This is a genomic window from Microbacterium sp. A8/3-1 (genome assembly GCF_040267695.1).
Classification (GTDB): Bacteria; Actinomycetota; Actinomycetes; order Actinomycetales; family Microbacteriaceae; genus Microbacterium; species Microbacterium luteolum.
The window spans coordinates 4,113,170-4,169,020 of sequence record NZ_CP158357.1 but is presented as its reverse complement, the minus strand read 5'-3'; the positions used below and the strand labels follow the sequence as shown (position 1 = coordinate 4,169,020).

The window sequence follows — 55,851 nt, the reverse complement described above, 5'->3', positions numbered from 1 at the left end:
AGATCGAGCGGCAGGTTCGACTCGGTCGCCTCTCACACGTGCGGCGCGGTGTCTACGCCAGTGCGGACGCATGCGCTGACGTCGTGTCGGCGGCCGCACACGGCGGCGCGCTCGGGTGCGAGTCCGCAGCCCGACACCTGGGTCTCTGGGTGCTCGACGTGCCGAAGCTGCACGTGTGGATGCACGGAGACCGCCATCAGTATCGCCACGAAGAGAAGCCGTGCACCTGTGTCGCGCATTGGGACGATGCCCCGCGGCGACCCGGGTTCGGTCTCCCCTCCGTTCCCCGCGTGCTGTTGCAGCTGTTCCGGTGCCGAGGGCGAGAGCGATTCTTCGTCGCGCTCGAGTCTGCACGCCGACAGGGCCTGATCGATGCGTCCGGGCTTCGATGGCTGCGGGCGAGGCTGAACCGGAGCGGCCGTGAGCTGGTGGACTTCTCGCGGCCTGACTCGGACAGCGGGCTCGAATCGTTGGTGCGGTTGAGATTGCGGGCCTTTGGCTGGATCATCCGCACGCAGGCGTCGATCGTCGGCACGGGCCGCGTCGACCTCCTCATCGAGGGGTGGCTGATCATCGAAGCCGACGGGCGAGCGAACCACGAATCCGCAGCTCTCCGGCACAAGGACCTCGTTCGAGACGCCAACGCGGCGCTCTGGGAACACGTCACGCTGCGGTTCGACTACGCGATGATCGTCCACGACTGGGACCTCGTGGAACGAGCGATCGTCACGACGATGTCGACTCGCTCGTGAGCGAAGTCCGCGTCGGCATCCGCCTTCCGTGCACGACTTCGGAGCCCGGCGCCGCCACGCCGCCTGAGATCACGCGCTCTTGGCGTGTCGAGACGGATCTCCGAAGGTGTGCCGGCACTGCTCCGTGCGAGGTCCCGCGTCAGTCCCGCGGGGACAGGAGGTAGGCGTTCACCTCGTCGGTCAGCGCCCGGTCCACGGGCAGCGCGGCCCCGTCGATCGCGGTGATCGCGGCAGCGAGTCGAACGCTCGACACGAGCCACGCAGCGTCAGCTCGGGGAAGATCGGATGCCGGGATGCGGTCGTATCCGACCTCGAAGCCACGAGCCGCGAGGTGCTCGTAAACGCTGAGCTGAGTGGTGCCGTGCAGGATGCCGCCGTTCGGCGCCGGTGTCACGAAGCGGTCGCCGAAGCGGAGGATGAGCGAGGCGGTCGGCGCCTCGAGCACGAAGCCGTCGCTGGAGAGGAAGATCGCATCGTCCGCGTCACGGCGGTGGGCCTCCCGGAGCGCCGCCATGTTCACCGCATACGAGAGGGTCTTCGCGCCGAGCAGCAGCCACGGTGCCCGTTCGGCCGCCCCGAGGTCGTAGCCCCGGTCCAGCGTGACGACGCGGACACCCTCGGCGCGCACGCGCGAGAAGTCGGATGCCGGAGACGCGGTGACCCACGCGGTCGGGGTCGGACCGTGCTCGACGCCGCGGCTGAGGATGAGCTTGATCACCGCTTCGCCCTCTCCGCACCGCGACGCCGCCTGGTCGATCGCCTGTCGCCACTGCGGCAGATTCGGCTCCGGAAGGTCGCACAGCCGCGCCGAGTGCGCGAGCCGTTCCAGGTGCGGGACCACCTCCTGCGCATGGCCGTCGATCACGCCGATGGACTCGAAGACGCCGTCACCCCGCTGCGTGCTCAGCTCGCCCACGCTCAAGGCAGGAGCCGCGGCATCCACCGCCGTGAAGGTGTCAGCGAAGTCGGGGCGGGCCTCATCGGCCACGACGGGATCGATCATCAGTGCGAAGCGCCGGTTCATGACTCGAGCCTACGGTCAGGGAATACCCATGGAGGTCTCGCGTTATAATTGAACGGCCGGGCCGCATAACCCCGGGCTCCAATTTTTGCCGCTTTGAGCGGCCTTCCGCCGAGAGGCGTTCTTGCGGCCCGGTCTTTCTCTGTCCGGCTCGCGGTCAGGCCAGGGAGCCCGTGCGCCAGAGCACCGCGGAGGCCGACAGATCCTGCGCGTAGCTGCTGAGGCGCAGGGCCCGCGTCGTCAGCTCGCTCGCCCGCGCGGGCTCGGTCGGCTCGTAGTCGTCGGCCGTGTGCGTCGCGCCCGATGCCTGCACGCGGCAGAAGGCGGCGGCACGGTCGAGTGCCACCGCGAAGTCCCCGCGGAAGGCCCCCCGCAGGATCGTGTCGATGAGCGCGACGAGCTCGTCGGGTTCCGCCGGCGCCGGAGCACCCGCGATCACGGCGTCGGCAGACGGCAGCTCGACGCGTCCGCGCTCGTACAGCAGCGCTGCCGTCTGCGGGTCGCCATGGATCGCCAGCTGCAGCACATACAGCCTCCAGAGAGCGCCTGGCAGCGTGCGCGAGGGAGCTTTGGACCACAGCTCCGCGATCTCGTCGATGCCGTGCTCGGCCGTGAACGCGACCAGACGCTCGGCGCTCGCCCCGCTCTCGTCGGCCCGCACCCGCGTGAGCAGAGCGGATGCCGTCGCGTGCGCCACGCGCGTCTCCTCGGCGGGATCGTGCGCGCCGACGATGTTGTCGAAGGCACTCGTCGGTCGACGGATGGGACGGTGATGCTGCTCGGGCATCGAACCAGGCTACCCGCGATCGCGGCCGATCAGGCCGTGGGGATGACGATGACCGGGTCGGAGGTCGGCGTGCCCGAGGGGGATCCCCCGGCCTGCTCGACCGTGACCGCGATCACATCGCCCGCGTGCATGTCTCCTTCGAGTGCCGCGGTCGCGCGACCGTCCTCGACGTCGAACACGCCGGCGGGGATCGCGTCGTCGCCGCGGACGTACCAGAGCTCATAGGTCTTGCCGTCGGCAGGGGCGGGCACGCCGTCGGTGACGAGCACGGCTGCTCCGGCGGACGCCGACCAATGCGCGGTCGCCTTTCCTCCGGAGGGAACCTCCACGGATGCCTGCTCGGCATCGGATGCCGACTGGATCTGCTCCAGTGCGACGACGGATGCCGGGCGGTTGAGCTGGCCGTTGAGCGCGACGGCGCCGATCCCGACACCCACCAGCACGGCGAGACATGCGGCGAGCGCGAACACGGTGCGGGTCCAGCGGCGCTTCGGTGCAGAGGCGCGAGCTTCGTCAGGATCGCTCGGTGAAGGCTCGTCCACGCGCGATCGCTCGACGGCGAGGACATCGGGGCTCGTCGGCTCCGTGCCGGTCGTCGGGTCGCCGTTCTGGGGCGTCGCCGCGATCTGAGCGAGGAGGGCGGCACGGATGCCGGGAGGCGGGGATACGGGCGCGACGGAGCCGGACAGGAGGTCAGCCGTCTCGGCATCCGCTTCGGCGATGGCTCGCCACTCGGGGTGCGCGACGAGAGCGTCGTCGAATCGACGGGCGTCGTCGGGCGACAACGCGTTCAGGGCGGCGCCTGCCGCGAGTTCCGCGAACTCCTGCTCGTTCATGCTGTCACCCCCATGGCTGACCGGAGACGGGTGAGCCCGTCCCGCATCCTTGTCTTGATCGTCCCCAATGGTGCTCCCACGAGCACCGAAATCTCGTTCTGACTGTAACCGCCGTAATACGCGAGCACGAGCGCTTCTCGCTGCACGTCCGGCAGCTCCGTGAGTGCTTCGACGACCTTTTCGCCGTCGATCCCGAGTTCCACCTGCTCTGCCACACTGTCGTGCGCCACGCCGATGTCCCTCAGTCCCGCACGCACATCACGGTCCGCACTGGACTGGGATGCACGCACCCTGTCCACGGCCCGGCGATGTGCGATGGTCATCACCCATGCTCGTCCTTGACCTCTGTTCGGAGCGAAGCGCGAAGCGGATTGCCAGATCTCGAGAAAGACCTCCTGCAGCACCTCTTCACTCTGTGAGCGGTTCACGAGCACACGCAGGATCAGCCCGAACACGCGCGAAGAGAGAGTGTCGTAGAGCTCGGCGAAAGCACGCTGATCTCCGTCAGCGACGCGGACGAGGAGTGCGGCGACCGCGTCTCTCGCCGTCCCGTCCTCGGGCACGTCCATTCCGTCGATGACCATCCCCTCCAGCATGCCGCATCTCCCCCCTCTTCCCGTGCAGACGTCACCCGATCGTGAGGGAATTTCTCCCGTGATTCTGCGGATCGAGGTATCGGATCCGAACGATTCTGAGATTTCTCCCATCCGATACCGACGGGGCTCCGAACAGATGTCGACGCCACGGAGAGGCCGTGGCTGAAGTTTCTGAAGGAGCTCGAGATGTTCAGCACCAAGAAGAAGGTCACCGCAGCACTCACCCTGACGCTTGCCGGAGCGTTCCTGCTCTCCGCATGTTCGACCGGCACCGCCCCCGCCGAAGAGCCGTCGGAGCCGATGACGTCGGAGTCCGCCGAGCCGACGACCGAGGCGATGGACCCGGCCGCCAACCTCGTCGGAGCAGGCTGCTCCGCGTACGCCGAGGCCGTCCCGGACGGCGCAGGCTCGGTCGAGGGCATGTCGAAGGACCCGGTCGCCGTGGCCGCCTCCAACAACCCGCTGCTCAAGACGCTCGTCGCCGCGGTGAGCGGTCAGCTCAACCCCGACGTGAACCTCGTCGACACGCTCAACGGAGACGAGTTCACCGTCTTCGCACCGGTGGATGACGCCTTCGCGAAGATCGACCCCGCCACCATCGAGACGCTCAAGACCGACAGCGCACTGCTGAGCTCGATCCTGACGTACCACGTGGTCCCCGGCCAGATCGCGCCCGACGAGATCGCCGGCATGCACACCACCGTGCAGGGCGCCGACCTCGAGGTCACCGGCAGCGGTGACGACCTGATGGTCAACGGAACCTCGACCGTCATCTGCGGTGGCGTCCAGACCGCCAACGCGACCGTGTACCTCATCGACACGGTTCTGATGCCCCCGATGTAATCAGGGACACAACCTGCCGGGTGGGGATTTCCCGGCAAGCGACCTTCTCTCGTCTCGGGGGAGGAACGTGAGAAGGAGAAGGGGCCGCCGGTGATGGTGTTCACCGGCGGCCCCTTCTGTGCGCACTAGACTTGAGGCGAGGGGCCTCTAGCTCAGTTGGCAGAGCATCGGACTTTTAATCCGCGGGTCGTGGGTTCGAGCCCCACGGGGCCCACCGCAGCTTTCTGGCACGGCGACCGGCGACGGGGATCGAGCGACGAACGCTCTCCCTGACGCTGACGTCGATCGACAGCGCGTCCATGTCGCCGTCGGCATCCGCGATGAGATCGACTCTTGCCGACGTCGACTCCGCGGACTACAGTTAGGCAAATGCCTAAGTATCACGATGACGTCGACGCCGTGCTCCGCGCTCTCGCGGACCCGACGCGTCGCGCTGTCGTCGAACGGCTGGCGAAGTCGCCCGCGGTCGTCTCCGAGCTCGCGGAACCGTTCGCGATGGCGTTGCCGTCGCTCATGCAGCACCTCCGCATCCTCGAAGATGCAGGGGTGGTCAGCTCGGAGAAGCACGGCCGCATCCGCACCGTGACTCTGCGACCGGGCGCACTCGACGTGCTGCACCTGTGGCTCGGCGAACAGCGCACGCCCGCCGAGAACCAGGCCGACCGCCTCGGCATCCATCTCGCCCTCACAACCCCCAAGGAGAACTGACATGACCCGCGTTCGCATGGCCCTGTTCACATCGCTGGACGGCTACACGCCCGCCGACCCGACGCCGACACCCGAGAACCCCATGGGCGAGGACTGGGGCCGTCTCACGGCCGCGTACGCGGCGACCCGCACCTTCCGCGCGAAGATCTTCGGTGACACCAGCGGCGCCGGAACGACCGGCGTCGACGATCGATACGCCGCAGCGTTCTTCGACGGCATCGGTGCCGAGATCATGGGCGCGGGGATGTTCGGCCTGCACACCTTCCCCGACGACCCGGACTGGAAGGGCTGGTGGGGCGACACCCCGCCCTTCGGCACCCCGGTGTACGTCCTCACCCACTCCGCCCCTCGCCCGTCGATCCCGATGGACGGCGGCACGACCTTCCACTTCCGCGACGCGGCGATCGAAGACGTGCTCGCCGAGGCGACCGAGGCCGCGGGCGGTCTGGACGTGCGCATCGGCGGCGGATACCGCACAGCGCGGGACTTCCTGCGGGCGGGCCTGGTCGACGATCTGCACCTCATGGTCGCGCCGATCTTCCTCGGTCGGGGCAACCGGCTGTGGGACGATCTGCGCGGCTTCGATCTCACCCACACCGTGACGACGGAGGTCGCCGAGAGCGGTGAGATCCACGTCACCCTGACGCGTCGGGACGACCGATGACGACAGAACGCCGACTCGCACGCTCCGGATTCGCCCTGACCCGCGACTACCCCGCCGGCGTCGAGCGCGTCTGGGACGCCTTCGCCGTCGAGCAGGAGAAGCTCCGCTGGTGGGGCGCCGGTTCGTCGATGAAGGCGCGCGAGTGGGCGTTCGACTTCCGCGTCGGCGGGCGCGACATCGCCGAGAGCGCCTTCCACGACCGTCCGGTGTCGCGCTACGAAGCCACGTACACCGACATCGTCGAGCACGTCCGCATCGTCACCACGTACGACATGTGGATCGACGGGGTGCACATGTCGACATCCTTGGCGTCGTTGGAGTTCGAGCCGATCGATGAGGGAACCCGCTTCACGCACATCGAGCACGGCGTCTTCTTCGACCGGTTCTGGGGCGACGGCGTCGGGCGCGAGGAAGGAACGCGCGGACTGCTGGGGGCGTTGGGGCGATACCTGGCCTGAGCCGCTCACGCCGGCTCGCCCCGCTTGTATCACCGCCGTCGCCGTTCGACCACCCCCTTCATCATCTGCGCACTCCGCGAGAGGGTCGAGTCGTCCCCGAGAACCCGGGGACGACACTCCCACGAAAGGACGAACGATGACTCTCTCCGGCAGCCGAGTGGCATTCCTGGCGACCGACGGATTCGAGGACAGCGAGCTGACCAGCCCGTGGGACGCCGTGACCGCCGAGGGAGCGAGTGCGACCCTGATCGCCCCGGAGAGCGGCAGGATCACCGGCAAGAACGGTCATGAGCAGTCGGTGGATCTCACGTCCACGGATGCGACCGCCGAGCAGTTCGATGCGCTCGTGCTCCCCGGCGGCGTCGTGAACGCCGACCACCTGCGCATGGACAAGCCCTCGATCGCGCTCGCCCGCGCCTTCTTCGAACAGCACAAGCCGGTGGGCGTGATCTGCCATGGCGCCTGGATCCTCATCGAGGCCGGCGTCGTGGACGGCCGCACCCTCACCAGCTACCCCAGCCTGCAGACCGACCTCCGCAACGCCGGGGCGACCTGGGTCGACGAGGAGGTCGTCGTCGACGAGGGACTGGTCTCCAGCCGCACCCCGGACGACCTTCCGGCCTTCAACGCGAAGGTCGTCGAGGAGATCGGCGAGGGGAAGCACGCCGGCCAGACGGCCTGATCCGCAGGTCAGGCGCCTCGGGCCCGATGCCGCCGGACGGCAGCTCGGTTCGCGCAGCGCACCGAGCAGAAGCGCTGACGGCCGTTACGTGTCACGTCCGCCACGACATTGGTGCACGGAGGCGCCTGGCAGCGGCCCAGCCTGCTCATCCCTCGTGTGACGAGGTGGAGCGAGGTGCCGAGGTTGATGATCGCCCGGAGAACGTAGGGCAGCGATCTCACATCGTCGCGGTAGTGCAGGTGCCATCCCTCGCCGTCGTGGTTCGTCAGCCGCGGGTAGGCGGCGGCCGCCGCGAGCTCCGCGTTGAGCAGGTCGGCTCGCGCGTCGGCGTCCGGTTCGTCGACGATCTTGAGCCACTCGTCGATGACAGCCCGGATCTGCTGGTGGTCATCGGGCGCCGGCGGGAAGGTCTGCGTCATCCCGAGTTCCAGCGTGCGCTCCTCGATTCCGGCGCGGTCTTGCGGCCAGTCGTTGGCCAGGGATGCCGCCAGCAGGACGGCGTATTCGCCGTAAGGGTTGAGATGCATAAGAGCATTACATCACGCTGGATACATGACCGCACTGCACACCCGTCCGACCCCCCGCATCCCCCAGCCCACGGCAACACACGAGCACGCATGGCTCGTGGAGTCGCGCCACCCGACCAGCGAAGGCATCGTGCTCTACGTGCGGTGCGCCGAGTGCTCCGTGCGGCGCGTCGATGTGCAGCCGCACCCCCAGACGCCGCCCTCCGCGCTCAGCGCCGAGATCGCCGCACCCGCTGCGTTCAGGCGGTCAGCTCGATGAGCTTCCGGACCGTGCGGAGGTTGCGCGCGGTCCCGGCGACGCCGAGGGCGCGGTCGAGCACCGCCTTGGTCAGCTTGGTCGAGTGCACTCCCCCGCTGCCGTAGTCGATCCAGAGGTCGTCGCCCATGAGCACGAGACGCTCATCAGGCAGGAGCCTCTCCTCCAGCGCCTCGACAGCGCCCGGCCCGCAGGCGCCCTCGAGGAACATGGCATGTACGAACTTCTCCTCGCCGTCGGGAAACGGCTGGGCCTTCTCGGATGCCACGAGCTCCGCATGACGGCGGTGGATCACGGGGGTGTCGACACCGAACTCCGCCACGATCGCCTTCCGCACGGCGGAGCAGGCGGCATCCGGCTTCGTCGGCGTCTTGCAGATGATGTTGCCGCTGGCGATGTATGTCGAGACGTCTTCGAGATCGGGCTCGGCGGACAGGACCTCACGCAGCCGTGCCATCGGCACGCTGTTGCGCCCGCTCACGTTCACGGCCCGCAGCAGAAGGACGCTGCGGCTCACGCGTCCGCGCTCTCGACGAGCTCCGCACCCGCGTGCGCGAGCTCCGCCAGGGCCGCCTCGCTGGATTCCGCGCCGACGCCCGCCACGAGATCCGTGAACACACGCACCCGGACACCGTGCGCGATCGCGTCGAGAGCTGTGGCCCGCACGCAGTGGTCGGTCGCGATCCCCACGACGTCCGCGGTGACCACACCGGCTCCCGTCAGCACGGCGCCCACGGTCGATCCGTCGTCGGCCACCCCCTCGAACATCGAATACGCGGGAACCCCCTGCCCCTTCTGCACGTGGTGTGTCACGGCATCCGTCGCGAGAAGGGGGTCGTACTCCGCACCCTCCGTCCCGGCGACGCAGTGCACCGGCCACGTGTCGACGAAGTCCGGCTCCTCGGCGAAGTGCCCGCCGTTGTCACCCTCGTCATGGTGCCAGTCGCGTGACGCGATGATCACCGCGTAGTCGGACGCGTGATCGGCCAGGAACGCGGACACCGCGGAGGCCACCGCGTCGCCTCCCGTGACGGCGAGAGCGCCGCCCTCGGTGAAGTCGTTCTGGATGTCGACGATGAGAAGCGCTCTGCTCATGGTTCGAGAGTACGCCGTGGGGAACGGGAAAGGCCCCGTGATGTTCTTCGCATCACGGGGCCTTCGGAGCCGCCTGTCAGAATCGAACTGACGACCTTCTCATTACGAGTGAGATGCTCTGCCGACTGAGCTAAGGCGGCGTGCGACGCGTGAGCGGCACGATCACCGATATTACCCTGTCTCGCGGCTCGTCGCGAATCGAGGCCCCCTCACTCGCAGCGCAGACCGTCCTCGGGGACGACGTCGTCGAGCAGGAAGGCCTCCACGGCGTCATCGACGCAGGAGTTGCCCTTGTTGTATCCCGTGTGACCTTCGCCGACGCGGGTGATGAGAACACCCTCCTCCAGCTGGTCCGCCAGCGACTCGGACCACTCGTACGGGGTCGCCGGGTCGTTCGTCGTGCCGACGACGACGATCGGGCCCGCACCCTCGGCCTTGATCTCGCCGCGCGTGCCCGTGGGCGGGTACGGCCAGACGGAGCAGGAGTCGGGACCGTTCCAGTACGGGGCGATCGTCGGAGCGCCCTCGGCGATCTTCTTCGTGATCGCGGCCTCGGCCTTGGGGTCGTCCTCGACCGGGTAGTCCATGCAGTTGTACGCACGGAACGCCTCGGAGGAGTTGCTGAGGTATGCGCCGTTCTCCCGCTCGTTGTAGAAGTCGGCGAGCAGGAAGGCGGTCGTGGGGTCGCCCTGCAGCGCCTCGTCCAGCGCCTGGGTGAGGTAACTCCAGCTGTCTTCCGAGTACAGCGCGGCGATGATGGCGGTCATCATCGCGTCCGCGCCCATCAGGCGTCCGTCGCCGTTCTTGAGCGGGGTGCGGTCGGCGCTCGCGAGCAGAGCGCCGAGATCGGCCATCGCCTCGTCGACCGTGCCGTTGAACGGGCAGCTTCCGGAGTCGAGGCAGTTCTGCATGTAGGCACGCAGGGCCGATTCGAAGCCGAGCGCCTGCGTCGCGCCGACCTCGAGACCCGGGACGGCGGGATCGATCGCGCCGTCGAGCACGAGCCGACCCGCCTTCTCGGGGTAGAGCTTCGCGTAGGTCGCGCCGAGGAAGGTACCGTACGAGTAGCCGAGATAGTTCAGCTGCTTGTCACCGAGCACCGCGCGGATCAGGTCCATGTCGCGCGCGGAGTTGATCGTCGTGATGTGAGGCAGGATGCCGGCGCTGTTCGCATCGCACGCATCGGCGAACGCCTTGTGCGACTCCAGCAGCTCGGCCTCCCACTCCGGCGTCCCGCGCGGGGCGTCGGGGATGCCGTAGAGGTAGTCGTCCATCTGGGCCGCGTCGAAGCATTTCACGGCCGTGGAGGCGCCGACGCCGCGAGGGTCGAAGCCGATCACGTCGTAGTTCTCGATCAGGTCGGCCCCCACCGCGAAGTCGAGGCTGCCCTGGATGAGCTCGACGCCACTGGCGCCGGGCCCGCCCGGGTTGGTCAGCAGGGAGCCGATCGCGGTGCCCTCGGCCTGGTGGCGGACCACGGAGAGCGTGATCTCCCCTGCACTCGGATTCTCCCAGTCGAGCGGCGCCGTCACGTCGGTGCAGTCGAAGCCGGTGCCGCACGTCGTCCACGTCAGCGTCTGCGAATAGAACGGGAGCAGGTCCTCGGCGACGCCCTCGGTATCGGGTGCGTTCGTCGTCGACGGCCGCGGGGCCGCCTGCTCGGGGATCATCGCGTAGAGACACCCGGAGAGGGCGACGGATGCCGCGGCCAGGCCGGCGACGATCGCGGCGGCACGGCGGAAGCGGGAAGTCGATCGGTTGTTCACGGTTTCCTCCCGCTCGTGATCGTCACGAGCAAGCTCTCCAGGGCGAGCAGCGGGGCGACGTTGCGCTCCAGCGACTGCCGCGTCTCGGCAAGGTGGTCAAGTACGACAAGAGTACGTGTCTCCGGCCAGGCCGACGCGAGGCCTGCCAGCTCGGCGCGCAGCTCGCTGTTGATCAGATCGTCGTCCCTGCCGAACTGCAGCATCACGACGTCGCGGAACAGGGACTGCAGGTCGGTGAGGACGCGATCGATGCCGTCGCGCAGGCTGCGCGTCGCGCGCTTCTTCTGATCGTCTTCGAGGGCGGAGAGCTGGGTCCGCAGAGCCGGCGGGACGGGCTGCCCCTCGGCGATGCCCACGGTCCGGAGCATCGAGGCCCTCTCCGTCGCATCGCGCTCGGCCGTGAGTGCCTTCGCATCCTCGGTGGCGGCCTGGATGATCCGGCCCGCCACGTCGACAGCGTCGCCGACACCGCGCACGCCCAGGACCGAGCGCAGGGTCTCGTCGCGCCGACGGCGCGCAGATTCGTCGGTGGCGAGCCGCTGCGCCATGCCGATGTGACGCTGCGCGTGCCGGGCGGCCTGCTCGGCGATCTTCTCGTCGGCGCCGGTGCGCAGACTGATCAGACGCGCCACGTCGGCCACGTCGGGCTCACGGAGCCGCAGCGACCGCACCCGGGAGCGGATGGTCGGCAGCAGATCGGCCTCGCTCGGGGCGCACAGGATCCACACCGTCTGCTCCGGCGGCTCCTCGAGCGCCTTCAGCAGCACGTTCGACGTGCGCTCGACCATGCGATCGGCGTCTTCGACGACGATCACCCGATATCGCCCTGCCGACGGAGCGAAGTACGAGCGCTCGACGAGCGCGCGCGCCTCGGCGATCGTGATGATGACCTTGTCGGTGCGCAGCGCCGTGACATCGGGATGCGTGCCGGCGAGCACCTGGCGCATCGCTGCCTCGTCGTCAGGACGGTCGGCGACCAGCGCGGCGGCGAAGGCGTGCGCGAGCGTCGAACGGCCGGATCCGGGTGGACCGGTGATCAGCCAGGCGTGCGAGAGCGCTGCAGGGTCGGATGCTGCGGCGCGGAGCGTCTCGACCGCTGCGTCCTGCCCCCACACATCGGCCCACGGGAACGGGGCGGCGACGGTCTGGGGCATGACCTCAGCCTAATCGGGAGCACCGACGCCCGCGGCACGGCATCGCCGCGGCCCCCGCGACCGCGGGTGCCGGCTCACCGTGAGGCGAGCAGGCTCTCGACGCGGGCGCGGATCAGCCCGGCGATGTCATCGGCGGATGCGGCGGCGTCGACCACGAGGAACCGATCGGGCTCGGCAGCGGCCAGCGCCAGGTAGGCGTCGCGGACGCGGGCGTGGAAATCGACCTGCTCCGCCTCCAGCCGGTCGAAGGGCTTGTCCGCGGAATCGAGGCGCACGCGCGCCGCGCCGGGGTCCAGGTCGAGCAGGATCGTGAGATCCGGGAGCGCCCCCTCGGCTGCCCAGAGCGACAGGTCGCGGATCTCGGTCGCGTCCAGCACGCGGCCGGCACCCTGGTACGCGACCGAGGAATCGAGATAGCGGTCCTGCAGCACGACCTCGCCGCGTTCGAGGGCCGGCCTGACCACGGTTGCGACGTGGTGCGCCCGGTCCGCCGCGTACAGCAGCGCCTCCGCACGCGGCGCGATGTCACCGCGGTGGTGCAGCACGATGTCGCGGATCAGTTGACCGACCTCGGACCCCCCGGGCTCGCGGGTGCGAACGACGGTGCGACCGGCATCCGTCAGCCATGAGGCGAGCAGGTTCGACTGCGTGGTCTTGCCCGAGCCGTCGCCGCCTTCGAGAGTGATCCACGCACCGAGGCCTGAGGTCACGAGCCCGCCTTCGCTGCGGCGTTCGCGGCACGCGTCGCGGCGGCCTTCTTCGCCGCAGCCGAGCGCGCCGCCGAGGTGGCGGCATCCGTCTTCTTGGCGGCGGGCTTCTTGGCGGTCGTCTTCGCCGCGGCGGTCTTCGCCGCCGGCTTCTTCGCGGGAGCCTTCTTCGCTGCGGGCTTCTTGGCGCCGCGCTTGGGAGCCGGGCCCTTCGCGCGCTTGTCGGCCAGCATCTGCACGGCGATCTCGAACGTGATGTCCTCGACCTTCTGTCCGCGCGGGATCGTGACGTTGGTCTCGCTGTCCGTCACGTACGCGCCGAAGCGGCCGTCGCGGATGCGGATCGGCTTGCCGCTGACCGGGTCGGCCTCGAACTCGGCGAGCGCGCTGGATGCCCGGCGTCCTGCGCCGTACTTCGGCTGCGCGTAGATCTCGAGCGCCTGCTCGAGCGTGACGTCGAAGATCTGCGACTCGCTCTCGAGCGACCGCGAGTCCGTGCCCTTCTTCAGGTAGGGACCGAACCGGCCGTTCTGGGCCGTGATCTCCTGGCCCGACTCCGGGTCGGTCCCGACGACGCGCGGGAGGCTCAGCAGCTGCAGCGCGGTCTCGAGATCGATCGAATCGACCGACATCGAGCGGAACAGCGATCCGGTGCGGGGCTTGGGCGCCGTCTCCTTCTTGGCCCCGCGCTTCGGCTTGGGGGCCTCGACGACCTCCCCGGTCGACTCGTCGACGGCAGCATCGTCCGACACGGGGTCGTTCTCCTGCACGTACGGACCGAATCGTCCGTCCTTGACGACGATGATCTTGCCGTTCTCGGGGTTCTCCCCCAGCACGCGGTCGCCCGCGACGGGAGCGTCGATGAGCTCCTGCGCCTTCGCCTGCGTGAGCTCGTCGGGTGCGAGATCCTCCGGCACGTTGACGATGCGCGGCTTGGCCTCGGGGTTCTCCGGGTCGGCGACCTCGAGGTAGGGGCCGTACTTGCCGAAGCGGAGCGTGGCGGTGTCGGTGATGCGCGTCGAGTTCAGCGCACGGGCGTCGATCTCGCCGAGGTTGTCGACGACCTGACGGAGACCGGTGCGGTTCTCGGATCCGAAGTAGAACGACTTGAGCCATTCCACCCGGTTCTGCTCGCCGCGGGCGATGGTGTCGAGGTCGTCTTCGAGCGCCGCCGTGAAGTCGTAGTCGACGAGCGCGGCGAAGTGCTCCTCGAGCAGACGCACGACGCTGAAGGCGAGCCAGGTGGGGACGAGCGCCTGGCCGCGCTTGACCGCGTATCCGCGATCGAGGATCGTCTCGGGGATCGAGGCGAAGGTCGACGGACGACCGATGCCCTTCTCCTCGAGCACCTTGACGAGCGAGGCCTCGGTGTAGCGGGGCTTGGGCGTGGTGCGGTGGCCCTTGGCCTCGGCATCCGAGACGGCGAGCGCGTCGCCGACGGCGACGGCGGGCAGGGACTGGTTCTCGGCCGCATCAGCGTCGCCGCGCTTCTCGTCACGCCCCTCTTCGTAGGCCTCGAGGAAGCCCTTGAAGGTGTAGACGGTGCCGGATGCCGTGAACTCGGCGAGCTGGGCGGCGCCCTGCCCCTTGAGCTCTGCCGAGGTGTCGACGGCGATCGTCACGGTCGTCGTCTCGTACTTCGCGTCGGCCATCTGGCTGGCGACGGTGCGCTTCCAGATGAGGTCGTAGAGGCGCTGCTCGTCGCGGTCGAGTTCGCTGGAGAGGGATGCCGGCGTCCGGAAGTTCTCACCCGAGGGACGGATCGCCTCGTGGGCCTCCTGCGCGTTCTTGCTCTTCGACTTGTAGACGCGCGGCTTCAGCGGCACCGCGGCGTCGCCGTAGAGCGCGACCGCCTGGCTCCGCGCCGCCTGCACCGCCTGGGTGCTCAGCGCCGTGGAGTCGGTACGCATATAGGTGATGTAGCCCTTCTCGTACAGACGCTGGGCGACGCCCATCGCCTGCTTCGCACCCATCGAGAGCTTGCGGCCGGCTTCCTGCTGCATGGTCGAGGTCGTGAACGGCGCATAGGGGCTGCGAGTACCGGGCTTCGCCTCGACCTTGGTGACGGTACCGGAGCCTGCGGCGTCGACCGCCTGCGCGAGAGCGGCGGCCGTGGCCTCGTCGAGGATGACGACGGCCTTCTTGAGCTTTCCGGTGTCGTCGAAATCGGTGCCGCGGGCGAGCTGCCCGCCGTCGACCCGGACGAGACGGATCTTGAAGGACGTGCCGGTCGCTGCGGCGGCGGCGTCGACGTCCCAGTACTCGGCGGAGGTGAACGCCATGCGCTCGCGCTCGCGGTCGACGATCAGGCGGGTGGCGGCGGACTGCACGCGCCCCGCGGAGATGCCGGTCTTGACCTTGTACCAGAGCACCGGCGAGACGTCCCAGCCATAGAGGCGGTCGAGGATGCGGCGGGTCTCCTGCGCGTCGACGAGGTCGTGGTCAAGCTCCCGGGTGTTGCCGACCGCGGCCTGGATGGCGTCCTTGGTGATCTCGTGGAAGACCATGCGCTTGACCGGGACCTTGGGCTTCAGGGTCTCCAGCAGGTGCCAGGCGATCGCCTCGCCTTCGCGGTCCTCATCAGTGGCGAGCAGGAGTTCGTCGGCGGTCTTCAGCGCGCGCTTGAGCTCGGCGACGGTCTTCGTCTTGCGATCGGAGACGACGTAATAGGGGTCGAAGCCGTTCTCGATGTCGATCGAGTACTTCCCATAGGCCTCTTTATCCGCGGCTGGGATGTCCTTCTTGTCAGCGAGGTCGCGGATATGGCCGACGGAGCTGAGCACCTCATAGCCGTCGCCGAGGTATCCCTGAATAGACCGCATCTTCGTCGGGGACTCGACGATGACGAGCTTCTTGCCTTCAGCCAAGGGGGCGTCCTTTCTTCGAAGCACACCATACACACCACTGTGTGGGGTCGTTCACAGTGAGTGAGGTCGCGCCGCCGTCAGTGACCCTCGGGTGGCCCGGCACGGGCGCGGGAGACGGCAGCCAGACCAGCGTACGCCGCCTGCACCTCCACGGTCGCCACGAAGCCGTTCACGACGCAGCCGGTGAGGGCGGCTCCGGAGGCTCCCGCCACCCGCGCCGCGAGTGCGCACGGGTCGTCGGCGGACGGCACGGCGCCGCTGACCGCGTCGGCGGCGGCGAGCGCGGCGGCGTCGGCCGCACCGGCCGCGCGCTGAGCCGTCACCGCCGCCCCGCCTACGGCCGCGAGCCCGAGGGAGAGCGCCGCCGCGACCGTGAGGAGGCCGGCCGCGAGCGCCGTGCCTGCCATCAGCGGCCTCCGTCGAGCGCGCAGCTCGATGCTCGCAGCGGCAGACGGATGACGGCGCCGAGCGACACGTCGATCGATGCGGTGACGCAGACGAGGTCGCCGGATCCGGAGGACGAGACCGCTGCCCCCGGAACAGCGCGCCCGACCACCCCCTCCGCGGCATCCGCCCCCTCACCGCGGCCGAGGAGCCGGGCGGCGTCTGCCACCGCATCCTGCAGGGCGACCTGCCGGGAGGCCGCCCCGAGGGCGCCGGCGCCCAGGAGGAGGGCGAGGAGGACGGCCGGGAGCGCGAGCGCGAGCTCGGCCGCCACCGAACCGCGCTCCTCGCCCAGACGCGGTGTCGTGCGCGTCGCCCTCACGACACTGTCAGCGCTCGACGGACGAGGTCGGTGAGGATGCCGCGCACCTCGTCCGACCTCATGATCACGACGAGCAGTCCCGCGAAGGCCACGGCGGCCATGGTCGTGATCGCGTACTCGGCGGTCGCTGCTCCGGTGTCGTCGCCGAAGAGGCTCGCCGCGCGGCGACGATCCAGCGTGGGGATGGTGTTCATGATGTTCCTTCTTTCTCTGTGGCTTCTTTCCGGTGGTGCGTCGTCGGTGGTTCACAAGGGCAGCGGCGTCGAGGCGAGCACGCTGAGCAGCAGCGGAGCCACGCCCAGCAGGAGGAAGGCCGGCAGCGTGCAGACGCCGAGCGGGATGAGCAGGCGCGTGGAGAGCTTCGCCGCGCGCAGGCGGCCCTGCACCCGGGCGGAGTGCCGGTCCTGGGCCGCGGCTGCTCGGAGCAGTTCGCCCGCCGGCACACCTGCCGCCCGGGAGAGATCCAGCACGGTCCTCACACGCTCCTCTTCTCCGGCCCCGGAGACCGCGCTCTCCGCGACGAGCCGCAGCGCCCGGTCGATGGACGCGCCGCCGGCGAGCGCGACGGCGACCAGCTCCGCCCTCATGCCGGGGGTGCCCGGCGCGGGGCGCGCCTTCTTCAGCAGCCTCCGCGTCCACTGACGTGCGGCGACCACCAGGAGCAGACCGGCCACCACGCACGCACCGCCGAGCGGATTGCCGAGGATCACGCCCAGCGTGTCGAAGCCGAGGGCGAAGCCCAGGAGCAGTCCGGCGAACGGCATCCACAGCAGCAGGCGCGCCGTTCCCGCGGGCTCCGCGAGCGCGATCCGCACATCGTCGGCCGCGGAGGCCGCGTCGCGAAGCGTCTCGGCGATCATCCGCAGCACTTCGGCCAGCGGCGCACCGACGGTCGTCGCGATCTCCCACGCGGCAGCCAGATCGGCCCACGCTCCACCCTCGGCCTCGATCGCGGCGAGCAGGGGCGTTCCGGAGGCGACGCGGTCCACGACGGATGCGGCATGCCGATCGCCGGTCTCGGCGAGGTGTCGCCAGGCGACGAGCGGCACGGCGCCCGCTTGGAGCAGCACGGCGAGGGTCTGCACCGAGGTCGCCGCATCCGCCCCGTCGGGTTCGACCACGGCCGACCGGCCGAACCGCATCACCACGGCCGGACCTCTTCGATGTCGAGCCGGTCCCCGCTGAGAGCGAGCCGCCCTGCTTGGGCGATGCGCCGGGTGCCGTCGGGTGCCCGCTCGAGGTGCAGCACGATCGTGAAGGCACTGACGGTCTGCCGGGCGAGAGCCGTGGCGTCCATCCCGGCGAGAGCACCGAGCGCCTCGAGACGTGCCGGCACGTCGCGCAGCCCGCTCGCGTGCAGGGTACCCGCGCCGCCGTCGTGTCCGGTGTTGAGCGCGGTGAGCAGCTCCCTCACCTCTTCGCCGCGGCACTCCCCCACCACGAGTCGATCGGGCCGCATGCGCAGCGACTCACGCACCAGCCGGGCGAGGCTGATCCCGCCTGCTCCCTCGAGGTTGGCCTGGCGCGCCTCGAGGGCGACGTGATGAGGGTGACGCGGACGGAGCTCGGCGACGTCTTCGATCGTCACGATGCGCTCGGCGGCGGAGACCTCGGACAGGAGCGCCGAGAGCAAGGTCGTCTTCCCCGTGCCCGTGCCGCCCGTGATGAGAACGTTGGCCCGCTCGGCGACCAGTCCCAGGAGCCAGCTCTGCTGGCGGGCGTCGAACGATCCGAGCGCCGCGAGCGCGTCGAGGTCGGCGGCGCGCACGCGAGGGATGCGGATGGACAGGGCCGTGCCCGACGTCGACACCGGCGCCAGGACGGCGTGGACGCGGATGCCGGAGTCGAGGCGCACATCGACGCACGGCGCCTGATCGTCGAGGTGCCGGCCGCCGAGTCCGACGAGCGCCACCGCCAGATCGCGGACCTCGCGCTCGGACGCCCTCCAGGTGGGTACGGGCTCCGTCCCGTTCCCCCGATCGACGAACAGGCCGTCGGCGCCGTTCACGAACACATCCGTCACCGCATCGTCGGTGCAGTGCTCGGCGAGCGGTCCGAAGGCGGGATCCAGACGCCGCTGCTCGGGGACGTTCGCCGCAGCGAGCGCTGAGCGCGTTCCGCCTCGGGGCTGGATGACGAAGGAATCGGCCATGACGCGAAGCTATGCCGGGCCACGGTCGCCGCGACGGCCGCACAGCGTTCGACACCGCGTGCTGTGCAGAAGCTCCGGGATCGGGGCTCCGTGCAGAACCGGGAGAAGGCGCGGCAACGGTTGCGAGCGAGAGCGCTCCCAACGGAAATGGGCGACATCTCACGGGGGGAATGAGATGTCGCCCACGGCGGGCCGCGATCGGGGGAATCGGGCGCACCAAGGCACGAATGAGAATTCGGCTGTCGTCGAGTGTACGCAAGGCGACCGTCCTGACAAAACCCGCTCCACTACTGACTTTCGGCAGTATGCGACGTCGGACCGCGAGGATAGATTCGCCCTGACACGGCGGTGGCAGAGTCACGCCGTGCCCGCATGACCCGTGATGCCGCAAAGGAGCGCCTGCCGATGAGCAGCCAGATCGACCACCTTCTCGACGAGACCAGGAAGTTCCCGCCGTCGGAGGAATTCGTCGCCCAGTCCGTGTCGTCGCCCGAGCTCTACGAGCGCGCGTCTGCTGACCGCGAGGCATTCTGGGGCGAGCAGTCCCGCGATCTCCTGCACTGGCACAAGCCGTTCACGCAGGTGCTCGACTGGACGAATCCGCCGTTCGCGAAGTGGTTCGACGACGGCGAGCTGAACATCGCGTACAACTGCCTCGACCGCCACGTCGAGGAGGGCAACGGCGACCGGATCGCCCTGCACTGGGAGGGCGAGCCCGGCGACAGTCGCTCTATCTCCTACGCCGAGCTCACCGATGAGGTCAAGCGCACGGCGAACGTGCTCGCCGGCTTCGGCGTCGGCCAGGGCGACCGGGTCGCCATCTACCTGCCGATGATTCCCGAGGCCATCGCGGCGATGCTCGCTGTCGCGCGGCTCGGCGCCATCCACTCCGTGGTCTTCGGCGGCTTCAGCGCCGACAGCCTGCGTGCGCGCATCGACGACGCCGGCGCCAAGGTCGTCATCACGGCAGACGGGGGCTACCGCAAGGGCAAGGTCTCCGCACTCAAGCCGGCCGTCGATCAGGCTCTCGGCGACCGCGGCGAAGGCGAACAGCAGACGGTCGAGCACGTGCTCGTCGTGAAGCGCGGCGGCAACGACGTCGATTGGGTGGAGGGCCGCGACGTCTGGTGGCACGACGCCGTGCCCGCGGCATCCGCCGACCACACCGCCGAGGCCTTCCCCGCCGAGAATCCGCTCTTCATCCTCTACACCTCCGGCACCACCGGGAAGCCGAAGGGCATCCTGCACACGTCCGGCGGCTACCTCACCCAGGCCGCGTACTCGCACAAGTACGTGTTCGATCTGCACCCGGAGACGGACGTGTACTGGTGCACCGCCGACATCGGCTGGGTGACCGGGCACTCGTACGTCGCCTACGGTCCGCTCGCCAACGGCGCCACGCAGGTGCTGTACGAGGGCACACCGGATGCTCCGCACCCCGGCCGCTGGTGGGAGATCATCGAGAAGTACAAGGTCTCGATCTTCTACACCGCGCCGACGGCGATCCGCTCGTTCATGAAGATCGGCCGCAGCATCCCGGCGAAGTTCGATCTCTCGTCCCTGCGCCTGCTCGGCTCGGTGGGCGAACCCATCAACCCCGAGGCGTGGATGTGGTACCGCGAGGTCATCGGCGCGAACAAGGCGCCGATCGTCGACACCTGGTGGCAGACCGAGACGGGCGCGATCATGGTCTCGGCTCTCCCCGGAGTCACGGCGACCAAGCCCGGCTCCGCGCAGGTGCCGCTGCCCGGCATCTCGATCGACGTGGTCGACGAGAAGGGCGTCGAGGTCGGCAACGGCAGCGGCGGACTGCTCGTCGTCACCGAGCCGTGGCCCAGCATGCTGCGCGGCATCTGGGGCGACCCCGAGCGCTTCCGCGAGACGTACTGGGAGAAGTTCGAGGACCAGGGCTACTACTTCGCCGGCGACGGCGCACGGCTCGACGAGGACGGCGACCTCTGGCTCCTCGGACGCGTCGACGACGTGATGAACGTGTCCGGCCACCGGCTCTCGACCGCCGAGATCGAATCCTCTCTCGTGGCGCACGAGGCCACGGCCGAGGCGGCGGTCGTCGGCGCCTCGGATGAGACCACGGGCCAGGCGGTGGTCGCCTTCGTGATCATCAAGGAGAGCTACCTCGCCGGCCACGACCCCGCAGGACTCGCGCAGCTGCTGCGCCTCTGGGTCGGCGAGCAGATCGGCGCGATCGCTCGTCCTCGCGACGTGTACATCGTCGGCGAGCTGCCGAAGACGCGCTCGGGAAAGATCATGCGGCGCCTGCTGCGCGATGTCGCGGAAGGCCGGGAGGTCGGCGACACCACGACGCTTGCCGACACCGCGGTCATGAGCATCATCTCGGCGCAGGTCAAGTAGGCCGACGAAGAGAACGCCCCTTCCCGGATCCGGGAAGGGGCGTTCTGCATCTGGATGCCGCGCCGCGGCGTCAGGCGAGGATGAAGGTGACCTCGACCTCGACGGGGCTGCCGAGCGGGAGCTCCGCTACACCCACGGCCGCGCGCGCGTGCCGTCCGGCATCGCCGAAGATCTCGCCGAGCACTTCGCTCGCGCCGTTGATGACGCCGGGCTGACCGGTGAACGCCGCAGCGGATGCCACGAACCCGCCGAGTCGCAGCACGCCGGCAATGTGGTCGACGCCTCCGGCGGCATCCGCTGCCGCGGCGAGCGCGTTCAGCGCGCAGGTGCGGGCGTAGGCCTTCGCATCCTCGGCCGTGACCTGGGACCCGACCTTGCCGATCGCGGGGAGGGCGCCGTCGATGAACGGCAGCTGTCCCGACGTGTAGACGAGACCGCCGTGCACCACGGCCGGCACGTACGCGGCCACCGGGGCGGCGACGGCAGGCAGGTCGATGCCGAGCTCGGCGAGACGTGCGGAGACGCTCATGCCGCGCCTCCCTCGAACTGCCGGGCGGCCTCGGCCGCGGCGGCGAGGCCCGCATTCGCCGAGGCGTCAGAGGTCACGGGGCGCTTCAGGTAGGCGACGAGACCGCCTTCCGGACCCTGTACGACCTGGACCAGCTCCCAACCCTGCTTGCCCCAGTTGTTGAGGATCGCTGCCGTGTTGTGGATCAGCAGCGGCGTGGTCAGGTATTCCCACGTGGTCATGGCACTCCTGTCAAAGGCGGTATTCAGGGAACTCCCCTACGATCAAGCGTATGCCCCAAAAGAAGAATCGAACGGTGAGAGGTGTGCTCGGCGGTCTCGTCGGACTCGTCGGCCTGAGCGCCGTCGCCGGTCTCCTGGTCACTGCGAGCGTCACTCCGGTCCTCGCGATGACCGGTGTCGCCGGCACCCAGGCACTGACTCTGTTCGACCAGCTCCCCGAGAACCTCAACCCGGGTACTCCGATGGAGCAGTCGACCATCTATGCCACGGCACCCGACGGCACCCCGGTCGAGCTCGCCTCCTTCTACGAGCAGAACCGCGTTCCGGTGACCTATGACCAGGTCGCCCCGGCGCTGTACGACGCGATCCTCTCGAGTGAGGACAAGAACTTCTACAGCCATGGCGGCGTGAACGTCGGCGCCACGGTGAAGGCTCTGGTCGACAACGTGCGCGGCACCTCCAGTCGCGGCGCCTCGACGATCAGCCAGCAGTTCGTCAAGAACGTGCTGATCCAGCAGTGCGAGCAGGAGGTCGACACGACCTCAGAGACGTACTCGGAAGAGCTCCAGCAGTGCTGGCTCGATGCGACGAACGCGGTCGGCAGCAAGGGCATCGAGCGCAAGCTGCAGGAGATGCGCTACGCGATCCAGATCGAGAAGGACGTCTCGAAGAACGACATCCTGCTCGGCTACCTGAACATCGCCAACTTCGGCGGCACGGTCTACGGCATCGAGTCCGCGGCCAACTACTACTTCTCCACGACCGCCGCGAACCTCACTGTCGCGCAGGCCGCGACGCTGGCCGGCATCGTGCAGAACCCGAACACCTTCCGCATCGACCAGCCGGAGGGCACGTCGACGAACGACGACGGCGCCGCGGTGAACGGTGCGGAAGACGGGTACTCGCTGACCAAGGATCGGCGCCACTACGTGCTCGGCCGCATGCTCACCGACGGCAAGATCACGCAGGCGCAGTACGACGAGGCGGATGCCTCTCCCATCGAGCCGCTGCTCAACCCGCCGACGCAGGGTTGCGCGTCCGCCGGCCGCAGTGCGTACTTCTGCCAGTACGTGAAGTCGATCATCGAGACGGACCCTTCCTTCGGAGAGACCCTGCAGGAGCGTCGTGATCTGCTTCGCCGCGGCGGCCTGAAGATCTTCACCACGCTGGACTTCCGCATCCAGGAGCCGGCGGCCCAGACGATGGCTGACATCGTCCCGACGAGCTACGGCGCGTACTTCGGTGCCGCGGGCACGTCGATCGAGGTCGGCACCGGCCGCATCCTCTCGATGACGCAGAACACGCTGTTCAGCGAGACGATCGAAGACAGTCCGGACTACACCTCGCTCGTGTTCGCCGGCGACAAGAAGAACGGTGACTCGGTCGGTTTCCCCGTCGGGTCGACCTACAAGCTCTTCACCCTGATCGACTGGCTCGAGAAGGGCCACTCGGTCAACGAACGCGTCGACGGCAGCCTGCAGACGAACATGAAGTTCACCGCGGCGGCCTGTGGCGGCGGCACGATGACCGCCAACACCCGGGAGATCGGAAACTTCAACAGCGCGGCGGGATACACCGGCACCGTCATGGACTTCACCAAGAACTCGCTGAACAGCGGGTTCTTCGCGATGGCCTCCAAGCTCGACCTCTGCGACATCAACAAGGTGGCTGATCGCATGGGCGTCACCGTCGCGACGGGTGAGAAGACCACCGAGAGCAACGTCCCCTTCGACGTCCTCGGCTCGAAGAACATCTCCCCACTGGCCATGGCGAACGCCTACGCGACGGTCGCGAGCGGTGGCACCCTGTGCACCCCCCGCGCGATCGATCGCGTCATCGGCGCCGACGGCAAGGACCGCGAGCTCCCGGCATCGTCCTGCACCGCCGGTGTCATCAGTCCCGAGGTCGCGGCGACCGCCGCATACGCGCTCCAGGGCGTCATGAACTCGGGGGGCACGGGAAGCCGGGCCAACCCGGGCGACGGTACACCGCTGATCGGCAAGACAGGCACGCACAACGAATACGGCACGATGATGATCGAGTCCAGCACCAAGGTCGCGACCGCCGTCTGGGTCGGCCGTTCGCAGGGGCAGGACAACATCTACCGCGAGTGGTACGGCGATTGGCAGCTCAACGATCTGCGCTACCCGCTGGCCGAGGTGGCGCAGGCCGCCGCGAACGCGGCCTACGGCGGCGACGACTTCCCGCAGCCCGACCGCAACCTCACCAAGGTCGTCCTGACCGACGTGCCGAGCGTGGTCGGCATGACCGTGGACGCCGCGAAGGCCACACTCGAGGGCGCAGGCTTCCAGTTCTCGCAGGGTGGAGAGGTCGACAGCAACCTCGCCGCCGGTCTCGTGGCAGCTCAGGATCCGAACGGCCAGGCTCCGGCCGGCGCGACCATCACGGTCGCCACCAGCAACGGTTCCGGCACGACCGTGCCCGCGAACCTGGTGGGGATGTCGAAGGCACAGGCGCAGGCCGCTCTGATCGCGGCGGGCTTCACGAAGATCAGCTTCGACGCGTCGTGCAATCCTCCGACGGCCACCGTGACCGGATCGGATCCCGCCCCGGGCGCCGCGGCCAGCAAGGCCGCCCAGGTCGGCGTGACGTGCCAGTAGCCTCCGGCCGCTCCGCACACCCGGCCCTCATCGCGCTCGGCGCGGTGGGGGCCGCGGGTGTCGCGGCGGCGGTGTGGGGCATCGGCATCGAGCGCTACCTCTTCACGCTTCGCGAGGAGACGGCCCCTGCCCTCGCACCCGGCTCGGCGCCGATCCGCGTCCTGCACGTCTCGGACGCGCACATGGCCCCCTGGCAGCATCGCAAGCAGGACTGGCTGGCATCCCTCGCGCAGCTGAAGCCCGACCTCGTCGTCAACACCGGCGACAATCTGGGTCATCGCGACGGGCTCGAAGGCATCCGCCGTTCGTTCGATCCGTTCGCCGGCATCCCCGGTGTGTTCGTGCACGGCTCGAACGATGTCGTCGGGCCGTCTCCACGCAACCCGCTGCGCTACTTCCTCGGCCCGTCGAAGAAGCAGCAGGAGCCCGAGACCCTCGACACCGAGGCGATGGACCGGTACTTCACCGAGGAGCTCGGCTGGACCGATCTCGACAACGCGGCCGCGCGGCTGACCGTCGCCGGCAACACGGTCGACTTCTTCGGCGTGAACGACGCGCACCGCGACTGGGATCGGCTCGATCTGCTCCCCGCCGCGATCAGCGACCTCGGAGCACCGGATGCCGGCATCACGAAGCTCGGCGTCACGCATGCCCCCTACCAGCGCATCCTCAACGGATTCACGAGCCTCGGCGCTGACGCGATCTTCGGCGGTCACACGCACGGCGGTCAGGTCTGCCTCCCCGGCTACGGCGCCCTGGTTGCGAACTGCGACATTCCGCTGAAGCAGGCCAAGGGACTCAGCACGTGGTCGCACGGCGCCCGCTCCGTGCCCCTGAACGTCAGCGCCGGGTGCGGTCACTCCATCTACGCGCCGGTCCGTTTCGCCTGCCGTCCGGAAGCGACGCTGCTCACTCTGACCCCTCGGGCCTGATCGCGCGCACGATTCGGCGCACGGGACATTTCCCTGTAGACTCGGAGGGTTGCAAACGGGGTGTGGCGCAGCTTGGTAGCGCGCTTCGTTCGGGACGAAGAGGTCGCAGGTTCAAATCCTGTCACCCCGACCAGTGACACCGGAAGGCCGCCCCTCAGGGGCGGCCTTCTCTGTACGGAGAACGCGCACGGAAGGGACTCATGGGCTCTCTGCTCCCGCCGCCGCGCCGTTACACCCGCGCCTGGGCGCTCGTCCTCGGCATCCCCTTCCTCGCCGGCCTCGCCGTACTGACGTTGACGCCGTCGCGCGTCGAGGACTCGATGCCGAACCTGCTGGACCTCGTGCTCTCCGTGGTCCACCGGCTCGGCTGGACCGCACTCGACTTCACCCGTCTCGAGGTCCTCGCCAACATCCTGGTGTTCATCCCCGTCGGGGTGCTCGCCTTCCTCCTTCTCCCCCGGCGCGTGTGGCTGCTGTCGCTGCTGGTCGGGCCGCTGGTGTCCCTCTCCATCGAGGCCGCGCAGCGCGTCGCCCTGCCCCACCGCGCCGCGACGGTGACCGATGTGATCGCCAATTCGTCAGGCGCCACGGCGGGAGTGGCCTTCGCCGTGCTCTGCACGCTCGCCTTCGCCGTGCGCCGAGCTCCGCAGCCATCTCCTACGCTGGAGGCATCATGACCGCTCCCGCACTCGTCGCCTTCGACCTCGACGACACGCTCGCCCCCTCCAAGGGCCTGATCGACCAGCGCATCGCCGACCTCCTGCAGGCGCTGCTGCGCTCGGTCGACGTCGCGATCATCTCCGGCGGCAACGAGGCGCAGTTCCGCACGCAGGTGATCGCCCGGCTGGGCGATGCGGATGCCGCCGACCTCGCCCGCCTGCACCTGCTGCCGACGTGCGGCACGCGCTACCTGCGGCACGACGGCTCGGACTTCACGCCGGTGTACGCGCACGATCTCAGCGACGCGGAGAAGACCGCCGCGCTGACCGCGCTCCGCGAGGAGGCCGAGCGCCTGGGCCTGTGGGAGCCCGAACCCTGGGGCGAGATCCTCGAGGACCGCGGATCGCAGATCACCTTCTCGGCGCTGGGCCAGCGCGCGCCGCGTGAGGCGAAGCACGCGTGGGACCCGACGGGCGCCAAGCGCTCGCTCCTGCGCGACGCCGTCAGCGCACGGCTTCCCGGACTCGAGGTGCGCTCCGGCGGGTCGACCTCGATCGACATCACGCAGGCCGGCATCGACAAGGCGTTCGGGATGCGGCGGCTCGCCGAGCACACCGGCATCCCCCTCTCCGCCATGCTCTTCTACGGCGACCGTCTCGACGAAGGCGGGAACGACTACCCCGTGCTCGCGATCGGCGTGCCCTCCGTCGCGGTCGACGGCTGGGAGGACACGGCCGACAGGCTCGACGCGCTGCTCCCGACGCTCTGAATCGCCGCGGAGCCGCGACAGCGCTCTAGCATGGCGTCATGGATGCCCTGCTGATCGTCGTCATCGTGGCCGCGATCGCCAGCCTCGCCTGTTGGCTGCTCTCACTGATCACCCGGGACACCTCGTGGGTGGATCGCGCCTGGTCGATCGTGCCGGTCGTCTACGTGTGGATCTTCGTCGCCGGCGCCTTCGCCGCGGGCGACGGGTCGGTGCGCGTGGTGCTGATGGGCGTCCTCGCCACCGCGTGGGGAGCACGCCTGACGTTCAACTTCGCTCGCAAGGGCGGCTACTCCGGTATGGAGGACTACCGGTGGGCGATCCTGCGCCGGCGGATGAGGCCCTGGCAGTTCCAGGTGTTCAATGCGCTGTTCATCATCGGCTACCAGATGACCCTGCTGGTGCTCATCACACTGCCCGCCTACGTCGCCGCACAGAATCCCTCGGCACTCACCGGATGGGATGCGGTCTTCGTGATCGCCTTCGTCGGCTTCCTCGTGGGTGAGACGGTGGCCGATCAGCAGCAGTGGCGGTTCCATCAGCGCAAGAAGGATGCGGGAGGCGCGCTCGCCCCCGGCTTCGCGACCGGCGGACTCTTCCGTTACAGCCGCCACCCCAACTTCTTCTTCGAGCAGGCGCAGTGGTGGGCGTTCTACGCCGTCGGCGCGACCGCCGCGATGGCCGGGGGCGCCGGCATCCTCGGCGGAGCGCTGAACCCGACGATCATCGGGCCCGCGCTGCTGACCGTCCTCTTCATCGGCTCGACGATCTTCACCGAGTCGATCACGGCGAGCAAGTACCCCGCCTATGCGGAATACCGGCGCACCACGTCGATGCTCGTCCCCTGGCCGCCGCGCGCGCGGGCCGCAGTGACGCAGGCCTGACCGCTCCTCCGCTCAGCGGACGACGGCCTCCGTCGCCGCGCGCAACACCGGCACCAACCGGGTGAGCTGTGTGACGTGGCCGGGCTCGAGCTCCGCGAGCGACGAGACGCCGAGCAGCCGCATCGTGCGCTCGATCTCGCCGCGGAGGATCGTGATCGTGCGATCGACGCCCTGGCGCCCGCCCGCCATCAGGCCGTAGAGGTAGGCGCGCCCGATGAGCGTGAAGTCCGCTCCCAGCGCCACTGCGGCCACGATGTCGGCGCCGTTCATGATGCCGGTGTCGATCATCACGGTGAAGTCGTCGCCGACGGCCTTGCGGACCTCGGGGAGCAGGTGGAACGGGATCGGGGCGCGGTCGAGCTGGCGCCCGCCGTGGTTCGAGAGCACGATGCCGTCGACGCCGGCGTCACGGAGCCGCACCGAGTCCTCGACGTTCTGCACGCCCTTGATGACGAGCTTCCCCGGCCAGATGTCGCGGATCACGGCGAGGTCGTCGTAGCTGATCGTCGGGTCCATCGCCGCGTCGAGCAGTTCGCCGACCGTCCCGCCGGTGGTGCTCAGCGAGGCGAACTCGAGCTTCGGGGTGGTGAGGAAATCGAACCACCACCACGGCCGCGGGATCGCGTTGATGATCGTGCCGAGCGTCAGCTGCGGCGGGATGCTGAAGCCGTTGCGCTTGTCGCGCAGCCGGGCCCCGGCGACCGGGGTGTCGACCGTGAACTGCAGCGTGTCGAAGCCGGCAGCGGCGGCGCGGCGGGTGAGCTCGTAGGAGATCTCACGGTCGCGCATCACGTACAGCTGGAACCAGTTCCGTCCCTGAGGGTTAGCAGCCTTCACGCCCTCGATCGAGGTCGTGCCGAGCGTCGAGAGAGTGAACGGGATGCCGGCGGCAGCCGCTGCCCCGGCGCCGGCGACCTCGCCCTCCGTCTGCATGAGGCGCGTGAAGCCGGTGGGCGCGATGCCGAACGGCAGAGCGGATGGCCCGCCGAGGATGTCGACGCTGGTGTCGACGGTCGGCGCGGGGCGGAGGATGCCGGGGTGGAACTCGACGTCCTGGAACGCCTGGCGCGCCCGGGTGAGCGAGAGCTCGCCCTCGGCGGCGCCGTCGGTGTAGTCGAAGGCCGCCTTCGGCGTGCGGCGCTTGGCGATCGAGCGCAGGTCGTCGATCGTGAGGGCGGCGTCGAGGCGACGCTTGCGCCCGTCGAGCTCGGGCTTCTTGAACTTCATGAGCTCGAGCAGCTCGGCGGGGTTGGGAAGCTGGCGCTGGACCATGGTGTGCCTCTCGGTCAGGATCAGGGGGTGAGGATCAGGGGGTCAGGATCTGCGTGTAGTAGCCGGTGATGTGCGCGCGCACGAGGGAGCGGGCTGCCTCGGCATCGCCGACGTCGATCGCGGCGACGAGCGCGTGGTGCTCCGCCCGCAGACGGTCAGCCATCGCGTGCCAGTCGGGGATCGCATCGACGCCGCCCTGCACGTAGGACTCGATCGACGAGCGCAGACCCGCCATCATCGCCGCGATGACGGTGTTGCCGCTGCCTTCGGCGAGGGAGAGGTGCAGCTGCGCGTCGAGGGCCAGGAACTCCGCCGGCGTCAGATCCGCCGCGTCCATCGCCCCCAGGAGTTCGTGGGCGCGCACGGTGTCCCGCTCAGCGGATGCCGCCATCGCGCCGACGACGGCGTCTTCGAGCACCAGACGCGTCTGCACCACATCGGCGAGCGGGAACCCCTGGGCGGCGACCTGGAGTCGCAGGAGGGCCGACATGCCGCCGGTGGGCGTGGCGATCACGATCGCGCCGGACTGCGGACCGGAGCCGGTGGCGGTGCGGATCAGGCCCATCACCTCGAGGACACGGAACGCCTCCCGCACGCTGGAGCGGCCGACACCGAGTTCGCTCGCCAGGTCCCGTTCCGAGGCCAGCCGGTCTCCAGGACCGAGGCGCCCGTCGAGCAGGTCGCGTTCGATGTGCTCGAGCACGAGGCGCCAGGCGCGGGCGGGCTGCTCCGGCATCCGTGCTCCTCTGCTCGTGCGCGGTTCTCGTGTGTGGTCTGACCACAGTAGCGCGTGTGGTCAGACCACGCAAACGGCAGGTGTGTCCGGGCGCACCCCGTGCACAATTCAGCAAGAACGCGCCGATTGTCGCCCGCGGGTGCCGTTCCGCCGCCGGGGGGAGAGATCTTGCTGAATTGCGACCGCGAAGAGGGAGGGGGCGAGCGTCAGCCCAGGCGTCCGCCGGATTCCTCGAGGTAGCACGTGCCGCACAGCGACTCGTAGGTCGTGAGCTCCGGCGCGGCGGAGCCGTCGGCCCCCTCGTCGATCGCGACCTGGTCGCCGTCGAAGACGAAGCGTCCTCCGATCACGCGGCCGTTGAACACGGCCTTCCGCCCGCAGCGGCAGATCGTCTTGAGCTCCTCGAGCGAGTGCGCGATCGCGAGCAGCCGCGCGGAGCCGGGGAACGCGTGGGTCAGGAAGTCGTTGCGGATTCCGTAGGCCATCACCGGGATGGGTTCCTCGATCGCGATCCGGAACAGGTCATCGACCTGTTCCGGCGTGAGGAACTGCGCCTCGTCGATGAGGAGGCAGGCCACATCGACCGGTCCGCTCGGGATCAGCTCCTCCTCGGCCGAACGTCGGATGCGCTCCCGATGCTCGGCGAACAGGGTCCGCGCGTTGTCACCGGGGCCGATCAGGAAGTCCACCTCGCGCGTGACACCGAGCCGGCTGGCGATCTCGGACGCCCCCTTGGTGTCGATAGCGGGCTTGGCGAGCAGCACATGCTGCCCGCGCTCCTCGTAGTTGTACGCGGCCTGCAGCAGCGAGGTCGACTTGCCCGAGTTCATCGCGCCGTAGCGGAAGTAGAGCTTCGCCACGGTGCCGGCTCAGGCGTTGATGCCGAGGGTCGCGGCCGTCGCCGCAGTGGACTCCTCCGCGAGCGCGGCATCCTTGTTCAGCATCTCGCCGAACGTCGGGATGAGCGCGCGCAGCTCGGGCTCCCAGCCCGCGTACTCCGCCGGGAAGCAGGTCTTGAGCAGCTGGAGCATGATCGGGACCGCGGTCGACGCCCCGGGCGAGGCGCCAAGGAGGCCGGCGATCGATCCGTCGGCCGACGAGACCACCTCGGTGCCGAACTGGAGGATGCCGCCCTTCTTCGGGTCCTTCTTCATGACCTGCGCGCGCTGACCGGCATCGATGAGCGTCCAGTCCTCGTCCTTCGCGGTGGGCATGAAGGTGCGCAGGCTGTCGACCTTCTTCGCGTGGTTCTTCAGCAGCTCGCCCACGAGGTACGTGATGAGGTCGGGGTTCTTGACCGCGACCTGCAGCATCGGCATCAGGTTGTGCGCACGCACCTGCGAGACGATGTCGAGCATCGACCCGTTCTTCAGGAACTTGGGGCTGAAGGTCGCGAACGGACCGAACATGAGGGAGGCCTCGCCGCCGACCACGCGGGTGTCGAGGTGCGGCACCGACATGGGCGGCGCGCCGACCGAGGCCTGCGAGTACACCTTCGCCTTGTGCTGCGCGACGACCTTCGGGTTCGTGGTCTTGAGGAACTGGCCGCCGATGGGGAAGACGCCGTAGCCCCTGATCTCGGGGATGCCGGAGTTCTGGAGCAGCTTGAGCGCCCAGCCGCCGGCGCCGACGAAGACGAAGCGCGCCTTGATCTCGTTCGGGGTGCGGCCGACCGTCGTGCGGTACTTGACCAGCCAGCCGCCGTCCTTCTGCTTCTTCAGGCTGCGCACCTCGTGGTTCGTGCGCAGCTCGACGCCGGACGCGGTGAGGTGGTCGAACAGCTGATGGGTGAGGGCGCCGAAGTCGACGTCGGTCCCCGCCGGAACGCGCGTGGCGGCGAACGGCTCGCCCTTGCGGCGGTGCTGCATGAGGAGCGGCGCCCACTGGTTGATGACCCGGGAGTCCTCGCTGTACTCGATGCCCGCGAACAGCGGCTGCTCCTTGAGCACCTCGTAGCGGGCCTTGAGGTAGGCGACGTCCTTCTCGCCCCGCACGAAGGTCATGTGCGGGGTCGCGTTGATGAACGTCGACGGCGCGTCGAGCACGCCCTTGTCGACCAGCGACGACCAGAACTGGCGGCTCTGCTGGAACTGCTCGTTGATCGAGACGGCCTTCGCCGGGTCGAGAGGCGCATCACCCTGCTGCGGCATGTAGTTCAGCTCGCACAGGGCGGCGTGACCGGTGCCGGCGTTGTTCCAGGGGTTCGAACTCTCCTGGGCCACATCGGAGAGTCGCTCGAAGGCGACGATCTTCCACTCCGGCTGCAGTTCGTGCAGCAGAGTACCCAGGGTGGCGCTCATGATGCCACCGCCGATCAGGACGACATCGACGTTTTCGGTCACCGGATCAGTCTAGTTCGACTGCGCGGACGCGAGAGCCAGTCCACGGCCTCGCGGGAGGTCCGACGAGACCGGATCGGTATCGCGGTGATGCGGTCAGGCTATGACGGCCAGGCGCTCGGCGAGCACCTCGGCGATCTGCACCGCGTTGAGCGCCGCACCCTTGCGCAGGTTGTCGTTGCTGATGAACAGCACGAGACCCTTGCCCTCGGGTGCGGACTGGTCGGCGCGGATGCGGCCCACGAAGCTCGGGTCCTTGCCCGCGGCCTGCAGCGGGGTCGGGACCTCTTCGAGGGCGACGCCGGGGGCCGCCGCGAGCAGCTCGGTCGCGCGTTCCGGGGTGATGTCCTTCGCGAACTCCGCGTGGATCGAGAGCGAGTGCCCCGTGAACACGGGCACGCGCACGCAGGTGCCGGCGACCCGGAGGTCGGGCAGCTCGAGGATCTTGCGGCTCTCGTTGCGGAGCTTCTTCTCCTCGTCGGTCTCGTTCTGCCCGTCGTCGACGAGGTTGCCCGCGAACGGGATGACGTCGAAGGCGATGGGGGCGACGTACTTCTCCGGCTGAGGGAAGTCGATCGCCGAGCCGTCGTGCACGAGGCGGAGCGTGTCGCCCTGGGCGAGGACGCCCTCGACCTGTCCGAGCAGCTCCTGCGCACCGGCGAGACCGGAGCCGGAGACGGCCTGGTACGTCGAGACGATCAGGCGCTCGAGGCCGGCATCGGCGTGCAGCGCCTTCAGCACGGGCATGGCCGCCATCGTCGTGCAGTTCGGGTTCGCGATGATGCCCTTGGGGCGATCATCGATCGCGTGCGGGTTGACCTCGCTGACGACGAGGGGCACCTCGGGGTCGTTGCGCCAGGCGCTCGAGTTGTCGACGACCACGGCGCCCGCCTCCGCGAAGCGCGGTGCGTAGGCGCGGCTGGCGGTCGCGCCGGCCGAGAACAGGGCGATGTCGATGCCGGCGGCATCCGCCGTCTCGACGTCTTCGACGATCACGGTCGCGCCGCCGAACTCGATCGCGGTACCGGCGGAGCGCGACGACGAGAAGAGCCGCAGCTCGCGGATCGGGAACGCCCGCTCGGCGAGAATCTCGCGCATGACGGTGCCCACCTGGCCGGTGGCGCCGACGATGGCGACGGAGAGTCCTGAATCGGAGATGCGGGTCATGATGTTCCTTGGCGTCGTGCGGATGCTGCGTACGAAGCGTCGGGCGCAGCGTCGGGATGCGGATGCCGCGCCTGGCGCCGGTGTCAGGGTTGCGGTGAGTCTACCGTGCCCTCACGAGCGCGAGGGCGGGGTGGGTCAGCGACCGGTACCGGCGTGGACGGTGACGTCGGAGTCGCCGTCGAGGCCGTAGGCCGTGTGCACCGTGCGCGCTGCCTCGGCGAGATCGTCACCGCGCAGCACGACCGAGATGCGGATCTCGGAGGTCGAGATCATCTCGATGTTGATGCCGCCGGCCGAGAGGGCCTCGAACAGCGTCGCCGAGACGCCGGAGTGCGTGCGCATGCCGGCGCCGACGACCGAGAGCTTGCCGATCTGGTCGTCGTGCACGAGGTTCTGGAACCCGACCTCGTTCTGCTCGGCGGCCAGGGCCTTGAGCGCTGCCGCGGCATCCGCCTTGGGCACGGTGAACGAGATGTCGGTGCGGCCCGTCGCGGAGACGTTCTGCACGATCATGTCGACGTTCGCTCCGGACTTCGCGACGATCTTGAAGATCTCCGCCGCCTTCCCCGGCACGTCGGGCACGCCGGCGACGGTGATCTTGGCATGGCTGAAATCGGTGGCCACACCGGCGACGATCGGTTCTTCCATGACTGCTCCCTCGGCTTCGCGCGGGTTCTTCATACCCTCGCCCAGAACGTACGTGCCCTCGGCGGACGAGAACGTCGACCGGGCGTGGATGAGAACGCCGTGACGGCGTGCGTATTCGACGGCGCGGATGTACAGCACCTTGGCGCCGTTGGCGGCGAGCTCGAGCATCTCCTCGGTCGAGACGTGGTCGAGCTTCTGCGCCTTCGGGATCACCCGCGGGTCGGCGGTGAAGATGCCGTCGACGTCGCTGTAGATCTCGCAGACGTCGGCCCCGAGCGCTGCGGCCAGGGCGACCGCCGTGGTGTCGGAACCGCCGCGGCCGAGGGTCGTGATGTCGCGGGTGTCGCGGTTGAAGCCCTGGAAGCCCGCGACGATGACGATCGCGCCCTCGTCGAGCGCCTCGCGCAGACGCACGGGCGTCACATCGACGATGCGGGCCGCGCCGTGCTGCGAGTCGGTGATCATGCCGGCCTGGCTGCCGGTGAAGGAGCGCGCCTCGAAGCCCATCGAGTGGATGGCCATCGCCAGCAGCGCCATCGAGATGCGCTCACCGCTGGAGAGCAGCATGTCCAGTTCACGCGGCGCCGGGATGGGAGCGACCTCGTTCGCGAGGTCGAGCAGCTCATCCGTCGTGTCGCCCATCGCGCTGACGGCGACGACCACGTCGTGCCCGGCACGACGCGTGTCGACGATGCGCTTGGCGACGCGCTTGATGCTCTCTGCGTCGGCGACAGAGGAGCCGCCGTACTTCTGCACGATGAGGGCCACGTTCACTCCCGGGGATGTCGGGCGGATCCGCCCACCGCTCATTCTACGATCGGCCCGTATACCCCGCCGCGCATGTGTCGATTCCGCGGGCGGGCGTCAGGGGCGGGCGTCCGCGGGCGGGTGTCAGGGTGCGGGCGGCAGTACGGCGGCCGGAGGCGGATCGGATGCGAGCGGATCGGCCGTGGCGCGCCGCAGGCGTCCGCCGGTCGCGGCGAACCAGCATCCGGCGATGATCAGGGGGAAGCCGATGAGGAGACCGGGCGTCAGCGGTTCGGCGAGCACGAGCGCGCCGAGGATGATCGCCACGACGGGATTCACGTAGGTGAACAGCGGCGCGCGCACCGGTCCGACCTCGCGGATGAGCGCGAAGAACGCCAGGAACGCGACGGCGGTGCAGATCACCGCGAGCGCGAGGAGCGCGGCGATGGACGGCAGCGTCGGAACCTCGTGCTGCGTGAGCAGTCCGATCGGGAGGTACAGGATGCCGATCATCAGCAGCGACAGCGTGATGGTCCCGAGCGAGGGGACCTCCGTGAGCTTGCGCGCGACGATGAACGGGGCGATCGCGTAGAGGATCGCGACGAGGAGCACCTCTCCCGCCGCGAGCAGGCTGATCTCCCCGCCGAACAGCCCGGGTCCGGCGACTACGATCCCGACGCCGATGAAGCCGACGAGGAGGCCGATGCCGCGCGCGGGCCGGAGCACGCCGCGATCACCGCCGCCGAGGGCGATCAGCGCCGCGAACAGGGGCACCGTGGCCACCAGGAGCCCGGTCATGCCCGAGGGCAGCGTCATCTCGGCGTGCCCCAGGAGCACGAACGGGCCCGCCATCTCGACGAGGCCGAAGGCGAGCACCCACGGCCAGTGCTTGAGGGCGGTGCGCAGTGCCCCGCCGCGGAGGGCGAACGGCAGCAGCAGAAGAGCGGCGATGAGCGTGCGACCGGCCACGATCGCGGGCGGCGAGAGCGACTCGACTGCGATGCTGATGAACAGGTACGGCACGCCCCACAGCAGCGCCATCGCCCCGAAGAGCAGCCAGCCGCGTCGGGAGAAGCCGCCCTGGGCGTTCACAGGACGCGCCGGCCCTCGAAGGCGCGACCGAGAGTGACCTCGTCGGCGTATTCGAGGTCGCCGCCGACCGGGAGGCCGGAGGCCAGCCGCGAGACGGTGATCTGCATCGTGGTCAGGAGCCGGCTGAGGTAGCTCGCCGTCGCCTCGCCCTCGAGGTTCGGATTGGTGGCCAGGATGACCTCCTGCACGGTGCCGTCGGCCAAGCGCGTCATGAGCTGGGCGATGCGCAGGTCGTCGGGACCGATACCGGCGATGGGACTGATCACGCCGCCGAGCACGTGGTACAGGCCACGGAACTCCCGGGTGCGCTCGATGGCCGCGACATCCTTCGCGTCTTCGACGACGCAGATCAGGGCCTGGCTGCGTCGCGGATCGCGGCAGATCGCGCAGCGCTCCTGCTCGGCGACGTTGCCGCACACCTCGCAGAATCGCACCCGGGTGCGGATCTCGGAGAGCAGCTCGGCGAGACGGGCCACGTCGAACGTCGGCGTCTGCAGGATGTGGAACGTGATGCGCTGAGCGGACTTCGGTCCGATGCCGGGGAGCCGACCGAACTCGTCGATCAGCTCCTGAACGATGCCGTCGTACATCAGGAGAACCTCGTCGGGGGCTCGTAGGGCTCTTCGCGCAGGAACGTCGCGCCGAGCACCTGGCGGATCACGGCCTCGCCGTAGCGCTGCACTCCCCCGACGGAGGGCGCGCGTTCGGTGACGACCGGAGAGGCGGAGGGCGCACGCTGCGCCCGGGGAGCTGCCTGCGCAGCGGGCGCAGACGACGCGGGCGGCCCGTCCTGACGCGGCGGCGGTCCCTGCGGTGCTCCGGCCGGCTCGTACGACGGGTCGTAGGGCGGCTCGTCGTCGAAGGAGGGAGCCTCGTCGTCGCCGGGCAGCGGCGGCTCCTCGCGGTCGACAGCGCCGTCGGTCGGCGCGGCGGGCGCTGATGCCGCCGCCTCGACCTCTTCGTCGACGGGAAGCGGGGATGCCGGGGCCTCGGCCGCGGGCGATGCGGTGGGGATGGGAGCGACGGCCCACTCCGTGACGGAGGGGGCGGACGCGCCACGGACCTGCGGGCGGGAGGAACCCGCTGACGCAGGCTCCGATGCGGGTGCGGCGTCGGCGGGAGCCGAGACGGCGGATGCCGCGGGCTGGCGCGGCGCACCGCCGGACGGCATCGGCGCGGGGATGTACTTCACGCGGACGCCGAGCTCCTGCTCGATCGCCGTGCGCAGGTGGTCCGACGGGCCGGAGCCGGGCGTCGTGCCCTTGAACTTCGCGACGTCGTGCTGGCTCGTGAATCCGAGCGTGAGCACATCGCTCTCCGTGACATACGCGAGCGGCTGCACGGCCGTCGCGAGCAGCCAGGAGGTGCGGCTGATGCTCTCCAGACGCGTGAGCACGGCCGGCCATGCGGCGGTGATGGACTCCAGGGTGACCGGCCCGGCGGGCACGGATGCCGCGGCAGCGGGTTCGGGATCGGCCACCGCCGAGGTGTCATCCGCGACGGGGGTCTGGGGCGCGGCGGCGGTCTCGACAGCCGGGGTCGCTGCGGCAGCCTCCGCCGGGGCGGTCGAGGAAGTCGGCGCAGGCTCGGGTGCGGGCGCGGCAGCAGGTGCGGCAGCCGGTGCGGCAGCCGCGGCGGCGGGCACCTGGGCGCGGGCAGCGGTGGGAGCTGCCGGACGTTCGGAAGCGCCGACTGCAGGGGCCGCGGCCACGGCATCCGACGCTCCGGCGAGCACGCGAGCCACCATGAGCTCGAGATGCAGGCGAGGGGACGTCGCACCGCTCATGTCGTCGAGGGCCGCACTGACCACGTCGGCCGTGCGCGACAGACGCGATGCCCCGAAGGCCGCTGCCTGCCCGCGCATGCGCTCGAGGTCGTCTTCGGCGATGCCGCGGAGCACGGCCGAGGCGCCCGCCCCGACCGCCGCGATCACGATGAGATCGCGCAGTCGCTCGAGCAGATCGTCGACGAAGCGACGGGGATCCTGACCGGTCTGCACGACGCGGTCGATCGCGGGGAAGGCCGCTGCGGCATCGCCCGCGGCGAGCGCGTCGACGATCTCGTCGAGCAGAGCGGCGTGCGTGTACCCGAGGAGGGCGACGGCGCGTGCATACCCGACCGTCACGGTCTCGGATCCTGCCGGGGCGTCGGAGCCCGCGATGAGCTGGTCGAGCAGCGACAGCGTGTCTCGGGGCGAGCCGCCGCCGGCGCGCACGACGAGCGGCAGCACGCCCTGCTCGACGATCACGCCCTCCTCGCCGCAGAGCTTCGCGACGTACTCGAGCATCGCGGCAGGCGGAACCAGGCGGAACGGGTAGTGGTGCGTGCGGGAGCGGATCGTGCCGAGCACCTTCTCGGGCTCGGTGGTCGCGAAGATGAACTTCACGTGCTCCGGCGGCTCTTCGACGAGCTTCAGCAGGGCGTTGAACCCCTGCGGAGTGACCATGTGCGCCTCGTCGAGGATGAAGATCTTGTAGCGGTCGCGGCTCGGGGCGAACGTCGCCCGCTCGCGGAGGTCGCGTGCATCGTCGACGCCGTTGTGGCTCGCGGCGTCGATCTCGACGACGTCGAGCGATCCGCCGCCGGCGCGCGACAGCTCGACGCAGCTGTCGCAGGTGCCGCAGGGCGTGTCGGTCGGACCCGCGGCGCAGTTCAGGCAGCGCGCCAGGATGCGCGCCGAGGTCGTCTTGCCGCACCCGCGCGGCCCGGAGAACAGGTAGGCGTGCCCGACGCGGTCTCCGCGCAGCGCGGTCATCAGCGGATCGGTCACCTGGGACTGCCCGATCATCTCGCCGAACGTCTCGGGTCGGTAGCGGCGGTAGAGGGCTGTGGTCACCTCAACAGCCTACGGCGTGCCACCGACACTTCGGCGGTCACCTGATCAGTCGATCGGCTCGATGATCGGGATCGCCGTCGTGATGACCGGAACGGATGCCGAGAGCCTCGTCCCGTCCTCGCGCAGCGCGTCGGCGAACTGCCGCAGCGTCGGGCGTCCGGGGATCAGCGGCCCCTGGTCGGCGAGCGGAACCACGACGGCCTCGTCGGTCGTCGCGATGTACGCGGCGTCCCGCACGGTGAAGGCCACCGGCGCTCCGCTGCGCACCCGCAGCTGCAGCGCGTCCTTGGTCACCGTGACCTGCACGTCCGATCCCTGCCACTGCAGCGGGAACGACAGCGAGGGCCAGTCCGCCGGGAGGCGCGGGTCGAAGCTGAGCTCTCCCGCGTAGTCGCGCATGCCGCCGAAACCGCACACGAGCGCCGTCCACACCCCACCGGCGGAGGCGACGTGCACACCGTCCGCCGCGTTGTGGTGCAGGTCGTGCAGGTCGACGAACAGCGACTGCTCGAAGTAGCGCTGCGCGAGGTCCTGGTAGCCGACCTCGGCGGCGAGGATCGACTGCACGACCGCCGACAGCGTGGAGTCGCCCGTCGTCAGCGGGTCGTAGTAGTCGAAGTCGGCCCGCTTCTCCTCCGGGGTGAAGTGGTTGCCCTGCAGGAACAGCGCGAGCACGACATCCGCCTGCTTGAGCACCTGGAACCGGTAGATCACCAGCGGGTGGAAGTGCAGCAGCAGCGGACGCTGATCGGCCGGCGTCTGGGCGAGGTCCCAGACCTCGCGCTCGAGGAACAGCGAATCCTGCGGGTGGATGCCGAGGCTCTCGCTGTACGGGATGAACATGGCCTCGGCGGCGCGCTCCCAGGCCTCCGCCTCCCCCGAACCGAGACCCGTGCGCTCGACGAGCCGCGTGTAGTCCTCGGGATAGGTCTCCTGGATCTCCCGCACGATCCGCGCGGCGTAGCGGAGGTTGTACCGCGCCATCACGTTCGTGTAGAGGTTGTCGTTCACGACCGTCGTGTACTCGTCGGGGCCGGTCACACCGTGGATGTGGAAGGTCTCGATCGTCTCGCCCGCGCCGGGCTCCTCCATCAGCCGCGAGCCCCGCCAGAATCCGAGGGTCGCCCAGAGCCGCGCCGTCTCGATGGCGATGTCCGCGCCCTCGCGACGGAGGAAGTCCTCGTCGCCGGTGGCGCGCACGTACTTGCCGAGCGCGAAGCTCACGTCGGCGTTGATGTGGTACTGCGCGGTGCCGGCGGCGTAGTAGGCCGATGCCTCCTCGCCGTTGATGGTCCGCCAGGGGAACAGCGCCCCGGCCTCGTTGAGCTGCGCGGCCCTGCGGCGGGCGGCGGGGAGCATCTGGACGCGGGCGCGGAGCGCGTTGCGCGCCCACTGCGGCGACGTGTAGGTGAGGAACGGGAGCACGTAGATCTCGGTGTCCCAGAAGTAGTGGCCGCTGTAGCCCGAGCCCGAGACGCCCTTGGCCGGCACGCCGGTGCCGTCGGCGCGGGCCGACGCCTGCGCGAGCTGGAGCAGGCACCAGCGGGTCGCCTGCTGGATGTCGTCGCGGCCGCCGATCTGCACGTCGCTGCGCTCCCAGAACGCGGCGAGCCAGTCGGCCTGCCGGCGGAACTGCGTCTCGACGCCCTCCACCGCGACCCTGTCGAGGGAGCGGCGGCAGCGGTCGACGAGCTCGCGCGGGGGGACGCCCCGCGAGGTGTGGTAGCTGGCGAGCTTGGTGATCCGGATCGGGACGCCGGCCTTCGCCTGCACGCGGAACACGTTCTTGGCGATGTCCGGCTCGATGAGCTGCCGGGCGCTGTACTCGTTGTCGGTCTCGATGATGTGGTCGGCGACCACGGCGACGGTCATGCCCGAGTCGGCGACCTGGTACGACAGCGCGGCCCGCAGTCCGTCCTGCCAGTATTCGGCGGGGTGGAGAACGCGATCCGCGATCTTCTCCGACTTGCGGGGATCGAAGCCGGCCTTCTTCTTCTGCGCCGCGACCGGCGTTCCGGCGTAGACGTTGCCGCCGTCCTGCCGGTTGAGCAGCTGGCAGCTGATCGTCACCGGGGCGTCGGAGTTCTCGACCGTGACCTCGAGGCGGAGGATCGCGAGGTGCCGCTCCTCGAAGCTGACGATGCGCTCGTCCCGGATGCGCACGCGCTTGCCCGACGGGGTCTCCCAGACGACGAGTCGCTCCAGGACGCCGGTGCGCATGTCGAGGGTGCGCTGGTACTCGCGCACGTCGGCCTCGTCGAACGACATCGGCTCGTCGTCGACGTAGACGCGCATGATCTTCGCGTCGGGCGCGTTGACGATGGTCTGCCCCACCTCGGCGAAGCCGTACGCCTGCTCGGCGTGACGGATCGGCCAGGTCTCGTGGAGCCCGTTGATGAAGGTGCCGTGCTCATGTGCGCCGCGACCCTCGATGTGGTTGCCGCGGAGGCCGAGGTAGCCGTTGCCCACGGAGAACAGCGTCTCCCCCACGCCTTCCTCGGAGTAGCTCGTCTCGATGAGACGCCATGGGTCGACGGGGAAGCGGTCGCGGTCGATCATGCGGTCTCCGGGTTGTCGGTGCGGGTTTCGGGAAGGAAGACGTCGAGGTCGTCGACGACGACGGTGGCTCCGGCATCGCGCAGGGCGTCGGCACCCGCGCCGCGGTCGACGCCGACGACGGTGGCGAAGCCGGCGGCAGCGGCGGATGCCGCGCCCGAGGTGGCGTCCTCCACGGCGACGGAACGCGCCGGGTCGACGCCGAGGGCGGCGGCGCCGGCGGCGAACATGTCGGCGGCGGGCTTGGAGGCGAGACCGTCGCGCTCGGCGACGACGCCGTCGACGACGATCCGGAAGAACGAGCGGATGCCGGCGGCGCCGAGGACCTCCTCGGCGTTCTTCGAGCTCGAGACGACGCCGAGCGGAACGCCGGCGGCGGACAGCTGCTCGATGAGGGCGAGCGATCCCGGGTACGGAGCGATCCCCTGGCCGCGCAGGGACGCGGCGAAGGCGGCGTTCTTGCGGTTGCCGATGCCGCAGACGGTCTCGGCGGCGGGATCGTCGTCGACGTCACCCCAGGGGACCTCGACGTTGCGGCTCTGCATCAGGCTGGCGACGCCGTCGTAGCGCTTCTTGCCGTCGACGAAGTCGTAGTAGTCGGCATCCGTGTAGGCGGGCGTGATCCCCCAGCGCTCGAAGACATCGTCGAACACGACCTTCCACGCCCGCATGTGCACCTCCGCCGTCGGCGTGAGCACGCCGTCGAGGTCGAAGAGCACACCGTCGGCGTGGAGCAGATCGGGCAGGGCTTCTGGCACAGGAGCCTCCAGGAGAAGGGCGATGATGGTTCGGCACCTCTCCGTGCCACTGTGCAAGCGTAATGCGGTGCGGCCTGGCGGGGTAACCCCTGACGCGGCATCCGATCAGAGCAGTCCTGCGGTCTGGCGGGCGATCTGCAGCTCCTCGTTCGTCGGCACCACGAGAACGGCGACCTGCGACTCGTCACGAGAGATCCGGCGGATGCCGCGCTCCCGCGCCTCGTTGCGTCCCGGATCGATCTCGACACCGGCGAATCCGAGGGTCGCGAGGGCCTCGGCCCTGACCCGGGCCGCGTTCTCTCCCACGCCGGCGGTGAAGGAGATGACGTCGACGCCGCCGAGCTGTGCGATGTAGGCGCCGGCGTACGCGCGGAGCCGATGGATGTAGACGTCGAAGGCGAGCGTCGCGGCCTCCTCCCCCTCGTCCACACCGGTGAGGATGTCGCGCATGTCGCTGCGTCCCGCGAGACCGAGGAGGCCGCTGCGACTGTTGAGCAGCCGATCGAGGTCGTCGATCGACAGCCCCGCACGCCGCGACAGATGCACGAGCGCGGCGGGATCGAGGTCGCCGGAGCGGGTGCCCATCACGAGTCCCTCGAGCGGTGTCAGGCCCATCGACGTCTCGACCGAGCGTCCGCCGTCGATCGCGGTGACCGAGGCGCCGTTGCCGAGATGGAAGACGATCTGGCGGAGGTCGGCGAGATCTCTGCCGAGGAACGCGGCCGCCTTCTCGCTCACGTACTGGTGACTGGTGCCGTGGAAGCCGTAGCGGCGGACCCGGTGCTCCGCGGCGAGCGCGGCGTCGATCGCATAGGTGAAGGCGGCGGGCGGGAGGGTCTGGTGGAACGCCGTGTCGAACACGGCGACGTGCGGCACGGCGGTGAAGACGGCTTTCGCGGCGCGGATGCCGGCCAGGTTCGCGGGGTTGTGCAGCGGCGCGAGCACCGCGAGCTCGTCGATCTGGCGTTCGACGTCGGCGTCGATCAGCGTCGGGGCGAAGAAGCGGGCGCCGCCGTGCACGACGCGATGGCCGACCGCGACGGGCGGGCGCTCCTCCAGCGAAGGGCCGTGTGCCGCGAACTGCTCCAGCATCACCGCGAAGGCGGCGCGGTGATCGGCGACCGGCTGCTCGGACCGGTACGTCGCATCGAGCATCGTCGGCACGGCATCCGCCGTCGTCTCCGGGCGGACCGTGTGCGAGACCGGGCTGGCGTCCTGACCGATCCGCTCGATGAGTCCGCTCGCGAGCTCGTCCTCGGTGTCCACGTCGATCAGGCTGTACTTCAGCGACGAGGATCCGCTGTTGATCACGAGGATCGCGCTCATGCCGCGTCCTCCCCCGCGCCCTGGGCCTGGATCGCGGTGATCGCCACGGTGTTCACGATGTCGTCGACGAGCGCGCCGCGGGAGAGGTCGTTGATGGGCTTGTTGAGGCCCTGCAGCACCGGCCCGATGGCGACGGCGCCGGCGGAGCGCTGCACGGCCTTGTAGGTGTTGTTGCCGGTGTTGAGGTCGGGGAAGACGAAGACCGTCGCCCTGCCCGCCACGGCGGAGTCGGGGAGCTTGGCCTTCGCGACGGCGGCATCCGCTGCCGCGTCGTACTGGATCGGTCCTTCGACGAGCAGCTCGGGAGCGCGTTCGCGCACCAGGGCGGTGGCCGCACGGACCTTGTCGACGTCGGCTCCGGATCCCGACTCCCCCGTCGAGTACGAGAGCATCGCGATGCGCGGCTCGATGCCGAACTGACGGGCGGTCGCCGCCGAGGAGACGGCGATGTCGGCGAGCTGCTCGCTGGTGGGGTCGGGGATCACGGCGCAGTCGCCGTAGACGAGCACCCGATCGGCGAGCGCCATCAGGAAGACGCTGGAGACCACGTTCACGCCGGGTTTCGTCTTGATGATCTCGAAGGACGGCCGGATCGTGTGCGCCGTCGTGTGCGCGGCACCCGACACCATGCCGTCGGCGAGGCCCAGGTGCACCATCATCGTCCCGAAGTACGACACGTCGGTCACGGTGTCGGCCGCCTGCGCGAGGGTGATGCCCTTGTGCGCCCGCAGCCGGGCGTACTCGGCCGCGAAGCGCTCGACCAGCTCGGGATCGGTGGTGCTGATCACCCTGGCCGCGGAGATGTCCACCCCGAGCTCGACGGCCCGTGCCCGCACCGATGCCTCGTCGCCGAGGATCGTGAGATCCGCGACCTCCCTGGCGAGCAGGGTGGCGGCGGCGCGGAGGATGCGATCATCGTCGCCCTCGGGAAGGACGATGTGGCGACGGTCGGCCCGAGCGCGCTCGATCAGGCCGTACTCGAACATGAGCGGCGTCACGACCCGCGATTCGGCGAGCCCCAGCTGCGTGGTCAGCTCGGCGATGTCGACGTGGGTCTGGAAGAGGCCGAGGGCGCGATCGTAGCGGGCGCGCGAGTCCGGCGAGATCAGGCCGCGGGTGCCCATGACCCGCACCGCGGTGTCGTAGGTGCCGAGGTCGGTCGTGATGATCGGCACCGTCGAGGAGAAGCCGTCGAGAAGCTGCACGATCGGCTCGGGAAGAGGGAACGGTCCGTTGAGGATGATGCCGGCGATGCGAGGGAACGTGCCGGACGAGTCGGCCAGCAGGGCGGCGAGCAGCACCTCGGTGCGGTCGGCAGGGATCACCACGACCGCCTCCTCGGTGAGCCGCGGGAGCACGTTCACCATCGACATGCCGGCGACGACGATCGTGAGCGCCTCGCGTCCGAGCCTGTCGTCGTCGCCCTTGAGGAGCTTCCCGTCGACCGCGGCGAGGATACTGCGGATCGAGGGTGCGACCAGCGCACGGTCCTCCGGGATCGCCCAGACGGGGGTGCCCTCCTCGGGAAGCGCTCCCGACACCTCGGCGACGATGTCGTCGAGGGCTGCCGGATCCGCGCGGTTGACGACGACCGCGAACAGCTCCGCGCGCTCCTCGGCGAGTTCGGACAGCGCCAGTGCGGCGATCTGGCTGACCGCCGCCGCGGTGCGCGCGGTCGTCGTGCCGAGCTGCTCCGCCTGCCGCTGCTGATCGCGGCCGCTGAGCGCGAGCAGCACGGGCGCGCCGAGGTTCGCGGCGATGCGGGCGTTGTAGCCGAGCTCGGCCGGGCTCGCGACGTCGGTGTAGTCGCTGCCGATGATGACCACGGCGTCGCACTGCGCCTCGACGGCCTTGAAGCGCGCGACGATGGTCGACAGTGCCGCGTCGGGGTCGCGACGGACATCGTCGTAGGTGACGCCGATGCAGTCCTCGTAGTCGAGGTGCACGCCGTCGTGGGCGAGCATCAGATCGAGGATCTCGTCGCGCTCGGTGACCGACCGGGCGATCGGACGGAACACGCCCACCCGCGGCGACACGCGCATCAAGGCGTCGAGCGCCCCCAGGGCGATCGTCGACTTTCCGGAATGGCCTTCGGCCGAGGTGATGTAGATGCTCCGCGCCACGGGTTCAGCTTAGGCGGGGTCTGCCGTGCACGTGCCGGACAGGGCGTCGACGATCGCGGCGGCGTCCTCCTGGAAGCGGGCGTAGTAGTCCCGATCGGTGTTCACCTGCACGCGATGGATCGCGTGCGAGGGCGGCAGCTGCTGCCAGTCGGGCAGGCGTCCGAGTCGTTCGAAGAACATCGTCGCGGCGGTGGCCGGGTCCATCCGGGCCTCGACGCTGCCCCACCACTCCTGCTGCTGGAACAGGCCGATGCTGCTGGTGGGCGTGCCGTCGGGGTTGGTGAAGCCGCGGGTCTCCCAGTCGCCGTAGTCGATGTTCTCCAGACTGCTCTCCCCCATCGCCGTCATGACGCCGAGGATCTGGCCGTCGCGTCCGAACCCGAGGGCGGATGCCGTACGCACGATGGTCGCGGCGTTCTCGAGCTGCTCGCCGCTCCACCCTTCGATGCCCGCCTCCGGGAACGTCCGCGGGTCGTCGATGCAGATCGCCGCGGGATCGCGGGCGAGGCCCAGCGGGATCAGGACCAGGAGTGCGACGCCGGCGGCCACCGCTCCCGCGGAGATCAGGATGCGGCGCAGCATCCGTCGACGACGCAGGCGGAGCAGTGCCTGTCGGCGGGCTCCCGGCTTGCGGCGATTCGCCGTCCCCTTCCTCGTGGTTCCCCTGGCGGCGCTTCGCGCTGCGGTGGCGCGGGACTTCGAGGGCTTCCGAGGTCGCGCCTTTCGCTGCGGGTTGGCCCGACCGCGGCTCACGGTGTCACGTCACGATCCGGTCTGCGGCGCCTGCCGGCGAGGGCTGCGACGCCGCCGCCGACAGCTCCGAACAGGTGGCCCTGCCAGGACACGCCCTCGGCCGCGCCGAAGACGCCCGCGAGCATCGACCCGCCGTAGAGGGAGATGACGATGAGGGCGATGACGGCGTAGAGGACGCGATGGGAGACACGGCCGGGAGCGAAGACGCGCATCACGACGTAGCCGAAGTAGCCGAACACCAGGACCGAGGCGCCGACCGTCAGGGTGCCGGGAGCATTGACGAGCCAGGTGCCGAGCCCACCCACGATCGCGACGCTCGCCGTGACGGCCCAGAATCGCCGTGCGCCTTCCACGGCGACGAGGCAGCCGAGCACCAGGAACGGCGCCGAGTTGGCGATGAGGTGGCCCCAGTTGGCGTGCAGCAGCGGCCCCAGCACGATGCCGCCGAGACCGGTGACATCCCAGGACCGCAGGCCGAAGCCGGTGAACGAACCGGGCAGGACCGCGTCGAGGGCCTGGACGAGCCACATCAGCGCGAGCAGCACGACCGGCGAGACGAAACGGCCGAGAGCGCTCGAGTTGCTCTGCGTGTTCGAGCTGTTGCGGGGCGGCATGACGGTCACGTGCTGATTGTCGCAGGCGCAGCCCGGAGGCGACTGAGCGCGCAAGCTGATCGCAGCGACCCGCCCGAGGGCAAAGAAAATGACCCTCCGCGCACCCAGCAGAGCCCGGTTACCCTTGCTGCGTTTCCGCCCTGGGGGAATTGGCCTGGATGCCGCCACGCGGAGAGCCGAGATCTATCCTAACCCGACACGCACGGTCCCTCGAATCGAGGGGCGCCCGCGCCCGCATCCTCAGGGGAACCTGCCAGAGCGCCGTTGACCTTACAGGGTTACGATCGAGTAACGCGCACCGAGGCGCCAACGCGAGAGGGAACGCATGCCAGACAACTCCCCCCGGATCCCGGCGATGATCGACGCCGACGCGTTCGCCGTGCAGACCTCTGCGATCCTCTCGTCGATCGGCCAGGTGATCGACGGGAAGCCGGACGCGGTGCGCAGCGCCCTCGTCTGTCTGCTGGCGGAGGGCCATCTCCTCATCGAGGACGTCCCCGGGGTCGGCAAGACCATGCTGGCTCGCGCCCTCGCCGCGAGCGTCGACGCGACGGTGCGGCGCATCCAGTTCACCCCCGATCTGCTTCCCGGTGATGTGACCGGCGTCTCGGTCTACAACCCGGTCGACCGGGAATTCGAGTTCAAGCGCGGCGCGATCTTCGCGCACATCGTGATCGCCGACGAGATCAACCGCTCCTCCCCCAAGACGCAGTCCGCCCTCCTCGAGGCGATGGAGGAGGGACAGGTCACGGTCGACGGCGCCACCCACCCCCTCCCGAAACCGTTCCTCGTCGTCGCCACGCAGAACCCTCTGGAGATGGAGGGCACCTACGCCCTGCCGGAGGCCCAGCGGGACAGATTCATGATGCGCATCTCGATGGGATATCCGGATGCCGCCGCGGAAGCCCTCATGCTCCGCCAGCGCGATGTCGTGAATCCTCTGGCCGCGGTGTCGCCCGTGGCGAACGCGGCGTCGATCTCGCAGCTGATCGCCTGGGCTCGATCGGTGCACGTCGCCCCGGCCCTCGAGGAGTACGCGGTGGCACTCGCCCAGGCCACGCGCTCCGATCCGAATCTCCACCTCGGCGCGAGCCCCCGCGCCACGCTGCAGCTCGTCCGATCGGCGAAGGTGTGGGCGGCCCTCGACGGGCGCGACTTCGTGATCCCGGACGACATCACCGCCCTGCTGATCCCGGTGCTCGCCCATCGGCTGCTCCCCGCACGCGGTGCGCATCGCGCCGGCGCCCAGCCCGTCGAGGCCGCCCTCACCCAGATCGTGGAACGGGTGCGCGTCCCCGTCGCGACGCGCACCTGACCGGGACCCCCGATGCGCCGCCGCAGAACCCTCACCGCACGGGGCACGGGCGCGCTCGTCGCAGCGCTCGGGTGCATGATCGCGGCCAACCTCGTCGGCGCCCGCATCCTCCTCTACCTCGGCCTCCTGTTGGCGCTGCTGACGCTGTTCTCGGTCATCGCCGTCCGTGTGCCGCGGCGCTCCGGCACCGTCACGCGGCGCATCTCCACCGACCTGCTCACGGTCTCGGAGGCGTCGCGGGTGACCGTGCGATTCACTCTGCGCGCACTGCGGGTCCCGCACGGACTCTGGCGAGACGAGCTCCCCGATGCGGTCACCGGCGATTCCGGCGGGGAATATCCGCCGGAGACGGGACAGCTCAGCTACCTGATCACCGGGGTCCGCCGTGGCGTGTGGCCGCTCGGACCGCTGATGCTGCGCACCGTCGACCCCTTCGGCCTGGCCCAGCGCGAGCAGTCGTTCGGCGACACGCGGAGCATCACGGTCGTGCCCGAGATCTTCACGCTCGCCCCCCTGGCCGTGCGGGTAGGCGCTGCCGGCGGCACCGCCCACACCTCGTCGAGCCGGCTCGGTCAGGGCAGCGACAACCTCTCACCGCGCGGCTACATCCCCGGCGACTCCATGCGCCGCATCCATTGGCGGGCGACCGCGCATCGCGGGCAGCTGATGGTGCGTCAGGAGGAAGAGGAGTCCAGCCCGGATGCCGTGGTCGTGATCGATCGCAGCGGCCGTCGCTGGGACACCCCGGGCGCGCACGCCGACCCCGCCTTCGAAGCCGCGGTGTCGTTGTGCGCCTCGACGGCCGTCCACCTGTCGTCCGAGGGCTACAGCGTCGACGTGATCGACAGCGCCGGCACGCTCCTCGGCACGCTGCGCGGCCACGAAGACGATCGCGACGGGCTGCTCGTGGCGCTCGCCATGGTCGCCCCGCGCGGCGACAGCCGAGATCTCGCGACCCTCATCGGTGGAACGCCGCCGGGTCCGCTGGTGTACATCACGGGCCGCCTGGACGAGGAGGACGCGGCGCTGCTGCGCCCGTCCGGCGCGGCCGCGCCGATGCTGTTCAGCACCGAGCTGCTCGACGGCGCCGCCGAAGCGGCCGCTCAGCACGGCTGGACCGTGGCGCCGCTGGGGCCGGACGTCGCCGAGGCCTGGGAGGATGCGGTCTCCGCGCGGATCGGGGTCGGCGATGTTCCGGGCTGAGCGCGCACCGAGCATGCCGACCGCGCGGCCGCAGACGCCGCCGCGCTGGCACCGCGATCACGAGGAGCCGTCCGGCGTCGTCGCGCCCGGCGCGCTGGCCGCGGCGGCATCGTTCGTCGCGATGTGGCCGTTCACCTCGGTCATCGAACCGGGAGCCTGGTCGATCACCGTCGTCATCGTCGTGGTCATCACGGCGGCCACCGGCATGCTGATGCGCCACCTCCTGCGGCGGCAGACCCCCTGGCTCTGCGACGTCACGACGTTCGTGGTGCAGCTCGTGGTCGCCGTCGCCGTGGTCACGCAGCTCGTCGCCGGCGACACCGCGTTCCTCGGCATCTTCCCGACATCCACGACGCTGACCGTCTTCGGCGCCCTCGCCGCCGCCGTCTGGGAGCAGATCGTCTTCGGCACCGCACCGCTCGACGCCTCGCCGGGACTCGCGGCGGCCATGGGATCGGGGTTCGCGGTCATCGCGATCCTCCTCGATCACCTCGTGGCGCACCGCTCCGTCGTGATCGCGGCCCTGCTGACCGGAGTCGTCGGCGCGATCCCGATGATCGTCACGATGGGCGAACCGCACGTCGTCTGGTTCGTGATGCTCGGCGTGCTCGTCCTCATCCTGTTCCGGTTCACCGCACGGCGGCATCCGCTCTCCCCGCGCCGTTCCTCCACGACGATCGCCGTGGCCGTCGGCGCCGCGGCCCTGGCTGTGACCGTCGCGATCGCCCCCGCGCTCCCGGTGACGGCGAACCTGGCGGGAACGGGCGTCGGCGTCACGGTCGATGCGTCCCTGCGGCTCGGAGACGACCTTCGTCAGCCGAACCCGGTCGAGGTGCTCACCGTCGCAGCGAAGGGCGAGATCGCACCGTATCTGCGCCTGACCACCCTGTCGCGCTTCGACGGCCGGGTCTGGCAGCCCGATCGGGGCGACGTGCAGTCGCAGGAGGAGGGCTTCGGCGGCCCCGAGTGGAGTCCCGACGTGGCGACCGAGGAGCAGACGACCTCGATCCGCATCCTGCGCATGTCGAGCTCCTGGCTGCCCGTGCCCTACCCGGCGACCGACGTTCAGGGGCTCACCGGTTCGTGGCGCGTGGCTGTCGACAACCGCACGCTCGTCTCCCGAAGCGCGGATGCCGCGGGCAACGACTACACCGTCGCATCGACGCGGGTGATCCCGACCCTCGAGCAGATCCGCGCCCTCGACGCTGCGGAGCCCGTGGTCGACCCCGACGCGGAACCACTGGAGCTGCCGGAGATCATCGCCACCCTCGCGAACGATGTCACCGCGGAGGCCGGAACCGACTACGACCGTCTCGTCGCCCTGCAGACCTGGTTCCGCTCGGAGTTCATCTACTCGCTGGAGACGCCGGTGGAAGAGGGGTTCGACGGGACCGGAGCAGAGGCAGTCGCCCAGTTCCTCGAAGAGCGATCGGGCTACTGCGTGCACTTCGCCGGAGCGTTCGCGCTGATGGCGGAGAGCCTCGGGATGCAGACGCGCATCGTCGTCGGCTACCTCCCCGGATCGCTGACCGATGAGAAGCGGGGCGACGAGTCCGTGTTCTCGGTCTCGAGCGATCAGCTGCATTCCTGGCCGGAGGTGCTGTTCCCGGGTGTGGGGTGGGTCCCGTTCGAGCCCACCGCCTCGCTCGGCGTTCCGACCGCCTTCCGCGCGGGTGCCGCCGACGGCGCAGGGACGGGCGGACCTGCGGCTCCGGCCCCGACGACGGCTCCACAGGCCGAGGAGTCCGCAGGCCCGGATATCGAGCGCGGCGACGAGGCGGAGGGCGCGGGCACCGGCGGAGAGCTGCGCCGCCTCGACCCGATGCCCGTGGTGCTCACGGCTCTGGGCGCGATCCTGCTCCTGCTCCTCCCCGCTCTGATCCGCCGCGTGGAGCGCTGGATGCGCCTGCGGCGAGCGCGTTCCGGCGATTCGGCGGCCGTGTGGGCGGAACTTCGCGACACCCTGATCGACCTCCAGCTTCCGGCGTCGGATGCGGACACGCCGAGGATGCGTGCGGCAGATCTGATCCGGAACAGTGCCGTCGATCCGGAGGCGATGACTCGGCTGACGGATGCCGTCGAGCGGGCGAACTACGCACGGACCGGTGCGGAGCCGATCGATCTCGCGGTCCCGTTGAGCGCCGTTCTCGGGCGCCTGCATCGCAGCGTCGACCGTCCGGCGCAGTTGCGCGCTGTGCTCGTGCCCCGCTCTCTGTTCGCCACGAGAAGTACGACGGCCGCCGCGATCTGAGCGCCGCTCAGGCCGCGTGCGCGGCGCAGGGCACGGACTCGCAGTCGGCGCAGACGACGAACTGGGCGCGACAGGAGAGGTCGGGGCAGTTGGCCGTGCGCTTGGTCGCGGCGCCGCAGCCGACGCATTCGCCGACCACCTGGGCATGGTCGGAGAAGTCGACGGAGCCGCGCTTGTCGAACACATAGAGGGATCCCTCCCACAGGCCGTCGTCGCCGTACTGCTCTCCGTACCGGACGATCCCGCCTTCGAGCTGGTAGACCTCTCCGAAGCCACGCGCGGTCATGAGGCTGGAGAGCACTTCGCAGCGGATGCCCCCCGTGCAGTAGGTGACCACAGGCTTGCCCTTCAGGTCGTCGTACGCTCCCGAGTCGAGCAGCTGCACGAAATCCCTCGTGGTCTCGGTGTCGGGCACGACCGCGCCGCGGAACCTTCCGATCTGCGCCTCGAGGGCGTTGCGTCCGTCGAAGAAGACCACATCGTCGCCGCGCTCGTCGATCAGCTCATGAAGCGCCTCGGGAGTGAGTCGCGTCCCACCGCCGACCACGCCGTGCTCGTCGACCTTCAGCTCACCCGGGGCGCCGAAGGACACGATCTCATCGCGCACCTTGACGCTGAGCTTCGGGAAGTCGAGGCTTCGACCCTCGGCATCCAGGCCCGTCCCCTCGCTCCACTTGATGTCGGCGTCCGCGAACGGCGCGTAGGAGCGGAAGGAGCGCGACCACTTCTTCAGCGCCCGGACGTCGCCCCCTAGGGTGCCGTTCACGCCGTCCTTCGAGATGAGCACCCGCCCGCGCAGGCCGAGCGCCTCGCCGAGGTCGCGCTGCCAGAGGCGGATGGCCTCGGGGTCGGCGAGCGGCGTGAAAGCGTAGAACAGGACGATCTTCGGGGTTGCCACCCGGCGATTTTACGCGGTCACGACAGAAGCGGCCGCTCCCGATACATCGCGAAGGACAGGCACAGGGCTCCGATGAGCCACAGGAAGGCGACCCCCACGCTCCACCACCGTTCGCCGGCGGCCTCGATGATGGGAACATCGAGCGCCAGGAGCGCGCTGCCGAGCGGTAGCGCGATCACCGCATCCGGAAAGAGCACGGACAGGAACATCGCCGGACTCAGCGACAGGATGACAAGGGGCAGCACCGCGAGCGGAGCACGCACCAATGCCCCGATGGCCGCGCCCCAGATGCCTGCCCCCGCCCCCAGCATGAGCGCGGCACCGAGCGACGGAGCACCGAACACATCGAGATGTCCGAATATCCGGACGCCGACGCACGCGAACGTCCACGCCCCGAGAGCGACCACGGCACCCCCCGACGCCGACGACACGACACGCATCCAGAACCCCGCGCCCGATCTGAGGACCAGGGCGTCCCGCCCGACGATTCCCGCCCTGAATGCGACGGCGGTCCGAACAGCGCCGAAGCCTGCCGCGAGCAGAGCTGCATTCACGAGCAGCGAGACGTGCAAGGGACCGTCCAGCGCTCCACCCGACGGCGGGACGCCGCCTGGCAGACCTGCGACGATGGCGATCGCCGGAAGCAGCGCCAGGCCGAGAAACGCGGCCAGCCCCGGCTCTGTGAACAGTCGGAGCGCCTCGATCCGCGCCGCCCGCCACACCATCACACCTGCCTCCGTCGGCGGAGGGCGAACCATCCTGCTGCGAGTGCCAGCACGGTCCATCCCGCGAGGACGAGTCCTGCCCCGGCCGGAGCCAGAAGTCCGTCCATCTTCACTCCGCCGAGACCCGCGACAGCTCCCACCGGGAGGAATCTCTCGACATCGCGAAGACGAGCGAGCATCGGCGCAGCGATGATCGCGGGAAGGATCAGCAGAACGACGACCGCGACGTAGTAGTTGCGGACCACCCACCCGATGCCGCAGCCGATGGCTGCGGCGAGCGCTCCGGCGAACAAGTTCCCCATCGCCAGCGGGAGCACCTCCGCCCCGATGCGCAACTCGCGATCGTGGGACCGGAGCATCGCGGCGGTCGCCACGGTCCAGAGGAGGAAACCCGCCGTGGAGAAAGCGAGCCCGATGAGCGCGGCGACGACGACACGCGACGTGAAGACCGTCCGGGGCGAAGCCATCAGGAATGCGCGCTCCATCCCGCGGTAGTAGTCGTCCCTGGTGACCAGGTAGCTGCCGTAGAACGCGCAGCCGAGCGATCCGGCGACCCCGATCGGGAGAAGGGTGCGCGTGGCCTCGGCTGATCCGACGAAGGCCAGACCGTCGACGAGTCCCGTCATGAAGACGATCAGCAGGGGGACGACGATCACCAGTGAGGACAGCGTCAGGAGCGTCGGCCCGGAGAGCGCCTTGAGCACATCGGCTCGGATCTGTCGGGGCACCAGCACGCTCATCGCTTGCCTCGCATCGTGTCGACGACGAGTTCCAGGTAGCGGTCCTCCAACGTGTGCGCACCCGAGCCTGTCAGCCCGTCGAGTGATCCGACGTACAGCAGAGACCGCTTGATCACGGCGATGTCGTCGACGATCTGTTCCAGTTCGCCGAGCTGGTGGCTCGACACCACGATCGTTCGTCCGGCGTCGCGCTCCTTCCGCAGAAACCGCCGAAGCCAGTGGATGCCCTCCGGGTCGAGGCCGTTGGCCGGTTCGTCGAGGACGAGCAGTTCAGGGTCGCCGACCAGTGCGGCGGCGAGCCCGAGTCGCTGCCTCATCCCGGTCGAGTAGTGCTTCACCCGCTTTCGTCCCTCCTGCTCGAGGCCGACGATCTCCAGCAGCTGGTCGGGGCGACTCTTCGGCATACCCGCGGCTATCGACAGGATCTGGAGATGCCTGCGCCCGCTGATGCCGGCCTCGAACCCCAGGCCGTCCATGTGCACCCCCACCGTTCGCGCAGGGTCGCGGAGCTCGGCGAAGTGACGTCCGAACACCGTCGCCGTGCCGCTGGTCGGACGCAGCAGGCCCACGAGGCCGCGCATGGCGGTGCTCTTTCCTGCCCCGTTGGGGCCCAGCATGCCCAGAATCTTGCCGCGCTCGCAGGAAAGGGTGAGGTCGTCGACGGCCTTGCGGCCTCCGAACGCCTTCGTGAACCTGTGGAAAGCAACGGCTTCTGCACTCATGCGAAGTCTCCTCTGCTAGTCGTGCGGTGCGAATCGACGCACTGCTTCGTGGATGGGATCGATCAGATCGGGGTAGTCGCCGGCCATGGCGCGCGCGAGCATGCGAGAGGCATGGAAGACGAGGCCGACCCGACCGGACGTCGACGCGAAGACTTCCGGAAAGCGGTCGAGGATCGTGGCGGCGACCTCCGGGACCAGGAGCGAATGCAGATAGAGCCCCGCGATGTCGCTTCCGTCCGGAGCACTCCCCCAGGCCTCCCAGTCGAGCAGTGCGAACTGGGGTGCGAAGACGTTGGCCCAGTGCAGGTCTCCGTGCGCGGTGCTCCATCTGACCCCGGAGAAGTCGACACGTCGCCCGAACAGCACGTGGCTTCGATGAGAGATCGACGACGCCGTCGTGCTCTCCCTGCGCGTGCGATGTCGTGCGAGCAGCGCGAGGTTCTCATCGAGGTCCGACCACCATCGACTGTCGAGTGCGAGCTCGTGGCGCAGTTCTGGAGTCGCGGAGCACACGTGCCCCGGAAGAATCTCCATCAACTCGCCGCGGACGCGCTCAGCGCCCTCCGACCATTCGTGCCAGGTGAAGATCATCGGGTGGCGCACGCCCACCAGAGTCATGGCATCCGTGTTGCCGTTCCACCAGTCGCCGCGCGCGAGCTCTGGGCGCGCGACGACCACGCGGAGCCACTCCTGCCCACCTCTCTGGTCCTCGACGGCGACTCCGGCCGTGCGGCCCCGCCACCCCACGATCGGCTGACCGACGATCTGTCGATCCCAGTGATGCGCAGCCTGCGCGAGGGCCGCCGTCAAGTGCCGGGGAGGCTCCCCCGGGGTGCTCATCGCGCTCGTCGTCACTGTCGCACCCCCTCGAAGACGGCGCTCAACGGTTCGCCGATGAGCAGTCCGACGGCGTACTCGCCGAGGGGCAGCGAAACGGCGAGTTCGATGTCGGCGATACCGGCCGCCGGCAGCGGAGCGAGCGACTCGACCTTCGTCAGGGGGATGCCCCATGCGGTCACCGTGGTTCCCGGGGCCGAGACCGGTGCCGCCGCGGAGACGGGGACGGTCACCTCCGTCGGCCTGCTCGGGTCATCGGGAACGGCCGCGGTGCCGACCTCCAGCCGGAGAACGACCCCGTTCGTCCGAAGGCGCACGACCCCACCCGGCCTCAGGGATTCGACGATCGATTGGCTGCTCGACACCACGAACACCTGGTCCGCGCGCACCACGTACCCAGCGTGGGCCGTCGCCGGCACGGGGATCTGGACGAGAAGGGAGCCCGCTATCAGAGCGACTCCGAGCGCGAACCCGATTCGTCGGGCGCGGGGCCGAAGACGGAGACAGGCTGTGGCGAAGCGCACGATTCGCCGTGCGGTCACGATCAGGAAGGTCGCGACGAGCGCGAGA

55 protein-coding genes, 3 tRNA genes and 1 other RNA gene (1 of these 59 running past the window's edge) are annotated in these 55,851 nt (G+C 69.7%); 18 read left to right on the top strand and 41 right to left on the bottom strand.

Translation table 11 applies throughout. The features are described 5' to 3' along the window. Positions 1 to 83: 83 nt before the first annotated feature. The gene (locus tag ABS642_RS20430) at positions 84 to 752 is read left to right on the top strand and encodes a hypothetical protein (protein ID WP_350351544.1); all 669 of its coding nucleotides are present in this window, start codon (positions 84 to 86) and stop codon (positions 750 to 752) included. A gap of 139 nt (positions 753 to 891) precedes the next feature. Here the strand turns inward: ABS642_RS20430 and ABS642_RS20425 are convergent, their stop codons facing one another. The 4 genes from ABS642_RS20425 to sigK all read right to left on the bottom strand — a co-directional run bounded on the left by ABS642_RS20425 (position 892) and on the right by sigK (position 3,992). Further along, complete coding sequence (locus tag ABS642_RS20425) at positions 892 to 1,776, bottom strand: aminodeoxychorismate lyase (protein WP_350351543.1); 885 nt, start codon at positions 1,774 to 1,776, stop codon at positions 892 to 894. 154 nt (positions 1,777 to 1,930) lie between these two features. After that, on the bottom strand, positions 1,931 to 2,560 hold the full coding sequence (locus tag ABS642_RS20420) for a DNA-directed RNA polymerase subunit beta (protein ID WP_282216342.1): 630 nt from the start codon (positions 2,558 to 2,560) through the stop codon (positions 1,931 to 1,933). Positions 2,561 to 2,589: 29 nt separating this feature from the next. Further along, positions 2,590 to 3,396 carry an anti-sigma factor gene (locus tag ABS642_RS20415; RefSeq protein ID WP_350351542.1) on the bottom strand — a complete coding sequence of 269 codons (807 nt, stop codon included), beginning with the start codon at positions 3,394 to 3,396 and terminating at the stop codon, positions 2,590 to 2,592. Next, the gene (gene sigK, locus ABS642_RS20410; RefSeq protein WP_282216340.1) at positions 3,393 to 3,992 is read right to left on the bottom strand and encodes an ECF RNA polymerase sigma factor SigK; all 600 of its coding nucleotides are present in this window, start codon (positions 3,990 to 3,992) and stop codon (positions 3,393 to 3,395) included. Before sigK ends, ABS642_RS20415 begins: the two co-directional genes overlap by 4 nt. 186 nt (positions 3,993 to 4,178) lie before the next feature. Between sigK and ABS642_RS20405 the strand changes: the two genes are divergently transcribed. The 6 genes from ABS642_RS20405 (at position 4,179) to ABS642_RS20380 (ending at position 7,347) form a co-directional block, all read left to right on the top strand. After that, positions 4,179 to 4,835 carry a fasciclin domain-containing protein gene (locus ABS642_RS20405; protein ID WP_350351541.1) on the top strand — a complete coding sequence of 219 codons (657 nt, stop codon included), beginning with the start codon at positions 4,179 to 4,181 and terminating at the stop codon, positions 4,833 to 4,835. Between the two features lie 141 nt (positions 4,836 to 4,976). Continuing rightward, positions 4,977 to 5,049 (top strand) — tRNA-Lys (locus tag ABS642_RS20400). Between the two features lie 155 nt (positions 5,050 to 5,204). Next, positions 5,205 to 5,543 carry a metalloregulator ArsR/SmtB family transcription factor gene (locus ABS642_RS20395; RefSeq protein ID WP_350351540.1) on the top strand — a complete coding sequence of 113 codons (339 nt, stop codon included), beginning with the start codon at positions 5,205 to 5,207 and terminating at the stop codon, positions 5,541 to 5,543. Position 5,544: 1 nt separating this feature from the next. Then, complete coding sequence (locus tag ABS642_RS20390) at positions 5,545 to 6,207, top strand: dihydrofolate reductase family protein (protein ID WP_350351539.1); 663 nt, start codon at positions 5,545 to 5,547, stop codon at positions 6,205 to 6,207. Next, positions 6,204 to 6,665 carry an SRPBCC domain-containing protein gene (locus ABS642_RS20385; protein ID WP_350351538.1) on the top strand — a complete coding sequence of 154 codons (462 nt, stop codon included), beginning with the start codon at positions 6,204 to 6,206 and terminating at the stop codon, positions 6,663 to 6,665. The genes ABS642_RS20390 and ABS642_RS20385 overlap by 4 nt, the downstream gene beginning before the upstream one ends. A 136-nt stretch (positions 6,666 to 6,801) precedes the next feature. Then, positions 6,802 to 7,347, top strand: coding sequence for a type 1 glutamine amidotransferase domain-containing protein (locus ABS642_RS20380; protein ID WP_282216335.1), 546 nt, complete (start codon positions 6,802 to 6,804; stop codon positions 7,345 to 7,347). 8 nt (positions 7,348 to 7,355) lie between these two features. Here ABS642_RS20380 and ABS642_RS20375 read toward each other — a convergent pair whose 3' ends face one another. Beyond that, the gene (locus ABS642_RS20375; protein ID WP_350351537.1) at positions 7,356 to 7,874 is read right to left on the bottom strand and encodes a CGNR zinc finger domain-containing protein; all 519 of its coding nucleotides are present in this window, start codon (positions 7,872 to 7,874) and stop codon (positions 7,356 to 7,358) included. Between the two features lie 25 nt (positions 7,875 to 7,899). On the opposite strand from ABS642_RS20375, the gene ABS642_RS20370 reads away from it, so the two are divergent. After that, positions 7,900 to 8,133 carry a hypothetical protein gene (locus ABS642_RS20370; protein ID WP_350351536.1) on the top strand — a complete coding sequence of 78 codons (234 nt, stop codon included), beginning with the start codon at positions 7,900 to 7,902 and terminating at the stop codon, positions 8,131 to 8,133. On the opposite strand, the gene ABS642_RS20365 is transcribed toward ABS642_RS20370, so the two are convergent. The 12 genes from ABS642_RS20365 to ABS642_RS20310 all read right to left on the bottom strand — a co-directional run bounded on the left by ABS642_RS20365 (position 8,114) and on the right by ABS642_RS20310 (position 18,637). Continuing rightward, entirely contained in the window at positions 8,114 to 8,647 is a 534-nt protein-coding gene (locus tag ABS642_RS20365) for a DUF1697 domain-containing protein (protein ID WP_350351535.1), read from the bottom strand. The two genes, ABS642_RS20370 and ABS642_RS20365, sit on opposite strands and share 20 nt — an antisense overlap. Then, positions 8,644 to 9,225, bottom strand: a complete 582-nt coding sequence (locus ABS642_RS20360; protein ID WP_350351534.1) for an isochorismatase family protein — start codon at positions 9,223 to 9,225, stop codon at positions 8,644 to 8,646. The genes ABS642_RS20365 and ABS642_RS20360 overlap by 4 nt, the downstream gene beginning before the upstream one ends. Before the next feature lie 67 nt (positions 9,226 to 9,292). Continuing rightward, positions 9,293 to 9,365 (bottom strand) — tRNA-Thr (locus ABS642_RS20355). Between the two features lie 69 nt (positions 9,366 to 9,434). Beyond that, positions 9,435 to 10,991, bottom strand: coding sequence for an alpha/beta hydrolase (locus tag ABS642_RS20350; RefSeq protein ID WP_350351533.1), 1,557 nt, complete (start codon positions 10,989 to 10,991; stop codon positions 9,435 to 9,437). After that, positions 10,988 to 12,145, bottom strand: coding sequence for a DNA polymerase III subunit delta' (locus ABS642_RS20345; protein WP_350351532.1), 1,158 nt, complete (start codon positions 12,143 to 12,145; stop codon positions 10,988 to 10,990). Before ABS642_RS20345 ends, ABS642_RS20350 begins: the two co-directional genes overlap by 4 nt. Before the next feature lie 74 nt (positions 12,146 to 12,219). Next, a complete protein-coding gene (gene tmk, locus ABS642_RS20340) occupies positions 12,220 to 12,855 on the bottom strand; it encodes a dTMP kinase (protein ID WP_350351531.1) in 636 nt (211 codons plus the stop codon). Next, positions 12,852 to 15,719, bottom strand: coding sequence for a type I DNA topoisomerase (gene topA / locus ABS642_RS20335; protein WP_350351530.1), 2,868 nt, complete (start codon positions 15,717 to 15,719; stop codon positions 12,852 to 12,854). The genes tmk and topA overlap by 4 nt, the downstream gene beginning before the upstream one ends. A 77-nt stretch (positions 15,720 to 15,796) precedes the next feature. Further along, a complete protein-coding gene (locus tag ABS642_RS20330) occupies positions 15,797 to 16,126 on the bottom strand; it encodes a helicase (protein WP_350351529.1) in 330 nt (109 codons plus the stop codon). After that, complete coding sequence (locus ABS642_RS20325; RefSeq protein ID WP_350351528.1) at positions 16,126 to 16,485, bottom strand: TadE family type IV pilus minor pilin; 360 nt, start codon at positions 16,483 to 16,485, stop codon at positions 16,126 to 16,128. The genes ABS642_RS20330 and ABS642_RS20325 overlap by 1 nt, the downstream gene beginning before the upstream one ends. Then, positions 16,482 to 16,679, bottom strand: a complete 198-nt coding sequence (locus ABS642_RS20320) for a DUF4244 domain-containing protein (protein WP_350351527.1) — start codon at positions 16,677 to 16,679, stop codon at positions 16,482 to 16,484. The genes ABS642_RS20325 and ABS642_RS20320 overlap by 4 nt, the downstream gene beginning before the upstream one ends. 51 nt (positions 16,680 to 16,730) lie before the next feature. Then, positions 16,731 to 17,627 carry a type II secretion system F family protein gene (locus ABS642_RS20315; protein WP_282217450.1) on the bottom strand — a complete coding sequence of 299 codons (897 nt, stop codon included), beginning with the start codon at positions 17,625 to 17,627 and terminating at the stop codon, positions 16,731 to 16,733. After that, a complete protein-coding gene (locus tag ABS642_RS20310; RefSeq protein ID WP_350351526.1) occupies positions 17,627 to 18,637 on the bottom strand; it encodes a TadA family conjugal transfer-associated ATPase in 1,011 nt (336 codons plus the stop codon). The genes ABS642_RS20315 and ABS642_RS20310 overlap by 1 nt, the downstream gene beginning before the upstream one ends. A gap of 405 nt (positions 18,638 to 19,042) precedes the next feature. Between ABS642_RS20310 and acs the strand changes: the two genes are divergently transcribed. After that, complete coding sequence (gene acs, locus ABS642_RS20305; protein ID WP_350351525.1) at positions 19,043 to 21,010, top strand: acetate--CoA ligase; 1,968 nt, start codon at positions 19,043 to 19,045, stop codon at positions 21,008 to 21,010. Positions 21,011 to 21,080: 70 nt separating this feature from the next. On the opposite strand, the gene ABS642_RS20300 is transcribed toward acs, so the two are convergent. Both ABS642_RS20300 and ABS642_RS20295 read right to left on the bottom strand, forming a co-directional pair. Continuing rightward, positions 21,081 to 21,539: a RidA family protein gene (locus ABS642_RS20300; protein WP_282216321.1), complete on the bottom strand. Its 459-nt coding sequence runs from the start codon at positions 21,537 to 21,539 to the stop codon at positions 21,081 to 21,083. Further along, complete coding sequence (locus tag ABS642_RS20295; protein WP_116635780.1) at positions 21,536 to 21,760, bottom strand: hypothetical protein; 225 nt, start codon at positions 21,758 to 21,760, stop codon at positions 21,536 to 21,538. The genes ABS642_RS20300 and ABS642_RS20295 overlap by 4 nt, the downstream gene beginning before the upstream one ends. A gap of 74 nt (positions 21,761 to 21,834) precedes the next feature. On the opposite strand from ABS642_RS20295, the gene ABS642_RS20290 reads away from it, so the two are divergent. The 6 genes from ABS642_RS20290 (at position 21,835) to ABS642_RS20265 (ending at position 27,623) form a co-directional block, all read left to right on the top strand. After that, the gene (locus ABS642_RS20290) at positions 21,835 to 24,381 is read left to right on the top strand and encodes a transglycosylase domain-containing protein (protein WP_350351524.1); all 2,547 of its coding nucleotides are present in this window, start codon (positions 21,835 to 21,837) and stop codon (positions 24,379 to 24,381) included. After that, positions 24,372 to 25,313, top strand: a complete 942-nt coding sequence (locus ABS642_RS20285) for a metallophosphoesterase (protein WP_350351523.1) — start codon at positions 24,372 to 24,374, stop codon at positions 25,311 to 25,313. Before ABS642_RS20290 ends, ABS642_RS20285 begins: the two co-directional genes overlap by 10 nt. A gap of 56 nt (positions 25,314 to 25,369) precedes the next feature. After that, a tRNA-Pro gene (locus ABS642_RS20280) sits at positions 25,370 to 25,446 on the top strand. Positions 25,447 to 25,513: 67 nt separating this feature from the next. Beyond that, a complete protein-coding gene (locus tag ABS642_RS20275; RefSeq protein WP_350351522.1) occupies positions 25,514 to 25,990 on the top strand; it encodes a VanZ family protein in 477 nt (158 codons plus the stop codon). Beyond that, on the top strand, positions 25,987 to 26,742 hold the full coding sequence (locus ABS642_RS20270; RefSeq protein WP_350351521.1) for an HAD-IIB family hydrolase: 756 nt from the start codon (positions 25,987 to 25,989) through the stop codon (positions 26,740 to 26,742). Before ABS642_RS20275 ends, ABS642_RS20270 begins: the two co-directional genes overlap by 4 nt. Positions 26,743 to 26,780: 38 nt before the next feature. Continuing rightward, positions 26,781 to 27,623: a DUF1295 domain-containing protein gene (locus ABS642_RS20265; protein WP_350351520.1), complete on the top strand. Its 843-nt coding sequence runs from the start codon at positions 26,781 to 26,783 to the stop codon at positions 27,621 to 27,623. Between the two features lie 12 nt (positions 27,624 to 27,635). Here the strand turns inward: ABS642_RS20265 and ABS642_RS20260 are convergent, their stop codons facing one another. From ABS642_RS20260 to ffs, 16 genes are all read right to left on the bottom strand, one after another. Further along, positions 27,636 to 28,895, bottom strand: coding sequence for an alpha-hydroxy acid oxidase (locus ABS642_RS20260; RefSeq protein WP_350351519.1), 1,260 nt, complete (start codon positions 28,893 to 28,895; stop codon positions 27,636 to 27,638). A gap of 34 nt (positions 28,896 to 28,929) precedes the next feature. After that, positions 28,930 to 29,631, bottom strand: coding sequence for an FCD domain-containing protein (locus ABS642_RS20255; RefSeq protein ID WP_350351518.1), 702 nt, complete (start codon positions 29,629 to 29,631; stop codon positions 28,930 to 28,932). A 206-nt stretch (positions 29,632 to 29,837) separates the two neighbouring features. Next, entirely contained in the window at positions 29,838 to 30,491 is a 654-nt protein-coding gene (locus tag ABS642_RS20250) for a thymidine kinase (protein WP_350351517.1), read from the bottom strand. A gap of 9 nt (positions 30,492 to 30,500) precedes the next feature. After that, complete coding sequence (gene mqo / locus ABS642_RS20245) at positions 30,501 to 31,931, bottom strand: malate dehydrogenase (quinone) (RefSeq protein WP_350353474.1); 1,431 nt, start codon at positions 31,929 to 31,931, stop codon at positions 30,501 to 30,503. Between the two features lie 135 nt (positions 31,932 to 32,066). Next, entirely contained in the window at positions 32,067 to 33,137 is a 1,071-nt protein-coding gene (locus ABS642_RS20240; RefSeq protein ID WP_282216311.1) for an aspartate-semialdehyde dehydrogenase, read from the bottom strand. Positions 33,138 to 33,272: 135 nt separating this feature from the next. Further along, entirely contained in the window at positions 33,273 to 34,553 is a 1,281-nt protein-coding gene (locus tag ABS642_RS20235; protein ID WP_282216310.1) for an aspartate kinase, read from the bottom strand. Positions 34,554 to 34,676: 123 nt separating this feature from the next. Further along, positions 34,677 to 35,624 carry a DMT family transporter gene (locus ABS642_RS20230; RefSeq protein WP_282216309.1) on the bottom strand — a complete coding sequence of 316 codons (948 nt, stop codon included), beginning with the start codon at positions 35,622 to 35,624 and terminating at the stop codon, positions 34,677 to 34,679. Further along, positions 35,621 to 36,214, bottom strand: coding sequence for a recombination mediator RecR (recR, locus tag ABS642_RS20225; protein ID WP_136054788.1), 594 nt, complete (start codon positions 36,212 to 36,214; stop codon positions 35,621 to 35,623). Before recR ends, ABS642_RS20230 begins: the two co-directional genes overlap by 4 nt. After that, positions 36,214 to 38,460: a DNA polymerase III subunit gamma and tau gene (locus ABS642_RS20220; RefSeq protein WP_350351516.1), complete on the bottom strand. Its 2,247-nt coding sequence runs from the start codon at positions 38,458 to 38,460 to the stop codon at positions 36,214 to 36,216. Before ABS642_RS20220 ends, recR begins: the two co-directional genes overlap by 1 nt. A 45-nt stretch (positions 38,461 to 38,505) precedes the next feature. Beyond that, positions 38,506 to 41,019 (bottom strand): glycosyl hydrolase family 65 protein, encoded by a 2,514-nt coding sequence (locus ABS642_RS20215; RefSeq protein WP_350351515.1) that lies wholly within the window; start codon positions 41,017 to 41,019, stop codon positions 38,506 to 38,508. Beyond that, entirely contained in the window at positions 41,016 to 41,774 is a 759-nt protein-coding gene (locus tag ABS642_RS20210) for an HAD-IA family hydrolase (RefSeq protein WP_282216306.1), read from the bottom strand. Before ABS642_RS20210 ends, ABS642_RS20215 begins: the two co-directional genes overlap by 4 nt. Positions 41,775 to 41,879: 105 nt before the next feature. Then, on the bottom strand, positions 41,880 to 43,100 hold the full coding sequence (locus ABS642_RS20205) for an acetate kinase (protein ID WP_350351514.1): 1,221 nt from the start codon (positions 43,098 to 43,100) through the stop codon (positions 41,880 to 41,882). Then, positions 43,097 to 45,223 (bottom strand): phosphate acetyltransferase, encoded by a 2,127-nt coding sequence (gene pta, locus ABS642_RS20200; protein ID WP_350351513.1) that lies wholly within the window; start codon positions 45,221 to 45,223, stop codon positions 43,097 to 43,099. Before pta ends, ABS642_RS20205 begins: the two co-directional genes overlap by 4 nt. Positions 45,224 to 45,232: 9 nt before the next feature. Then, positions 45,233 to 45,976, bottom strand: a complete 744-nt coding sequence (locus ABS642_RS20195; RefSeq protein WP_350351512.1) for a hypothetical protein — start codon at positions 45,974 to 45,976, stop codon at positions 45,233 to 45,235. Beyond that, the gene (locus ABS642_RS20190; RefSeq protein WP_350353473.1) at positions 45,973 to 46,590 is read right to left on the bottom strand and encodes a rhomboid family intramembrane serine protease; all 618 of its coding nucleotides are present in this window, start codon (positions 46,588 to 46,590) and stop codon (positions 45,973 to 45,975) included. The genes ABS642_RS20195 and ABS642_RS20190 overlap by 4 nt, the downstream gene beginning before the upstream one ends. 84 nt (positions 46,591 to 46,674) lie before the next feature. After that, positions 46,675 to 46,771, bottom strand: an RNA gene (gene ffs / locus ABS642_RS20185) — signal recognition particle sRNA small type. Positions 46,772 to 46,915: 144 nt separating this feature from the next. Here ffs and ABS642_RS20180 point away from each other — a divergent pair. The 3 genes from ABS642_RS20180 to ABS642_RS20170 are packed head-to-tail and all read left to right on the top strand — an operon-like array spanning position 46,916 to position 51,359. Further along, a complete protein-coding gene (locus ABS642_RS20180; RefSeq protein ID WP_282216300.1) occupies positions 46,916 to 47,905 on the top strand; it encodes a MoxR family ATPase in 990 nt (329 codons plus the stop codon). A 12-nt stretch (positions 47,906 to 47,917) separates the two neighbouring features. After that, positions 47,918 to 49,108: a DUF58 domain-containing protein gene (locus ABS642_RS20175; protein ID WP_282216299.1), complete on the top strand. Its 1,191-nt coding sequence runs from the start codon at positions 47,918 to 47,920 to the stop codon at positions 49,106 to 49,108. Next, positions 49,095 to 51,359, top strand: a complete 2,265-nt coding sequence (locus tag ABS642_RS20170; RefSeq protein WP_350351511.1) for a DUF3488 and transglutaminase-like domain-containing protein — start codon at positions 49,095 to 49,097, stop codon at positions 51,357 to 51,359. Before ABS642_RS20175 ends, ABS642_RS20170 begins: the two co-directional genes overlap by 14 nt. A 7-nt stretch (positions 51,360 to 51,366) precedes the next feature. Here the strand turns inward: ABS642_RS20170 and ABS642_RS20165 are convergent, their stop codons facing one another. The 6 genes in view from ABS642_RS20165 to mpaP are tightly spaced (at most 17 nt apart) and all read right to left on the bottom strand, a layout consistent with a single transcriptional unit that may run on beyond the window. Further along, the gene (locus ABS642_RS20165) at positions 51,367 to 52,257 is read right to left on the bottom strand and encodes a rhodanese-related sulfurtransferase (protein WP_282216297.1); all 891 of its coding nucleotides are present in this window, start codon (positions 52,255 to 52,257) and stop codon (positions 51,367 to 51,369) included. A 17-nt stretch (positions 52,258 to 52,274) separates the two neighbouring features. Further along, the gene (locus ABS642_RS20160; RefSeq protein ID WP_350351510.1) at positions 52,275 to 52,982 is read right to left on the bottom strand and encodes a hypothetical protein; all 708 of its coding nucleotides are present in this window, start codon (positions 52,980 to 52,982) and stop codon (positions 52,275 to 52,277) included. Further along, positions 52,982 to 53,710, bottom strand: a complete 729-nt coding sequence (locus ABS642_RS20155; protein ID WP_350351509.1) for a hypothetical protein — start codon at positions 53,708 to 53,710, stop codon at positions 52,982 to 52,984. Before ABS642_RS20155 ends, ABS642_RS20160 begins: the two co-directional genes overlap by 1 nt. An 8-nt stretch (positions 53,711 to 53,718) precedes the next feature. Beyond that, positions 53,719 to 54,444, bottom strand: coding sequence for an ATP-binding cassette domain-containing protein (locus ABS642_RS20150; RefSeq protein WP_350351508.1), 726 nt, complete (start codon positions 54,442 to 54,444; stop codon positions 53,719 to 53,721). A 15-nt stretch (positions 54,445 to 54,459) separates the two neighbouring features. Continuing rightward, entirely contained in the window at positions 54,460 to 55,284 is an 825-nt protein-coding gene (locus tag ABS642_RS20145; protein ID WP_350351507.1) for a hypothetical protein, read from the bottom strand. Between the two features lie 11 nt (positions 55,285 to 55,295). Beyond that, on the bottom strand, positions 55,296 to 55,851 hold the final stretch of the coding sequence (mpaP, locus tag ABS642_RS20140; protein ID WP_350351506.1) for a daptide biosynthesis intramembrane metalloprotease. The gene runs 1,160 nt beyond the window's last position; 556 of the gene's 1,716 nt are visible here — the last part of the coding sequence; its start codon lies beyond the right edge, outside the window; it ends in the stop codon at positions 55,296 to 55,298.

Excerpts from the sequence above, each read along its gene's own strand:
- ABS642_RS20190 (WP_350353473.1), bottom strand. The coding sequence starts at position 46,590 with ATGCCGCCCCGCAACAGCTCGAACACGCAGAGCAACTCGAGCGCTCTC.
- ABS642_RS20345 (WP_350351532.1), bottom strand. The coding sequence starts at position 12,145 with ATGCCCCAGACCGTCGCCGCCCCGTTCCCGTGGGCCGATGTGTGGGGG.
- ABS642_RS20215 (WP_350351515.1), bottom strand. The coding sequence starts at position 41,019 with ATGATCGACCGCGACCGCTTCCCCGTCGACCCATGGCGTCTCATCGAG.
- ABS642_RS20295 (WP_116635780.1), bottom strand. The coding sequence starts at position 21,760 with ATGACCACGTGGGAATACCTGACCACGCCGCTGCTGATCCACAACACG.
- ABS642_RS20375 (WP_350351537.1), bottom strand. The coding sequence starts at position 7,874 with ATGCATCTCAACCCTTACGGCGAATACGCCGTCCTGCTGGCGGCATCC.
- ABS642_RS20160 (WP_350351510.1), bottom strand. The coding sequence starts at position 52,982 with ATGGTGTGGCGGGCGGCGCGGATCGAGGCGCTCCGACTGTTCACAGAG.
- ABS642_RS20240 (WP_282216311.1), bottom strand. The coding sequence starts at position 33,137 with ATGACCCGCATCTCCGATTCAGGACTCTCCGTCGCCATCGTCGGCGCC.
- ABS642_RS20385 (WP_350351538.1), top strand. The coding sequence starts at position 6,204 with ATGACGACAGAACGCCGACTCGCACGCTCCGGATTCGCCCTGACCCGC.
- ABS642_RS20405 (WP_350351541.1), top strand. The coding sequence starts at position 4,179 with ATGTTCAGCACCAAGAAGAAGGTCACCGCAGCACTCACCCTGACGCTT.
- ABS642_RS20380 (WP_282216335.1), top strand. The coding sequence starts at position 6,802 with ATGACTCTCTCCGGCAGCCGAGTGGCATTCCTGGCGACCGACGGATTC.
- ABS642_RS20330 (WP_350351529.1), bottom strand. The coding sequence starts at position 16,126 with ATGGCAGGCACGGCGCTCGCGGCCGGCCTCCTCACGGTCGCGGCGGCG.
- ABS642_RS20175 (WP_282216299.1), top strand. The coding sequence starts at position 47,918 with ATGCGCCGCCGCAGAACCCTCACCGCACGGGGCACGGGCGCGCTCGTC.
- ABS642_RS20390 (WP_350351539.1), top strand. The coding sequence starts at position 5,545 with ATGACCCGCGTTCGCATGGCCCTGTTCACATCGCTGGACGGCTACACG.
- ABS642_RS20370 (WP_350351536.1), top strand. The coding sequence starts at position 7,900 with ATGACCGCACTGCACACCCGTCCGACCCCCCGCATCCCCCAGCCCACG.
- ABS642_RS20315 (WP_282217450.1), bottom strand. The coding sequence starts at position 17,627 with ATGCGGTTCGGCCGGTCGGCCGTGGTCGAACCCGACGGGGCGGATGCG.
- ABS642_RS20425 (WP_350351543.1), bottom strand. The coding sequence starts at position 1,776 with ATGAACCGGCGCTTCGCACTGATGATCGATCCCGTCGTGGCCGATGAG.
- ABS642_RS20320 (WP_350351527.1), bottom strand. The coding sequence starts at position 16,679 with ATGAACACCATCCCCACGCTGGATCGTCGCCGCGCGGCGAGCCTCTTC.
- ABS642_RS20150 (WP_350351508.1), bottom strand. The coding sequence starts at position 54,444 with ATGAGTGCAGAAGCCGTTGCTTTCCACAGGTTCACGAAGGCGTTCGGA.
- ABS642_RS20310 (WP_350351526.1), bottom strand. The coding sequence starts at position 18,637 with ATGGCCGATTCCTTCGTCATCCAGCCCCGAGGCGGAACGCGCTCAGCG.
- ABS642_RS20205 (WP_350351514.1), bottom strand. The coding sequence starts at position 43,100 with ATGAGCGCGATCCTCGTGATCAACAGCGGATCCTCGTCGCTGAAGTAC.
- ABS642_RS20415 (WP_350351542.1), bottom strand. The coding sequence starts at position 3,396 with ATGAACGAGCAGGAGTTCGCGGAACTCGCGGCAGGCGCCGCCCTGAAC.
- recR (WP_136054788.1), bottom strand. The coding sequence starts at position 36,214 with ATGTACGACGGCATCGTTCAGGAGCTGATCGACGAGTTCGGTCGGCTC.
- ABS642_RS20255 (WP_350351518.1), bottom strand. The coding sequence starts at position 29,631 with ATGCCGGAGCAGCCCGCCCGCGCCTGGCGCCTCGTGCTCGAGCACATC.
- ABS642_RS20170 (WP_350351511.1), top strand. The coding sequence starts at position 49,095 with ATGTTCCGGGCTGAGCGCGCACCGAGCATGCCGACCGCGCGGCCGCAG.
- ABS642_RS20395 (WP_350351540.1), top strand. The coding sequence starts at position 5,205 with ATGCCTAAGTATCACGATGACGTCGACGCCGTGCTCCGCGCTCTCGCG.
- sigK (WP_282216340.1), bottom strand. The coding sequence starts at position 3,992 with ATGCTGGAGGGGATGGTCATCGACGGAATGGACGTGCCCGAGGACGGG.
- ABS642_RS20145 (WP_350351507.1), bottom strand. The coding sequence starts at position 55,284 with ATGAGCACCCCGGGGGAGCCTCCCCGGCACTTGACGGCGGCCCTCGCG.
- ABS642_RS20420 (WP_282216342.1), bottom strand. The coding sequence starts at position 2,560 with ATGCCCGAGCAGCATCACCGTCCCATCCGTCGACCGACGAGTGCCTTC.
- acs (WP_350351525.1), top strand. The coding sequence starts at position 19,043 with ATGAGCAGCCAGATCGACCACCTTCTCGACGAGACCAGGAAGTTCCCG.
- ABS642_RS20300 (WP_282216321.1), bottom strand. The coding sequence starts at position 21,539 with ATGAGCGTCTCCGCACGTCTCGCCGAGCTCGGCATCGACCTGCCTGCC.
- ABS642_RS20180 (WP_282216300.1), top strand. The coding sequence starts at position 46,916 with ATGCCAGACAACTCCCCCCGGATCCCGGCGATGATCGACGCCGACGCG.
- ABS642_RS20265 (WP_350351520.1), top strand. The coding sequence starts at position 26,781 with ATGGATGCCCTGCTGATCGTCGTCATCGTGGCCGCGATCGCCAGCCTC.
- ABS642_RS20260 (WP_350351519.1), bottom strand. The coding sequence starts at position 28,895 with ATGGTCCAGCGCCAGCTTCCCAACCCCGCCGAGCTGCTCGAGCTCATG.
- mqo (WP_350353474.1), bottom strand. The coding sequence starts at position 31,931 with ATGAGCGCCACCCTGGGTACTCTGCTGCACGAACTGCAGCCGGAGTGG.
- ABS642_RS20360 (WP_350351534.1), bottom strand. The coding sequence starts at position 9,225 with ATGAGCAGAGCGCTTCTCATCGTCGACATCCAGAACGACTTCACCGAG.
- ABS642_RS20275 (WP_350351522.1), top strand. The coding sequence starts at position 25,514 with ATGGGCTCTCTGCTCCCGCCGCCGCGCCGTTACACCCGCGCCTGGGCG.
- ABS642_RS20270 (WP_350351521.1), top strand. The coding sequence starts at position 25,987 with ATGACCGCTCCCGCACTCGTCGCCTTCGACCTCGACGACACGCTCGCC.